We start from the raw sequence: 56746 nt of genomic DNA on the forward strand, positions 1-56746 counted from the left end.
TTCTTGCCGAGCACGCTGATGGCGTTGCGGGCGGCGGCGGGGCCGCAGTAGTAGAAGTTCGGCTGGGCCTCGTAGCGGACGTCCAGCTCCCGCTCGCCGTGACCCTTACGGTCGTTCTGGACCTGCGAGGCCGGCTTGGCCTCAGCGGCGTGGGCGGCGATGGCCGGGCCGGCGATCCCACCGGCGGTCGCGGCGAAGCCGGCAGCGGTCAGAACGGTGTTACGAAGCATGGTGTTGGTACGCATGATGAAGTCACGCCTTCCGTTCGGGGGTATAGCGGCACACGCAATAGGGGGTGCGGGTGCCGCTGAAAGGGAAAGTCTGTGAGTGGGTGCCCGGCGATCAGGGGGTGACCTGCTCGGGCGGCCGGGGGTGTAACCACCGGCGGCGGGGAAGTGATTCCCCACGGCCAAGGTCCGGTGTCCCCGGGGGGACGTAACGACCGGGGCCCGGGGGTGATTCCCTGGCTCACCGGCTCGGACCTGTGGTGCGCGGTCCGGGGGATGTAACGACCGGGGCTGGGAGGTCATTCCCTCGGCTGGCCGGTGCGGTGGACCACCCGGTGGTGCGCGGTCCGGGGGATGTAACCACCGGGGCCGGGACGTGATTCCCTCGGCTCGCCCGAGGTCCGGCAGATGTAACGACCGGTGGGGGCCGGCCATTCCGACCCGCAACTGGCCGCACCCTCAGATCGGGCGCGGTGCTGCGCGGTCTGCCATGTTCAACGACCCCGCCCCCGGCATGATTCCGCCCTGACGGTGGCGCTGACAACCCCACGGCACCGGGCCGAAACCGGACACCAACCCCACCACAGGCCACCACGAACGCGACAACCGCCCACGCCGCACAAGCCGGTGCTGACCCGCGCCCCGGTACAGAGCCCACCGCCAGGTCGGCGAGCTGGCGGTATCCGGGCAGCACGGACACCCCAATCTCGCCGAGCCGGAGTCGATCATGCAGGGGTGGTGCCGTCGGCCGCGCCGACGCGACGAATGGGCGATTTGCCCGGTATCCCCGCAGAAACTGACGTCAACTGGCAGGTGCTTGGGCAAAGGCCCGCGTCTTGCCCGCCAAGCGGCCAGCGCTTGGGCAGCCCATCGAGCGCCCGAAACTGCACGCCGCCGGGCCGCCCGAACTGCACGCCGCCGGGCGGCCCGGCACTTCGGCAGCCCAGTGAGGGCCCGAACCGCACGCCGTCGGTAACGGACAACCCGGATCTTGGACACTTTCCGTTCGCAGCGAACGGAACTGTCCAAGATCCGCCGCGAGAGGTGCGCTGCCCGGCGGACCGAGCGAGGGCCAGCGGGCCACCGGCCGCAGCAGTCAGCAGTCAGCAGTCAGCAGTCAGCAGTCAGCAGTCAGCAGTCAGCAGTCAGCAGTCAGCGAAGTGTGTAACGGATATTCCACCCACCCGCGTCCAGGCCGCTCGAACGGCACCCATGGGTGGAACCGCATGGTGTCTCTCGAACCAGGAGAACCCGGCACCCGGTCAGGCGCTGGGGGTCCGCTGGGCGCCTTCGTCCAAGGCGGCCAGGATCGCCTCCGCGGTCCGCTTGCCCACCCCCGGCACCTCGGTGATCTCCTCGACCGTCGCGCCGGAGAGCCGCTTCAGCGAGCCGAAGTGCCGCAGGAGCGCCTTGCGGCGTACCTCGCCGAGGCCGGGGATGTTGTCCAGCGCCGACTCGGTCATCCGCTTGGAGCGCCGCTGGCGGTGGAAGGTGATGGCGAAGCGGTGCGCCTCGTCGCGTACCCGCTGGAGCAGGTAGAGCGCCTCGGAGGTGCGGGGCAGGATGACGGGGAACTCGTCGTCGGGCAGCCAGACCTCCTCCAGCCGCTTGGCCAGCCCGCAGAGCGCCACGTCGTCGATGCCCAGCTCGGCGAGGGCCTGCGCGGCGGCCGCCACCTGCGGTGGGCCGCCGTCGACCACGACCAGCTGCGGCGGGTACGCGAACTTGCGGGGCCGCCCGGTGGTCGGGTCGATGCCGGGCCGGTCGGGGTCGCTGGCGGTCTCGTCGCCAATCTCCCCCGTCTCGGCGCGGGCGTCGAGGTAGCGGGCAAAGCGCCGGCGCAGCACCTCGGACATGGCGGAGAGGTCGTCGGTGGCGCCGCGCACGATGAACCGGCGGTACTCGCTCTTGCGGGGCAGGCCGTCCTCGAAGACGACCATGCTGGCCACCACATCGGTGCCCTGGATCTGGGAGACGTCGAAGCACTCGATGCGCAGCGGGGAGGTCCGCATGCCGAGGGAGTCGGCGATCTCGTCGAGGGCCTGGCTGCGGGTGGTCAGGTCGCCGGCCCGCTTGAGCTTGTGCCGGGCCAGCGCGTCCTTGGCGTTGCGCTCGACGGTCTCCAGCAGGGACCGCTTGTCGCCGCGCTGCGGCACCCGCAGCGACACCCGGCTGCCCCGCCGGGTGGAGAGCCAGTCGGCGAGCGCGTCGACGTCGCCGGGCAGCTCGGGGACGAGCAGCTCGCGCGGGAGGTCGGCCTCGCCCTGTTCGCCGCCGTAGACCTGGGTGCAGAAGTGGTGCACCAGGTCGCCGGTGGTCAGCTCCTCGGTCTTCTCCACCACCCAGCCGCGCTGGCCGCGGACCCGGCCGTCGCGGACGTGGAAGACCTGGACCGCGGCCTCCAGGGGGTCGTCGGCGAAGGCCACCACGTCGGCGTCGGTGCCGTCGCCGAGCACCACGGTCTGCTTCTCCATGGCCCGGCGCAGCGCCGCCACGTCGTCGCGGAGCCGGGCGGCCCGCTCGAACTCGAGCTGCTCGCTGGCCTCCAGCATCTCCTTCTCGAGCCGGCGGACCATGGTGTCGGTGCGGCCGGCCATGAAGTCGCAGAAGCCGTTGACGATCTCCCGGTGCCCCTCGGCGGTGACGCTGCCGACGCAGGGCGCGGAGCACTTGCCGATGTAACCCAGCAGGCAGGGCCGGCCGACCTGGCCGGCCCGCTTGAACACGCCGGAGGAGCAGGTCCGCGCCGGGAAGACCCGGAGCAGCAGGTCCAGCGTCTCGCGGATGGCCCAGGCGTGCGAGTACGGCCCGAAGTAGCGCACCCCCTTGCGCTTGGCGCCGCGCATCACCTGCAGCCGCGGGTATTCCTCGTCGAGGGTCACGGCCAGGTACGGGTACGACTTGTCGTCGCGGTAGCGGACGTTGAACCGCGGGTCGTACTGCTTGATCCAGGTGTATTCCTGCTGGAGCGCCTCGACCTCGGTGGCGACGGTGATCCAGTCGACCGACTCGGCGGTGAAGACCATCTGCCGGGTGCGCTGGTGCAGGTTGACCGGGTCGGCGAAGTAGGAGTTGAGCCGGCTGCGCAGGTTGCGCGCCTTGCCGACGTAGATCACCTGGCCGGTGCCGTCGCGGAAGCGGTAGACCCCTGGCGACTCCGGGATGGTGCCAGGTGCGGGACGGTAGGTCGAGGGGTCAGCCACGCGCCAAGCCTAGTCCGCACCCCCGACACCCGGCCGTCGCCGCGTGTCCCCCGCCACGGCGGCTGCGGGCGGGGGACGCGCCGGGACGGTCAGGCCAGGGTGATCTGCTCGCCGGTGACCTTGATGTTCTTCGGCGCCAGCGGCCTGGTCGCCGGGCCCTGCTTCACCGAGCCGTCGGTGATCGAGAACCGGCTGTTGTGGCAGGTGCAGTTGATGGTGCCGCCGTCGACGTTCGACACCGGGCAGCCCTGGTGGGTGCAGATCGGGTCGAAGGCCTTGAACTGGCCGGCCTCGGGCTGGGTGATGACGACGCCCTGGCTGGCGAAGACCGCACCGCCGCCGACCGGGATGTCGGTGGTCCGGGCGAGCGGGCCCTTGCTGTCCCGGTTGCCGCCCTCGGGATCGCCGGCGTTGGTGGCGCCGGGAGGGCCGGCGCTGGTGGGAGCCGAGCCGCCCGCCGTGTCGCCCGCGTCGTCGCCGCAGGCGGTCAGCACCACAGCCGCCCCGACCGCGCCGGCGCCCGCCAGCAGGGCCCGGCGAGTCTGCCCACCCGGCCCGGTCAGCACCTCGTCGTCACTCATGTCCGGCCTTTCTCTCGGCTGCCGCCACCCGTCGCGATCAGTGGCCTCAGTTCAGGACACGAACCACTGTGGCGCACGGTTCATACTGACGCGTCACGAAATGGATATCCGAAACGGGCGGGCCGTGGTCGGCCCGCCCGTTCGGTGTCCGTCGCTCAGCGCGCTCCGGCCGGCACCTTGCGGGTACGCGACTTCACCGCGCTGCCGTTGGCCTTCGCCGCCCGGGTGGTGGCCGCCTTGGCGCCCTTGGCCGCGCCGTCGAGCTTGAGGATCGGCCGCAGGAACTGACCGGTGTGGCTCTCCGGCACCTCGGCGACCTCCTCCGGCGTGCCGGTGGCGAGCACGGTGCCGCCCCGGTGCCCGCCCTCGGGGCCCATGTCGATGATCCAGTCGGCCGACTTGATCACATCGAGGTTGTGCTCGATGGTGATCACGGTGTTGCCCTTCTCGACCAGGCCCTCGAGCACCATCAGCAGCTTGCGGATGTCCTCGAAGTGCAGGCCGGTGGTGGGCTCGTCGAGCACGTAGACCGTCCGGCCGGTGGAGCGCTTCTGCAACTCGGAGGCGAGCTTGACGCGCTGGGCCTCGCCGCCGGAGAGCGTCGGCGCGGGCTGGCCGAGGCGCACGTAGCCGAGGCCGACGTCGACCAGGGTCTTGAGGTGCCGGTGGATGGCCGGGATGGCGGAGAAGAACTCGGCCGCCTCCTCGATCGGCATGTCCAGGACCTCGGCGACCGTCCTGCCCTTGTAGTGGACCTCCAGGGTCTCCCGGTTGTAGCGGGCGCCCTTGCAGACCTCGCAGGGGACGTAGACGTCCGGGAGGAAGTTCATCTCGATCTTGATGGTGCCGTCGCCGGAGCACGCCTCGCAGCGCCCGCCCTTGACGTTGAACGAGAAGCGGCCCGGACCGTACCCCCGGACCTTGGCCTCGGTGGTCTCGGCGAAGAGCTTGCGGATGTGGTCCCACACCCCGGTGTAGGTGGCCGGGTTGGAGCGCGGGGTCCGCCCGATCGGCGACTGGTCGACGCCCACGACCTTGTCGACGTGCTCCAGCCCGGTGATCCGGGTGTGCCGGCCGGGCACCAGCCGGGCGCCGTTGATCTGGTTTGCCAGCACGGCGTGCAGGATGTCGTTGACCAGCGTCGACTTGCCGGAGCCGCTGACCCCGGTGACCGCGATGAGCTGGCCGAGCGGGAAGCCCACGGTGAGGTTGCGCAGGTTGTGCTCGCGCGCCCCGTGCACCACCAGCTCGCGGCCCGGGGTCTGCGGCCGGCGCGTCGCCGGCGTCGGGATCGACTTCCGACCCGACAGGTACGCCCCGGTGACCGACTCCTCGTTCTCCAGCAGGGCCGGCACCGACCCGCTGTGCACGATCTTGCCGCCGTGCTCGCCGGCGCCCGGGCCGATGTCGACGATCCAGTCGGCGACCCGAATGGTGTCCTCGTCGTGCTCGACCACGATCAGGGTGTTGCCCAGCCCGCGCAGCCGCAGCAGAGTCTCGATCAGCCGGTGGTTGTCCCGCTGGTGCAGGCCGATGGAGGGCTCGTCCAGCACGTAGAGCACGCCGACCAGGCCGGAGCCGATCTGGGTGGCGAGCCGGATGCGCTGCGCCTCACCGCCGGAGAGGGTGCCGGCCGGGCGGTCCAGGGAGAGGTAGTCGAGCCCGACGTCGAGCAGGAACTTCAGCCGGGCGTTGATCTCCTTGAGCACCCGCTCGGCGATCATCTTCTGCCGGTCGGTCAGCTCGATGCCGGCGAGCAGGTCGGCGGCCTCGCCCACGGACAGGTTGCAGACCTCGGCGATGCTCTTGCCGGCCAGGGTGACCGCGAGCACCTCCGGCTTGAGCCGGGTGCCGCCGCAGGCCGCGCAGGGCACGTCCCGCATGTAGCCCTCGTACTTGTCCCGCGACCACTCCGACTCGGTGTCGGTGTGCCGGCGCTCGATCCACTGCATCACACCCTCGAAGCCGGTGTAGTAGGAGCGCTCGCGGCCGTACTTGTTGCGGTAGCGGACGTGCACCTGGTCGTCGGAGCCGTGCAGGATCGTCTTCTGCGCCCGGGAGGGCAGGGCCCGCCACGGGGTGTCGATGTCGAAGTGCTGGGCCTCGCCGAGCGCCTCCAGCAGGCGCAGGAAGTATTCCAGGTTGTGCCCGGTCGCCCAGGGCTGGATGGCGCCCTCGCGCAGGGTGCGCTCCGGGTCCGGGATCACCAGCTCCGGGTCGACCTCCTTCTTGGTGCCCAGGCCGGTGCACTCGGGGCAGGCGCCGTAGGGCGCGTTGAAGGAGAAGACCCGGGGCTCCAGGTCCTCGATTGCCAGGGGGTGGTCGTTGGGGCAGGCCAGGTGCTCGGAGTAGCGTCGCTCCCGGCCCGGGTCGTCCTCGGCCAGGTCGACGAAGTCGAGCAGCACCAGGCCGCCGGAGAGGCCGAGCGCCGCCTCGACCGAGTCGGTCAGCCGCTGCTTGGCGCTGGGCTTGACGCTGAGCCGGTCGATGACCACCTCGATGGTGTGCTTCTCCTGCTTCTTGAGCTTCGGCGGCTCGGTCAGCGGGTGCACCACGCCGTCGACCCGTGCCCGGGCGTAGCCCTTGGCCTGGAGCTCGGCGAAGAGGTCGACGTATTCGCCCTTGCGGCCGCGCACCACCGGGGCGAGCACCATGAACCGGGTGCCCTCGGCCATGGCCAGCACCCGGTCGACGATCTGCTGCGGGCTCTGCTTGGAGATTCGCTCGCCGCAGATCGGGCAGTGCGGCTCGCCGATGCGGGCGAAGAGCAGGCGGAGGTAGTCGTAGACCTCGGTGATGGTGCCGACGGTGGAGCGCGGGTTGCGCGAGGTGGACTTCTGGTCGATGGAGACCGCGGGGCTGAGGCCCTCGATGAAGTCGACGTCGGGCTTGTCCATCTGGCCGAGGAACTGCCGGGCGTACGACGACAGCGACTCGACGTAGCGGCGCTGGCCCTCGGCGAAGATGGTGTCGAACGCCAGGCTCGACTTGCCCGAACCGGAGAGCCCGGTGAAGACGATCAGGGCGTCCCGGGGCAGGTCGAGACTGACGTCACGCAGGTTGTGCTCGCGCGCGCCACGGATGATCAGTCGGTCGGCCACGGTGCGTGTGCTCCCGGAAGAAGAATGTGAGGCGGATCTGTCCGCCCGACGCGAGGTCTGGGCAGTTTTCGAGGGTTGACGAGGCGCAGGGAAGACGCCTCGGCAACTCTAGCCCCGAGGTATGACAACTTCTGTGGCGGCGACATTCCCCCAGGTCAGCACGGTCGGGCGGGATGCGGTGCGGCCCGCCCGACCGCCCCGGCAGACCTCTAGAGTGCCCCGGGTCCGGGCGGGGTCGCCGGACGCCCGGTCCGCCGCCGGCCGCTTCGCCAGCTGCCCCGGCGCTCGGCGGCAAGCCGGACCTCCCGGCGCCGGCTCTCGTAGACCACCTCGCGCTGGAGCCGGCGCCAGTTCTCCCAGCGCCGGACCGGCAGCTCGCCGCTGTCCAGCGCCGCCCGCACGGCGCAGGCCGGCTCGGCGTCGTGGGCGCAGTCGGCGTACCGACAGTCGGCGGCGAGCTCGGCGATGTCCGCGAACGCCCGGTCCAGGCCGGCCGAGCCGTCCAGCAGGCCGACCGCCCGCACGCCGGGGGTGTCCAGCACCGCTCCCCCACCGGGGATCGGCACCAGCGCACGCCAGGTGGTGGTGTGCCGGCCCTTGCCGTCGGACCGGCGGATCGCCTGGGTCCGCATCACGTCGGCCCCGGCCAGCGCGTTGACCAGGCTCGACTTGCCCGCGCCGGAGGGCCCGAGCAGGCCGAGGGTGCGCCCCGGCGCGACGTACCGGCGCAGCGGCTCCAGCCCCGCGCCGCGCTCGGCGCTGACCGGCAGCACCGGCACCCCGGGCGCCAGGGCGGCCAGTTGCCGGGCCACCGCCGCCGGGTCGGGGGCCAGGTCGGCCTTGGTGAGCACGACGAGCGGCTCGGCGCCGGACTCGTGCGCCAGCGAGAGCAGCCGTTCGATGCGGGCGGCGTCCGGCGCCGGGTGCACCGGCTCGACCACCGCGGCGGCGTCGAGGTTGGCGGCCAGCACCTGGCCGCTGGCGTCCTTGCCGGCGGTGCGCCTGATCAGCGCGGTGCGGCGGGGCAGCACGGTCTCCACGGTGACCGGCCCGTCCGGCCAGGTGGCCAGCAGCACCCAGTCGCCGGCGCAGGGCAGCGCGGTCAGGTCGCGGGCCGCGGCGGCCAGCACCCCGCCGCCCAGGCTGGCCCGGACGGGCCCCTCCGGGCGGAGCACGGTGCAGACCCCGCGGTCGACGCGGGCCACCCGGCCCGGCCGGCGGTCGCCGCGTGGGTTCAGGTACGCCGCCCGGTCGGCGTCCCAGCCGAGGGCGGTCAGATCGAGGTTCATGGGTGTCCTCATCGGTGTCGAGGGGATTCATGGCGGAACACGGGTGCTACGACCGGCATGCTCACCACCTCCGCTCCGACTCCCGGTGCCGCGCCCTACGGCGACTTCGGCCCGGCGCGTGTGACGCCGCGACCTGAAGCCGTCGGCCCGACGGTAGGGGGCGCGCCGACGCGCCGAAAGCGATTTCCCCGGCGACGCGACCGCGGCGTACCGCTAGGGTCGATGCGTGACGAGCGATCCCCTCCTGCTGACCGGCGAGCTGGACGAGGCGACCGCCCGGCTGCTGCGTACCGCGGCGGCCCTGGGCGACCACGACGTCGCCGCGCCGACCCGGCTGCCGGGCTGGACCCGCGGCCACGTCCTGACCCACCTGGCCCGCAACGCCGACGGGTTCGTCAACCTGCTCACGTCCGCCCGCACGGGCGAGGACATCCCGATGTACCCCAGCCCCGAGGCCCGGTCCGCCGACATCGAGGCCGGGGCCGGCCGCGGTCCGGCCGACCTCATGGACGACCTGCGCCGCAGCTCGCAGCGGTTCACCGCGGCGGTCGCCGAGATGCCGGTCGAGGCGTGGGGGGCCACCGTGCAGACCCGGCGCGGCCCGTGGCCGGCGGCGATGCTGGTCTGGGGCCGGCTGCGCGAAATCGAGGTGCACCACGTCGACCTGGGCACCGGCTACCGGCCCGCCGACTGGCCGGACGCGTTCGCCCAGCGGCTGCTGCACGAGGTGGCGGCCGGCCTGGCCGGCAACCCGGAAGCGCCGGCCATGGTGCTGCGCTTCGACGGCTTCCGGCACGAGCTCGTCGTGGGTGACCCCGAGGGGGCGCCCACCGTCACCGGCCCCGCGCCGGAACTCGCCGCCTGGCTGACCGGCCGCAGCGCGGGCGAGGTGCTCACCGTCACTCCCGACGGTCCCCTACCGACTCCACCGGAATGGATCTGAACGCCGTCATGACCTACAGCGGAGACGTCACGCCCGGCGGTGCGCCGGCCGTGCGCGAGCTCGACCGGCTCACCATCAGCAAGCTGTCGGTGGGCCCGATGGACAACAACGCCTACCTGCTGCGCTGCCGGGAGACCGGCGAGCAGGTGCTGATCGACGCCGCGAACGAGGCGCCCCGCCTGCTCGACCTGGTCGGTGACGGCGGGCTGGCCGCGGTGGTCACCACCCACCGGCACATGGACCACTGGGTCGCCCTGGAGGAGGTGGTCGCCAAGACCGGCGCCCGCCCGCTGGTGCACTCCGACGACGCCGCGGGGCTGCCGATCGAGGCCGAGCCGCTGCACGAGGGCGACACGGTCCCGGTCGGCGACTGCGCGCTGGAGGTGATCCACCTCAGGGGGCACACCCCGGGTTCGATCGCGCTGCTCTACCGCGACCCGTCCGGGGTGCCGCACCTGTTCACCGGGGACTCGCTCTTCCCCGGCGGGGTCGGCAACACCGAGCAGGACCCGGAACGGTTCGGCCAGCTCATCGACGACGTCGAGCAGAAGCTCTTCGACCGGCTGCCCGACGAGACCTGGTTCTACCCGGGCCACGGGAAGGACAGCACGCTCGGCGCCGAGCGGCCCGCGCTGCCGCAGTGGCGGGCCCGGGGCTGGTGAGCGCGGCGGGCCGGCCGGCCGGCCCGCTCAGCCGGCGTCCGCGGCGGTCACCGCGCGGAGCCGGTGCCGGGTGCCGAGCAGCACCGGACCGGCGAGCAGCAGGCCGACCGCCATGGTGAGCACGGTCGGGTTCGGCGCCCCGGGCAGCAGCCCGGTCAGCGCCCGGGCCGTGATGCCGAGGGCCACGTAGAGGCCGGCCCAGAGCGTCGCGCCGAGGGCCGCGCAGGCCGCGAACCTCCGGTACGACATCCGCAGCCCGCCGGCGGCCAGCGGCAGCAGCGCGTTGAACACCGGCAGGAACGGCGCCACCAGCACCATCCGCCCGCCGCCGCGGCGCAGCAACGCCTCGGCGGCCGCCCAGCGCGGCTCGCCGATCCAGTCGCCCAGCCGGCTGCGCCGCAGCCGCTCGCCCCAGCGCCGCCCGGCCAGGAAGCTCAACGACCAGCCGGCGAGGCAGCCCGCCACCACCGCCACGACGGTCGCCAGGCCGGTCGCCGGCCGGCCCGCGCCGACCGCGGCGAGGACCGCGGCGTCGCCGGGCACCAGCACCCCGAGCAGGGGTACGGCGTCGGCGAGCATCACCATGCCCAGCATTCCCATCAGCAGGGTGGTGGGCAGCTCCCCGACCTGGGCCAGCAGATCCGTCATGCTCCGTACGCTATGACCCGCGGGCGACCCGGCACATCGGGCATGAACCCCCACCGGTCCCCGAGGCCGGCTCCGGATGATCCCTGAGGGGTCAGCGGGGGCGGAGGACCTGGACCCGGCGGAACGGGGAGTCGACCGAGGGCTCCGTGATGGGCACCCGGTACGCCGCCACCAGCTCCAGCCGGTCCGGCGGCAGGTGCCCCCGGTCCGGGTCGCCGACCAGCACCTGGACCCCCCGGTCGGCGGCCCGTTGCAGGTACGGCAGCATCCGCGCGGCCAGCGCGGCGTCGTAGAGGACGTCCCCGGCCAGCACCAGGTCGGCGCTGGCGGTGCCGTCCAGCAGGTCGTCCCCGGTGGCGGCCACGGTCACGCGGTTGGCCCGGGCGTTGACGGTCACGGCCGCCACCGCCCAGGGGTCGACGTCGTTGGCGACCACCCGGTCGGCGCCGGCGAGCGCGGCCGCGATGGCGACCAGCCCGGAGCCGGCGGCCAGGTCGAGCACCCGCCGCCCGGCGGCCAGTTCGGGGTGGTCGAGCAGGTGCCGGGCGAGCGCCTGCCCGCCGGCCCAGACGGAGGCCCAGTAGGGCGGCGGCAGCGACCGGCCGGCCGCCGCCTCCATCCGGGCCCACCAGAGGATGGCGTCTTCGGCGAGGTGCAGACGGACCTCCGGCACGAACGGCGCGTGGACCAGCCGGAGCCGGTCCAGGCCGTCGCCGGGCGCCGTGATCTCCCGTTCCAGGTCGGCCAGCGGCGTCTGTGTCCTCACCGGGGCAAGCATGCCCCCCTCGGCCCCGGGGCGGAGGGATTTTCCCGCTGACGGCGTATTCGCGAGGCGCGCCACGCACTTCCGCCAGCGAATCGCGGTTCGGGCGGTTACTGTCGGGAAGGTAAAGGGCGATCACCGGCCGCGACCGGTGCTCGCTCGCATTGAACAGGGAGAGACGCATGGCAACCGGCACGGTCAAGTGGTTCAACTCGGAAAAGGGCTTCGGCTTCATCGAGCAGGACGGCGGAGGTCCGGACGTGTTCGTCCACTACTCGGCCATTCAATCCAGCGGCTACCGCGAGCTGAACGAGGGCCAGAAGGTCGAGTTCGAGGTGACCCAGGGGCAGAAGGGCCCGCAGGCGGACAACGTCCGTCCGATCTAGCTTCGTGCCGGTGGCGGCGGTCGGCTGTCCGACCGCCGCCGCAGCGCATTCTCAGTGCGGCGCCGCCGGCAGGTCACGCCGCCGCCGCAGGGGCCCGGCGAGCAGGATGAGCGGGGTCAGCGCGAGCCAGGCGGTCATCACCCGGATCGCCCCGGCCGGCCCCCACGCGGCGCCCAGCGCCCCGGCCAGCACGGCGGCGAGCGGGATGGTGCCGTAGTTCAGCAGCTGCATGCTCACGGTCACCCGCCCGAGCAGCCGGTGCGGCGTGTACGTCTGCCGGAAGCTGCCCTTCACCACGTTGCCCACGGCGACGCCCAGGCTGACCAGCGCGCCGCCGAGCACCAGCCACGCCACCCGGCTGCCCGGGCCGGCCAGCGGGATGAGCAGCGCCGGGGGCCCGGCGAGCGCGCCCGCGACGAGCAGGGCGCGGGCCGAGCCGAGCCGCCGGGCGAGCCCGGTGGCCAGGGCGGCGCCGAGGAGCCCGCCCACACTGGCCAGTCCGATGAGGAGCCCGACCAGCCCGGCCGGCAGCCCGGCGGAGCGGACCAGGAAGACCACCAGCACCGCCTGGTAGCCGGAGAGCCCGATGTTGCTGGCCGCGCCGAACACCGTGAGCACCCGCAGGTACGGGTCGCGGGCGACGAAGCGCAGCCCGTCGGCGACCTCCCGGCGCAGTGAGGGCGCCTCGGTGGGGCGCGCCGGCCGTGGCTCGACGGCCCGGATGCGGCTGAGGCACGCGGCGGAGACCAGGAAGCTCACGGCGTCGAGCAGGACGGCGGTAACGGCGCCGGCGAGCTGGGCGATCAGGCCGGCCAGCCCGGGGCCGACGAGATAGCTGGCGGTCTGCGTGGCGTGCAGCTTGGCATTGCCCTCGGGCACCTGCTCGGGGCGCAGCAGGGTGGGCAGGTAGACCTGGTCGGCGGTCTCGAAGAACACCCGGGCCAGGCCGGCGCCGAGGGCGACGATCAGGAGCTGGCCGACCGTGAGCAGGTCGAGCAGGGCGGCCACCGGGACGCTGGCGAACAGCGCCGCCGAGACCAGGTCGGCGGCGATCATCACGGGGCGCCGGCGGACCCGGTCGACCCAGGCCCCGGCGGGCAGGCCGGCCAGCAGCCAGGGCAGCCAGGCCGCGGCGGTGAGCACCGCCACCTGGAACGTGGTCGCGTCGAGCACGGCCACCGCGACCAGGGGCAGCGCCACGGCGGTCACGTTGCTGCCGACGGCGCTGACCGTCTGCCCGGCCCAGAGCAGCCGGAAGTCGCGGTGCCGGACCAGGCCCCCGCGCGGTCGGGAACCGGTGTCCGGCGCGGTGGTGCGGACCGGGGCGGTCACGGCTGGCCCGGGACGCCGTGGGCGAACAGGAAGACCGGCTCGCGTCGCTGCCCGTCGTCCGGAGCGGGCCGGTCGGCCCAGCGGGCGAAGAGGTCGGTGACCTCGCGGCTGAGCTGGGCCAGCTCCGCCGGGGTGAGCCGCAGCCACTTGTCGGTGCTGAACGGGCCGTCGCCCCAGTCGGCGTGGGCCTCGTCGGGCGCGGCGTGCCAGGCCCGGACCAGTGCGACGTGCCGGTCCAGGTTCAGCGAGCCGGCCGCGTCGGCCACGGCCCGGGCGGCGGGATCGGCGTCGAAGTCGGTGTTGGACCAGCGCACCGCCGGGTCCCGTAGCCGCCACCAGTGTTCCCGGCGGTCCCGGGCCAGTTCGGGCGCCTCCAGCACGAGGTCGGCGGCGGCCAGCACCTTGAGGTGGTGGCTGACGTTGGCCGGGGCCTGGCCGGTGCGCTCGGCGAGCACGCCGACGGTGCACGGGCCGTACACCTTGAGGACGTCCATGAGGCGGCGCCGCAGCGGATGGGCGAGCGCGGCGAGGACGCGGGAGTCGGTGACGTGCCGGACGGTGGGCTTCTCCATGGGGAGAGCGTGACATCCGCAAGAGCTGTTGCGCAATATCTGTTGCTGATTTCCCTCACGAGACCCGGGGCCGCGGCGCGGCACTCGCCGCGGGGCCGGGTCGGATCAGGAGGTCAGTCGCCGCGACAACTCGTCGGCCACGTCCCGGGCGATCTGCGGCGGGATCGCCTCGGCGATCTTCTCCGGCGGCAGCCCGGCGAGCACCCCGGTGACGATCTGCTGCTCGTCGGTGAAGTCCTTGCCGGACAGCGCGGTCACCTGCGCGACGAGGGCCGGCCAGGCCCGCGCCATGGCCAGCATCTGCTGCAACGGCGAGTTGGCCTGGGGTGGGGCGACGAGACCGGTGGTGCCGGCCGGCGAGATGAGCCAGTTGCGCAGGTTCTCCAGGTCGGCCAGGACGTCGCCGACGGTCCGGTTGCTATATCCGGTGTTGTTGAGGAGCTTGTCGGTCTGTTCCATGTCGGGCTCCGGTTTCGGTGGGGCGATCAGGCCGATCGCGGTCAGGTAGCGACGGAACAGGGCGGTCTCGTCCCGGCCCGCCTTCGTGGAGTCACGGAAGAAGCTGAAGTGGGTGTGGAACAGGTGGCTGCTGTCCCCGCTGGTGCGCTTGCCCAGCCGGTCCCAGCGCTTCACGGTCGTGCCGTCCGGGGAGTAGATGATCTCCCGGATGTCGCGGGCGTCCGCGGCCCCCGCGGCGCACTGCGACACGCACCAGGTGGAGAAGGTACGCAGGTTGTGGGTCGCGCCGCCGGAGGAGACGGAGAAGGTCCCGACGTCCAGCGCGGAGGCGTGCAGGGTCAGCCCGGACGAGTCCCGGCGGGACTCCACCACCGAGTAGTCGTTGGGCACCACCCGGTCGGAACCGCAGTGGTATCCGCCCCTGTGGCTGGGATCGCCGACGATACCGACCTCGGCCGGTTCCAGGTCCTGACTTCGTACGGTGTCCTTGTCGACGTTGAGATAGCTGAGCAACAGGTTGCGGACGGCCAACAGGTTCGCCGGGGCCGACGTCATGGGATCTCCCCTCGGATCGGTCCGATGGGGCACGACAATCACTACACGTGAAGGCGCACGATCCGGGGACGCGCCCCACCGGATGGCTGCACGGCACCGGGCACTTGGCCCGAGGATATCCACACCGGCAAGTGAATGCCCAGCTCAGAGCACTATCTGGAACTATGGGCCCGCTGTGGACGATGCCGGGACGACAGGCAGCACCAAGGCCGAAGGATGCTCGGGTTCGTGCAGGATCTCCCGCCAGCCAGCACGAAGAGTGACGGCGGTGCCGAGCGGTTCGCCGGTGCCCGGGTTCCGCGCGTAGCGCGGGTGGGCGCCGCCGGAGACCTGGACGCGGAGCCGGTGCCCGGGTGCGAAGCGGTGCGCCGCCGGCCAGAGGGTGACCGGCACCCGGACCACACCGGACGGATCGCGCGGAAAGCGCCCGGGGGCGACCCGGACCAGGCCGTCGCAGACGTTCCAGGACCGCCCGCGCCGGTCGACGTCGCAGAGCCGGACGAAGACGTCCAGGTAGGACAGCTCGCTGCGAATGTGGATCTCGGCGTGCACCGGGCCGACCACCTCGACCGGGCCGACCAGCGGTGCGCTGCTGTACGTCAGCACGTCCGCCCGGGCCTCCACCGGCCGGTTGTCCACCGCGCCGGCCCGCTGAGCGACCAGCAGCGGGCCGCCGAGCGACGGCGTGGGGTCGGCCGGGTCGTAGCAGAACCGGTCGGGTGCGGAGGTGACCGGCGGCGCGGGGGCGAGCACCTGGCCGGCGTGCAGGTGCCAGCGGGTCGGCTCGGCCGGCGGGGGCCAGTCGGGCAGGTCACGCCAGCCGCCGCCGGCGCCGCCGACGTGCACCCGGACCGGCGCGCGGCGCTGCGCGGGGCGCCCGGCCAGGTGCTGGTCGAGCCAGTCGAGCCCCTCGCGCAGCGCCGCGACGAGGAGCCCGGGGCTGCCGTGGGTCCACGGGCCGACGGTCAGCCGGGGGCGGGCGCCGGCCGCCCGGAGCCGGGCGAAGTCGTCGAGCTGGGCGGGGAGGAAGATGTCCTGCCAGCCGCTGACCATCGTCACCGGCGCGCGGACCTCGGCGATCCGGTCGCCGAAGATGCGGGTCCGCCAGTAGTCGGCGTCCGGGGTGTGGTGGCGCAACCACTCCTGGAAGAACGGCACGGTCACCCCGGTGGCGATCCGATCCGCCTCGGCCAGCGGCAGGTGGGCCAGCGCCCGGGTGAGCCGGGGCTGCCCGCGCTTGAGCTCCCACTGCCGGGCCAGCCAGGGCACGGTCTGCGCCTGGAGCAGCTCCGCCCAGGTGAGCACGGTGTCCAGCGCGAACGACTCGCCCGCGTACGTCGAGTCCCGGGTGGCCGAGGCGGTGACCACGGCGACCATCGCGCGCAGCTCGTCGCCCGCCTCGGCGGCCACCGCCCACTGCACGAACCCCTGGTAGCTGGCGCCGAACATGCCGAACTCGCCGGTCCACCAGGGCTGCCGACGCAGCCAGTCGAGGGTGTCCAGCCCGTCGTCGCGCTCGTGCACCAGCGGGGCGAACTCGCCGCCGGAGCCGTACGTGCCCCGGCAGGACTGGATCACCACGTGGTAGCCGCGCTCGGCGACGAGGCGGCCGAGCAGCCGGACCGGACCGCCCCGCCCGTACGGGGTGCGGATCAGCACGCAGGCCGCCCCGGGCAGATCCGGGGCGTAGTGGTCGGTGCGCAGCGTCACCCCGTCGCGGACCCGCACCGGCAGGTCGCGGGTGACCGTGATGCGCCGGACCCGGGCGGCCGGCAGCCGCAGCGCCGCCGCGGCGAGCCGGGTGAGCAATGGCCGCACGTTCAGTCCGCGGGGCGTTGCGCCGCGCCGCCCCGCCGGGGCTCGCCCCGGGCCGCGCGCACAGCGTCCCGGTGCTTGCGCATCGAGACCACCATCTCGGCCATGAACCGCTGCACGACAGCCAGCTCGTCGTCGCTGAACCGGGCCATCACCTCGTCTGTCCGCCGGCCCAGCGGGGCGAAGAAGCTGCGGGCCAGGGTGGCGCCCCGGTCGGCGTAGTGCAGGAAGACCTTGCGCCGGTCGGCGGTGTCCCGGTCACGCCGGATGTGCCCGCCCCGCTCCAGCCGGTCCACGAGCGCGGTCACCGAGCCGGAGGAGAGGTTGAGCGCCTCCCCCAGCCGCCCGGGGGTGATCGGGTCGCCCAGCAGCTCGGCGTCCATCACGGCGAGGAGGGCGTGCAGGTCGGTCGCGTTGAGGCCGTGCAGGCCGGCGAACGCGTGCCCGATGTGCTGTGCGTCGACCGAGTAGCGGCGCAGGTCGCTGGTGATGTCCGCGATCATCCGCCCACGCCGGTCGTCCCGCCGCCGGTACATGCCCTGCGCGCCCACGTCTCGCCGCCACCCCCTGCCCGAACCGTCCGGTTGCAGCATAGAACCCCTGCCGATAATCTCGACCATCAAGATACTTGTCAGGCGAGAAAAACCGTCACGTGAGGGCAGCCCCGATGTCACTGTTCACCCGCGTCGCCCGGGGCCGGCTGGCCGCCTGGCTCACCGTGGCCGCCGCGCTCGTCGTCGGCGCGGTCGTCTTCGGCCTCCCCCGCCCCGACAACCCCGAGCCCGTCTCCGCCACCGGGCTGTCCGTCCGGTGGCAGTCGACGCAGGTCGAACGGCTCCAGGACCAGCTCCCGTCCAGCGACGTGCAGCCCGCCGTCGTGGTGGTCAGCCGCGCCGACCGGGCCCCGCTGACCGAGCCCGACCGGGCCGCGCTCGACGGCGCGTCCGCCACCCTGGGCCGGCTCGCCGCCGGGGGTCGGGTCGCACCGGCCCAGTTCTCCCCCGACGGCACGGTGGCGCTGGTCGCCGTGCCGCTCTCCACCGCCGGCGGCCAGGAGGCCGTGGTGGACGAGGTGGCCCGGCTCCGCGCGGCGCTGGCCGACCTGCCCGACGGGCTTACCGTCGAGGTGACCGGCGCGCCCGCCTTCACCGCCGACCTCACCAAGGTCTTCGACGGCGCCGACATCACCCTGCTCGCGGTCACCGCCGGCGTGGTGGCGCTGCTGCTGCTGATCACCTACCGCAGCCCGTTCCTGTGGATCCTGCCGCTGCTCGTGGTCGCCGCGACCGAGCAGCTCACCCTGCGCGCCGTCGACACGATCGTCCCCGCGCTCGGCATCCACCTCCAGGAGGGCCAGGTCACCGGCATCGCCAGCGTGCTCGTCTTCGGCGCCGCGACCGACTACGCGCTGCTGCTGATCGCCCGCTACCGGGAGGAGCTGCGCCGCGAGGAGAACCGGTTCACCGCCATGCGGGCGGCGCTGCGCCGCACCGCCGAGCCGATCCTGGCCAGCGGCTGCACCGTGGTGCTCGGCGTGCTCACCCTGCTGCTGTCCGAGCAGGAGACGAACCGGGCGCTCGCGGTGGCCTGCGCCACCGGCGTGGTCTTCGCCATGGCGTCCGCCCTCCTGGTGCTCCCCGCCGTGCTGGTGCTCTTCGGGCGGGGGCTGTTCTGGCCGTTCGTACCCCGGGTCGGTGGCGCGGCGCGGGAGGGCCGGCTGTGGGGCCGGCTCGGCGACGCCGTCGTCCGCCGGCCGCTGCCGGTCGCCGCGCTGGCCACCCTGCTCCTCGCCGCCCTCGCCCTCGGCGGCCTGGGCATCCGCACCGGCCTGTCGGAGACCGAACAGTTCCGGGTGAAGCCGGAGGCGGTGGCCGGCGCGGAGACCCTGGCCCGGGCCTTCCCGGCCGGCACCACCCAGCCGGTCGCCGTGCTCACCAACCCGGGCGCGGCGCCGGCGGTGCTGGCCGCCGCCGGGGCGGTCGACGGGGTCGCCTCCGCCCGGCCCGGCGCCGCCGGCGACCGGGTCGCCCAGGCCGACGTGGTACTGGCGGCCGAGCCGGGCACCGCGGCCTCGGACCGGACCGTCGAGGCGCTGCGCGAGGCGGTCGCCGCCGTGCCGGACTCCGCCCCGCCCGCGGTCACCGGCGCCGACGCCCCCGAGGGCGCGCTGGTGGGCGGCACGGTTGCCGCTACCTACGACTCCGACCGGGCGAACACGAAGGACCTGCGGCTGATCCTGCCGATCATCCTGCTCCTGGTCGGGGCGGTGCTGGTGCTGCTGCTCCGCGGCCTGCTGGCCCCGGTGCTGCTGGTGCTGACGGTCATCGCCTCGTTCTTCGCCAGCCTCGGCGCGGCCTGGCTGCTCTTCGACCGGGTGCTGGGCTTCCCGGCGCTGGACAGCGGGGTGCTGCTGCTCGCCTTCGTGTTCCTCGTGGCGCTCGGCGTGGACTACAACATCTTCCTGGTCACCCGGGCCCGCGAGGACGCCCGCCGGCTGGGCACCAGGGACGGGATGCGCTCCGCGCTGCGGGTCACCGGCGGCGTCATCACCAGCGCGGGTGTGCTGCTCGCGGCGGTCTTCGCCGTGCTCGGCGTGCTGCCACTGATCACCCTCACCCAGATCGGGGTCATCGTCTGCGTCGGCGTCCTGCTGGACACGCTGCTGGTCCGCACGGTGCTGGTGCCGGCGCTGGCGTTCCTGCTCGGCGACCGGTTCTGGTGGCCGGGGCGGATCGCCCGCGAACCCGACGCCCCGGCGGAGACGCCCCCGGCGCCCGTGACGCCGGCCGGCGTGCGGCACTGAAACCGGGCGGGGCCCCGGCGGTCGTCCGCCGGGGCCCCGTTCCGTCAGCTCAATAGTTCAGGCAGACGCACTCGGTCATCAGCGCCCGCACGTTGCGCACGTACTGCGGGTTGGGGATGGCCAGCGGCTCGCCCTCGCGGGCCACCGCGCCGTGCCCGTAGTTGTACGCCGAGATCACGGCGTTGAGCAGGCAGGAGTTCAGCTCCGACGTGCACAGCGAGGCGTCCAGCCGGTAGTCCGACTCGAAGTACATGTCGCCGATGTACTTGGTGAGCCAGGCCAGGTAGGTGCCGCCCAGGTAGGCGTTGTCGCCGTAGTCGTCGATGTCGTAGGACTGGCCGAACCGCTGGTTCATCCAGTCGGCGGTGGCGGGCATGACCTGCATCAGCCCGATGCCGCCGTCGCAGGCGACGATGTTGGACTGCCAGCCGCTCTCCTGCCAGGCGGTCGCCTTCATCAGGGTCAGCGGGATCTTGATGTCCGGCGCGGAGGTCGGCCAGTAGGTCCGCGCTGCCGCGTCGGACAGCGCCGACTTCACCTGGCTGCGGGTCGCCTGGGTGCCCCGGTAGGTCGGCTCGCAGCCGCTCGCCGGCGGCTTCGGCGGGGGCGGCGGCACCTGGGTCTCGGTGGGCGGCTTCGGCTTGGCGAGCGGGCCGGTGGTGGTGCGGGTCGGTTTGGGCTTCGGCTTCGCCGACGCGCTCGGGCTGGGCTTGGCGCTGGGCTTCCCGCCCATTGCCGCGACCGCCGGCGGTTCGTCGCTCGGCAGGTCGGCGGGGCCGTCCGCGGGCGCCTCGACAGGCGCCTCGCTGGGCAGTTCGACCGCCACCTCGCGGGTCGGTTCCTCGCCGCCGCACCCGGTGACCATGCTCGCCGTCAGCAGCGCGGCCACCGCCGCCGTCGCCCAGCGACCCACTCCTCGACGCATCAGACCTCCCCCGTGGTCGTCCGCCGCACCCTAGCAGGGGTCGACGGGTGGACGGGGTACCCGCGACGCCGGCCGGGAGCCCCGCGGCCGCGGCGGGCCGTCCCCTGTGGCCGGTTCGGCCCGCCCGCCGGGCGACGGGTCGTCCGCGCCGACGGCGCGGTCCCGGGTGGCCCAGGCGACCACGAACACGGTCACCCAGGCCGCCCCGAGCAGCACCGAGGTGGCGGTGCCGCTGGCCGTGCTCCACCCCAGGTAGAGCCGGGCGCCGGTGACGGCGACCACACCGACCAGCGCGCCGGTCCAGACCGCCACCGCCACCGGCCAGCGGGCGCCCCGGGACAGCAGCCAGGCCAGCGTGCCGAAGCTCGCGGTGACCACCGCGTTCTGGGTGGGCAGCAGGTCCGGGCCGCCCGGCCCGGTCAGGTCGGCGACCACCACCAGCACCACCAGCGGCACGAACGCCCCGACCGTGCCGAGCACGCTGAGCAGGTCGGCCCGCCAGGGCCGGTTCCGCCAGGCCACCACCGCCGCCACCAGGGCCACCGCGGCGATCAGCACCCAGCCGCGCAGCACCGAGACGGCGGCCAGCACCGTGTCGACCACCCCGGGGGTACGCCGGGCGGCGAACCAGTCCGCGACCAGCCCGTCGAGCACCCCGAGCCCGCTGTGCCGGACCACCGCCTCCAGCACCGCCGCGACGGCCAGTCCGGCGGCGAAGAGCAGCAGCAGCCCGGCCGCCAGGTTGATCAGCAGCGTCACGGCCGGGCCGAACCGCATGGCGATCAGGAAGAACAGCACCCCGTAGCGGGCGCGCAGCCAGCGCAGCGGGGGCAGGGCGGCGGCCCGGGCGGCCAGCGCCCGCACCGGGTCGGGGTTGCGGCCCAGCCAGCGGCCGGCCAGCACCACGCCGACCAGGCAGACCAGCAGCACGAGCACCGCGCCGGTGGCCCGGCCCAGGAACCGGGACACCCGCTCGTAGGACTCACCGGCGGCGTAGCCGGCCAGCACGGAGGCGCCGACCCAGGTCACCACCCCGGCCAGGTTCCACGGCGCGAACCGCCGGTACGGCAGCCCGGCCGCGCCGGCCAGCCGGGGCGCCAGGGTGCGGGCGAAGGCCACCCAGCGGGCCGCCAGCACGCCCCGGCCGCCGAGCCGTTCGAGCAGCGAGTCGGCGCGGCGCCACCGCTCGGGTCCGATCCGGGCACCGAGGCCGGAGGCACGCAGTTTCGGCCCGTACCGCCGGCCGGCCCGGAAGGCGAGTGTGTCTCCGATCACGGCGGCAGCGGTCATGGCCAGCAGCGTGGGGACGAGCCGCAGCGTCCCCGCGTACGCTAGGAAGCCGACCAGCAGCAGGGTCGCCTCACCCGGCACCAGCAGCCCGAAGATCACCGCGGTCTCGCCCGCAACGATCGTCGCGGCGACCAGGTAGATCAGCAGAGGCGGCAGCTCCTGCAGCCAGTTCAGCAGGTCAGGCATCCGGTCCCCCGCACGGGAGCCAGCATGCCAGTCGCTGGAACGGTCGGGACAGCACTTTCGGCAGAGATCCGGGCGATCTCGGGGGTGACCCCGAGGCCTGCCCCGGCAACCGCAGACAGGAGTATGGAGGGTATGCAGCTACGCACCGACCTCCGCAACGTCGCCATCATCGCCCACGTCGACCACGGCAAGACGACCCTGGTCGACGCCATGTTGCGGCAGGCCGGCGCCTACGGCGCCCGTGGTGAGGACACCGAGCGGGTCATGGACTCGATGGACCTCGAGCGGGAGAAGGGCATCACCATCCTCGCTAAGAACACCGGCGTGCACTACTTGCCGGCGGACGGCTCCGAGCCGGTGACGATCAACATCATCGACACCCCGGGGCACGCCGACTTCGGCGGCGAGGTCGAGCGCGGCCTCACCATGGTCGACGGTGTGGTGCTGCTGGTCGACGCCAGCGAGGGCCCGCTGCCGCAGACCCGGTTCGTGCTCCGCAAGGCGCTGCGCGCCCGGCTGCCGATCATCCTGGTGATCAACAAGGTGGACCGCCCCGACGCCCGGATCAAGGAGGTCGTGGACGACACCTACGAGCTCTTCCTCGACCTGGACGCCGACGAGGAGCAGATCGACTTCCCGATCGTCTACGCCTGCGCCCGCGACGGCATCGCCTCGCTGACCCAGCCGGCCGACGGCTCGGTGCCCAGCGACAGCCACAGCCTGGAGCCGCTGTTCCGCACCCTGCTGGACACCATCCCGGCCCCCGCGTACGAGGAGGAGGCTCCGCTTCAGGCGCACGTCACCAACCTCGACGCCTCCCCGTTCCTCGGCCGGCTGGCGCTGTGCCGGGTCCGGCAGGGCAACATCAGCAAGGGCCAGACGGTGACCTGGTGCCGCACCGACGGCAGCACCCAGCGGGTCCGCATCTCCGAGCTGCTGATGACCGAGGGCCTGGAGCGCAAGCCGGCCGACAGCGCCGGCCCGGGCGACATCATCGCGGTCGCCGGCATCCCGGAGATCATGATCGGCGAGACCCTGGCCGACGCGGAGAACCCGGTCCCGCTGCCGCTGATCACCGTCGACGAGCCGGCCATCTCGATGACCATCGGCACCAACACGTCGCCGCTGGTCGGCCGGGTCAAGGGCGCCAAGGTCACCGCCCGCATGGTCAAGGACCGGCTGGACAAGGAGCTGGTCGGCAACGTCTCGCTGCGGGTGCTGCCCACCGAGCGGCCGGACGCCTGGGAGGTGCAGGGCCGCGGTGAGCTGGCCCTGGCCATCCTGGTGGAGCAGATGCGCCGCGAGTCCTTCGAGCTGACCGTCGGCAAGCCGCAGGTGGTCACCAAGGAGATCGACGGCAAGACCTGCGAGCCGGTCGAGCGGCTGACCATCGACGCCCCGGAGGAGTACCTGGGCGCGATCACCCAGCTCCTCGCCACCCGCAAGGGCCGGATGGAGCAGCTGGTCAACCACGGCACCGGCTGGATCCGGATGGAGTGGCTGGTCCCGGCGCGCGGCCTGATCGGCTTCCGCACCGAGTTCCTCACCGAGACCCGCGGCACCGGCATCCTGCACCACGTCTTCGAGTCGTACGAGCCGTGGTTCGGCGAGCTGCGCACCCGCAACAACGGCTCGCTGGTCGCCGACCGCGCCGGCTCGGTCACCGCGTTCGCGATGACCAACCTCCAGGAGCGCGGCCAGCTCTTCGTGGAGCCGGGCACCGAGGTGTACGAGGGCATGATCGTCGGCGAGAACTCCCGCTCCGACGACATGGACGTCAACATCACCAAGGAGAAGAAGCTCACCAACATGCGGTCGTCGACCGCGGACGAGACCGAGAAGCTGATCCCGCCGCGCAAGCTGTCGCTGGAGCAGGCCCTCGAGTTCTGCCGCGAGGACGAGTGCGTCGAGGTGACCCCGGCCGCGGTGCGGATCCGCAAGGTGGTGCTGGACCAGACCCAGCGCGGCCGGATGGCCGCCCGCCGCAAGCACGCCGGCTGACCACTCAGCCACCCGGAGCCCGGCCCGCCCACCCCGGCGGACCGGGCTCCACCCTTTCCACCCTGTCCCTGCCCTGCCTTGTGCCGGCGATCATGAAGTCGGCGGCGGTTTCGGAGATCGACATCGCCGTCAACCTCATGATCGACCGCGGGAAGGGGGCGGCCCGGGCGGGCGGCGACGGTCAAGGGTCAGGCGGGTTTGGTGGCCTGGAAGGCCAGGACGTCGGGGAGGGGGCCGGGGGCGGACTCGCGGACGGCGGTCAGCACCAGGCCGGCGGCCGGGACCGCGTCCAGAAGGTCGGCCAGGGGCAGGTGCCACGCGCCCACCCGGGCGCGGACGCCGACGGAGTTCCAGGACCGGAAGCTGCGATCCCGCTCGGCGTATCCCTCGTCGATCACGGCCCGGCCCGGCTGATGGCGGTCGGCGAACGCCCCGACGAAGCAGGGGTGCACGCCGACGTGGACCAGCCGCCCGCCGGGCGCCAGCACCCGGGCCGCCTCGGCGATCGCCGCCGGGTAGTCCGGCATGTCGGTGTGGGCGAGCACGCAGGCCACGGCCGGCAGGGCGCCGTCCGGCAGGGGCAGCGCGGTGGCGTCGGCCCGGACCACCGGGAGCCGCGCCCCGGCGTGGCGCAACTGCCCGGCGGACAGGTCCACCCCGATCGGCTGCCAACCCAACCGGCGCAGCTCGGCGGCGTGCGCCCCGGTGCCGCAGCACAGGTCGAGGCAGCGCCCAGTGCCCGGACCGAGCAGCTCGGCCAGCACCGACCGGACCCGGTCGCTGTAGTCGTTGGCGGTGGTCGTGACGTAGTCGTCGTACCAGTCGGCGATGGCGTCGTACGCGGCGGTCGTCATCTCCGCACGCTAGACCCGGCGCGGGCCGGACCGCAGCCCCCGCCGGCCGCGATGATCCGCTACGGTCTCCGGCATGACCTGGGAGGATCTCGACGCGCACCTGGACAAGGTGCCCGGCACCATCTCCGCGTACGTGGGGCGGCTGGGCGCCCCGCCCACCTGGACCCGGCAGGCCGACGCCACCCACTACGCGGCGAGCACCATGAAGGTCGCCGTGCTGGTGGCGCTGCACCGCGCCGCCGAGGCCGGCCGGCTCGACCTGGACGGCCCGATTCCGGTGCGCAACGCGTTCGACTCCGCCCTGCCCGGCGCGCCCCGGTTCAGCAACGCCCAGCACTACGACAACGACGACGAGGTCTGGGCGCGGGTGGGCGGCGAGGCGCCGCTGCGCTGGCTCGCCGAACGGATGATCGTCCGCTCCAGCAACCTGGCCACCAACATCTGCCTCGGTCAGGTCGGGCTGCCCGCGGTCGCCGAGGCGTGGAAGCTGGCCGGGGCCCGGCACAGCGTCACCGGTCGGGGCATCGAGGACTTCGCGGCCCGGGACGCCGGGATCGACAACCTGGTCACCGCCGCCGACCTGGCCGCCGTGCTCGGCGAGCTGGCGCTCGGCGCTCGCCGGCCCGGCCCGCTCGCCTCGCCGGCCGGCTGCGCGGCCATGCTGGACGTGCTGTTCGCCCAGGAGCACCGCGAGGACCTCGCCGCCGGGCTGCCCGAGGGCACCCGGATCGCCCACAAGAACGGCTGGGTACGCGGCGTCCGGCACGGCGCCGGGGTGGTGTTCCCCTCCGACGCCCCGCCGTACGCCGTCGTGGTCTGCACCACCACCGACCTGGCCGACGGCGGCCCCAGCGGCGAAGAGGTCGAGGACGACGCCTGCCGCCTCATCGCGCACGTCTCCGCGCGGGTCTGGGCGGCCCGGCACGACCTGGCCGGGTGACCGCTCAGTCCAGCAGGTTCGCGCGCAGCGCCGCCAGCGTCTCGTCGGTCAGCCCCAGGCCGTCGCGCAGGTACGCGTCGAAGGAGCCGTGCACCCGCCGCACCTCGTCGTAGGCGGCGTCCAGGTACTCCGGCCGCACCTCGAGCAGCGGCCGGGCCATCGTCGGATCCAGGTCCGGCCGCTGGCGGGTCATCGCGGCCAGCAGCACCTCGCGCAGGCTCTCGGTCAGCTCGTTGTGCCGCAGGTAGTCGGCACGGATCGCCGGCTCGTCCACGCCCAGCGCGGTGAGCAGCACCACCGACAGCCAGCCGGTGCGGTCCTTGCCGGCCGAGCAGTGGAACAGCAGCGGCAGGTTCGCCGCGTCGGCGGCCAGCCGCACCGCCGTCCCGAACCCCTCCCGCGCCGAGTCGCCCGTGACGAACCAGCGGTAGATCGCCGCCATCGCCCCCGGCATGCCGCCCCGCGCCAACTCCTCGTACGCGTTCAGGTCGTGGCCGAGCAGCACCGCCGAGACGTAGGTGAACACCGGGTGGGCCGGGTCGTAGACCGGCAGGTGCACCAGCCGCGGCTCGCCGGCCAGGCGGTCCGGCGGGGCGACCGCCTGCTCGGTGGCGTGCCGCAGGTCCACCACGCAGGCCGGGGCCAGCTTGCCCAGCACGGGCAGGTCCTCGTCGGTGAGCCGGCCGAGCGCCGCGGTGCGGATCAGCCGACCGGCGCGTACCCGCCGCCCGTCCGAGGTGGGCAGCCCGCCCAGGTCACGGGCGTTCGGCGCGCCCACCAACTCCCAGTCCCGCCCGGTCATCGGCCCTCCCCTGATCGCTGCCAGCTCCGTATAGGGTGCCCCACATGACGATCGCCGCGGTACGCACCCACCGGCTCTCGGCCCCCTTACACACCCCCTTCGTCACCGCGCTGCGCCGCACCACCACCGTGGACACCCTGGTCGTCGAGGTGGTGGACGCCGACGGGCGGTCGGGCTTCGGCGAGGCCCCGCAGGTCTGGCAGGTGACCGGGGCGTCGATCGCCGGCGCCGAGGCGTGCGTCCAGCAACTGCTCGGGCCGCTGCTGACCGGGCGGGACGCCGACGACCTCCAGGCCCGCTGCGCCGAGGTGCGCCGCGCGGTGGTGGGCAACGAGTCGGCCCGGGCGGCCGTCGACGTCGCCCTGCACGACCTGGCCGCGCGGCGGCTCGGCGTACCCCTGGTGCGGTTGCTCGGCGGCACCACGCTGCGCGTCCCGACCGACGTCACCCTGGCCGCCGGCGACGCGGTCGACCTCGCCGCGGCCGCCACCCGGCGCCGGGCCGAGGGGTTCACCGTGCTGAAGCTCAAGGTCGGCACCGACGCGCGGGGTGACCTGGACCGGGTCCGCGCGGTCCGCGCCGCGGTCGGCCCCGACGTGCGGATCCGCCTCGACGCCAACCAGGGCTGGACGCCGCGCGAGGCGGTCCGGGTGATCCGCGGCATCGAGGACGCCGGGCTCGACGTCGAGCTGGTCGAGCAGCCGGTGCACCGGCGGGACCTGGACGGGCTGGCCTGGGTCAGCGACCGGGTGGAGCTGCCGATCCTCGCCGACGAGTCGGTCTTCGACCTGCGCGACCTGGTCGAGGTGATCCGCCGCCGGGCGGCCGACATGGTCAACGTCAAGCTGGCCAAGTGCGGCGGCCTGCACACCGCCCGGTCGCTGCTCGACCTGGCCGCCGCGCACGGCATGGGCACCATCGTCGGCTCGATGATGGAGAGCCAGGTCGGCCTGGGTGCGGCGGCGAGCCTGGTCGCCGCCTGCGGCACCACGGCCGTGTCGGACCTCGATGCCGCCTGGTGGCTGGCCTGGTCGCCGGTCGCCGGCGGGCTCCGGTACGACGGCGCGACCGTCGTGCTGCCGGACGCCCCCGGCCTCGGGATCGAGAACGTGAGTGAAGTAAAGGTTCAGCCTCGCGGTTGAGAGCCGTTGGAATTTTTCATAGGGTCGTCCGAGAGAGTGTGAGGTGGGGGTGGGCGTGGAACTTGAGCCGGGCCGCGAGGCCGTCGTCCGGGTCCCGGTGGCGACCCTCTGGACCGCCCCCGAGGCGGTCCGACCGGTCGACCGCCCCGCGCTGGCCGACCCGCCGGACGTCGCCGCCTGGGTCGCGGGCATGGACCGCGACCAACAGGTGGGCGACTGCGTCCTGACCCAGCTGCTGCTCGGTGAGCGGGTGCTGGTCACCGAGCTGCGCGCGGACGGCTGGGCGCACGTCGTCGCGCTGGGGCAGCCCGCCGCCAAGCTCGACGTACGCGGCTATCCCGGCTGGCTGCCCGCCGCTCAGCTGGCCGCCCCGGCGGAGCCCGGCCCACCGGCCACCCCGCTGGTGGTGGACGTCGGGCACACCGCGCTGCGCGCCGCCCCCGACGGCCGCCCGGCCCTGACCGGCGTGGTCCTCGGCACCCGCCTCGCCCCGGCCGGGCGGCCGGTGGACGGCTGGCGACCGGTGCTCGTGCCCGGCCGGGCCGATCCGCTCTGGGCCCCCGAGGGTGACCTGGTCCCGCTGCCCGGCGAACGACCGGAGGCCAAGGAGGTGCTCGCCGTCGCCGAGCGGCTGCGCGACCTGGTCTACGTCTGGGGCGGGCTGTCCACCAACGGCATCGACTGCTCGGGCCTGGTGCACCTGGCCTGGCGGCGGTACGGCGTCACCCTGCCCCGGGACGCCGACGACCAGGCCGAGGCGACCACGCCCCTCGCCCTGGGCCAGGAACGCCCCGGCGACCTCTACTTCTTCGCCCGGCCGGGCCGGCGGATCCACCACGTCGGCATCGTCAGCACCGAACCGCAGGGCGAGATCCGGCGGATGCTGCACGCCTGCTACGTCAAGCGCCTGGTGGTGGAGGAGCGCCTCCCCGCGGATCGGGAGGCGACCCTGGTGGCCGTTCATCGCATCTGACCCCCCTACGCCGAAAGGGGCGCTCCCGACCGTGGGAGCGCCCCTTTCGCGTAGGTGCGATCAGCCGCGGGCCTCGGCCAGCTCGCGGCGCCGGTCACGGGACGACTTCACCAGGCTGGCCGCGGTGGCCGCGGCGAGGGTGCCCAGGATGACGGTGAGCGACAGCCAGATCGGGATGTGCGGGGCCCAGCCCACGTGCGCGCCACCGTTGACGAACGGCAGGTTGTTATCGGCGAGGGCCTCCAGGACCAGCTTGACCCCGATGAAGCCGAGCACCACGGCCAGGCCGTAGCTGAGGTAGATCAGCCGGTCCAGTAGGCCGCCGAGCAGGAAGTAGAGCTGCCGCAGCCCCATCAGCGCGAACACGTTCGCGGTGAAGACCAGGTACGGCTCCTGGGTGATGCCGAAGATCGCCGGGATCGAGTCGAGGGCGAAGATCAGGTCGGTGGTGCCGATCGCGATCATCACGATCAGCATCGGGGTGAACAGCCGACGACCGTTCTCGTGGGTGGTCATCCGCGCCTCGTCGTAGTCACGGGACAGCGGCAGCGCCTTGCGGCTCCACCGGATCAGCACGTTCTCGCTGAACTCGTCCTCGTCCGGCTCCCCCTGGCGGGCCAGGTTGATCGCCGTGTAGATCAGGAACGCGCCGAAGATGTAGAACACCCAGGAGAACTGGGAGATCAGCGCGGCGCCGGCGGCGATGAAGCCGCCCCGCATGACCAGCGCCAGCAGAATGCCGACGAGCAGCACCTTCTGCTGGTACCGCCGGGGCACCCCGAAGCGGGCCATGATGATCACGAAGACGAAGAGGTTGTCCACCGAGAGGCTGTACTCGGTGAGCCAGCCGGTGTAGAACTGGCCGGCCACGCTGGGGCCTGAGGTGAGCCACAGCCCCGCCCCGAAGAGCAGGGCCAGCGCCACGTAGAAGCCGACCCACAGGCTCGACTCGCGGACGCTGGGCTCGTGCGGGCGGCGACCGATGATGAACAGGTCGACCAGCAGGACCGCGGTCAGCGCGATCAGCGTCCCTGCCCACACCATTCCGGACACGTTCAAATCCATCCTCCGGCAGACACACAGCGTCGGGCACACCGTACGTCGGGTGACGGGCCGGGGTGCGTCGACGCTGACTCTGGTGACTGTCGGAGGTCTCTTCCGCCACCGGCCCCGGGAAAGGGTCGGTGACCGACGGAGCCGGGTCGTGCCACCGGGGGGCCGGCGCTCTTCCGTGCTGACGACTCCGTCACGAGGGAATACTCCCCTCCTCGGCCGCCATTGTTCACCATCGGCCGGGGTCGGCGCATCTTCGGGGCCCTCGTTTGCCACGGTCGTCACGTTCCGACGTCGTGGCGGGCCCCGCATGGCTTAAGGCGTCCTAGGAGGCTAGGGTCTCGGTGACAGCGGATCGGTGAAGGACCAGGCCGCGGCGAGCAGGGCGTCGCAGGCGGCGACGGCGACCGCCAGCCGCTCCTCGTGGGCTCCGCGCAGCTCGACCACCGGCACCCCGCAGCCGGCCAGCTCCGCCCGGAACCGCTCGGTCATCCAGGCCCGCAGGTGCTCTCCGTCGCGCAGGCCGTCGTCGGCGAAGGGCACGCGCTCGTGGTCGGTCAGCAGGTACAGCGCCGGCCGGCGGGCGGCCGCCCGGACCGCCGCCGACGACGACCCGAGGTAGCGCTCCTCCCAGATCGCGGTCGCCCGCGCGTCGGTGTCACAGAACAACAGCGGGCCGCTGACGCGGGCCGCCGCGTCCTCGGCGGCCTGCTGCTCGCGCACCACCTCGACGAAGTCGTCCCCGTCCCAGGTGACGTCGAAGATCGTCGCCTCCGGCCGGACCTGCCGCAGCTCGGCGAGCTTGCGCTCGGTCAGCTCGCGGCCGTACTCCGGGACCCAGCGGGTGCCGTAGTGGGTGGCGAGCGCCTCGGCCATCGTCGTGGTGCCGGTCGACTCGGCCCCGACCACCACGACCCGGCGGACCAGCCAGGCCCGCACCGGCGGGCTCAGCCGACGCCAGTGCGCCGCCGGGTCCGCGCGCACGGCGGTGCCGGAGACCGGGACGGCGCGCCGGTCCAGGTCCACGCAGACCGCGACCGCGTCGAAACGCCGGGCCAACTCCTCGCCGTACGCCTCGGAGGAGAAGACCACGTCGACCGGCTCCCCGCCGAGCGCGTCGGCGAACACCGCGCAGTGCAGGTCCCAGACCGCCGGGTCGGCGTAGTCGACGGGGTGGTCGTCGTACCGCCCGACGAACCGCACCCAGGGCGTGGCGGCGTGCGCCTCACGCAGCCAGGCGACCCGCAGGTCGAGCGGGATCGACTCGCGCCGGGACGGGGCGACCACCACGGTGACCGCCGCGCAGCGGGCCGCGGCCGCCTCGATCAGCGCGTGGTGCCCGGCGTGCGGCGGATAGAACTTGCCGACCACCAGGCCGTGTCGGAACCGACGCCCCGCGCCGCCGGTCGCCGGTCCTCCCCGGTTCGCGGCCGCGAGGCCGGCCGGACCGTTCCTGCCGCTCACGCGGCGATCGGGGCCGGGCCGGGCGGCACCGGGGTCGCCGCCGCGCGCCGGCTCAGGTCCGCCCGCCACTCCCGCAGCCCGACCACGCAGAGTGCCAGGAAGACCAGGTAGAGGCCGCCGGTCAGCCAGAGTCCCTTGTACGCGTAGAGCGGGATGTAGATCAGGTCGGCGGCGATCCACAGCCACCAGCTCTCCACCAGCTTGCGGGTCTGACCGTAGGTGGCGAGCAGCGACAGCGCGGTGGTGACCGCGTCGGCCAGCGGCACCGTGGAGTCGGTGGCCCGGTCCAGCAGCGCCCAGAGCCCGACGGTGAGCAGCACTCCGGCCGCGCCCAGCGCCCACCACTCCCGCCGGCCGGTCCGGGCCACGGTCAGCCGGCTGCGCCGCTCGCCGCCGAAGAGCCAGTGCCACCAGCCGTAGAGGCCCAGGACGACGTAGACGACCTGGAGGCCGGCGTCGGCGTACAGGCCGGCGGTCCAGAACAGCAGCATCAGCAGCAGCACGTTGGCGATGCCGATCGGCCAGTTGGCGATGTGCTGCCGGGCCACCAGCCAGACGTTGACCACGCCGGTGGCGAAGCCGAGCAGCTCGGCCCAGGTGGTGCCGGCCCCCAGGACGGTGAACGCCGTGGCGGTGAGCCAGTCGAGCATCTGTTCCTCCCCCGTTTCCCGAGCGCCCACCCTAGAGCGGGTGTGGCGCGCGGAACAGCCCCCGGGGCGTACCGGGCACGGGGCGGCGTGCGAGGCTTTCGGGCATGGTTCTTGAGGTCGCGCTGATCGATGTGACGCCCGGAAACGAAGACGACTTCGCCGCCGCCTACGCGCAGGCGCGCTCGATCCTCGCCGGCACCGAGGGCTGCCGCTCGGTGCGGATGACCCGCGGCATCGAGTCGCCGTCCCGGTTCGTGCTGCTGGTCGAGTGGGACACGGTCGAGGCGCACGACGTCAACTTCCGGCAGAGCGAGCGGTTCGGGCAGTGGCGCGGGCTGATCGGGCCGTACTTCGCCGGCCCGCCGCTGGTCGAGCATTTCGTCGACGTGCCGGCCTGAGCTGTCGTACCCCTGACATAGTTTTCGGTCGACGCGCCGGCCACCGGTCCCGACGGGCATCGGGGGCGCCGGGCCCGGTGGCCGCGCGCCCAACGCCGCGCCGGGCAGCACAGCCGTCCCGACGCACATCGGGGGCGGCGTGTCCGGTGGCCGCGCGCCAACGCCGCGGCCACTGAGCGCTCAGTCGGCGTCCTGCGGTTCCCGGGGCCGCGGCACCGCCGCGGGGCCGAGCCGGCGGGCCAGCAGCTCCACCGTCTCCTCCTCCGGCAGCGCCGCCGCCAGCAGCCAGTCGACCAGCCGCTCGTAGCGGGCGACGTCCGCCTCGGCGACCAGCCGCAGATCGGTGGTCAGCGTCTCCACCAGCACGGTGCGCGGGTCGGCCGGGTCCGGGTACGCGTAGTAGGAGAACGGCGCGAGGGGGTGCAGGTCGCCGTAGGGAGAGGCGTCGCGGGGCAACAGCCGGATGGTGACGTGCGGGCGTTCGGCGAGCGCGGCCAGGTGCCGGAGCTGGTCCCGCCAGACCTCGGCGGGAAGACCGCCCGGGTCGCAGGCCCGTTCGTCGATCAGGGCGGTGTAGTGCGGCGGCTCGGGCCGGCACAGCACCTCCTGACGCACCGCGCGGGCGCGCACGTCGGCCTCCACGTCCACGTCGTCGGCGAGCAGCGCGCCGGCGGACACCCGCAGCCGGGCGTACTCCGGGGTCTGGAGCAGCCCCGGCACGAGCGCCGGCTGGTAGTCCACGATGCGCACGGCGCCCGCCTCCAGCTCCGCGTACGCCCGCTGCCGCTCCCCCATCTCGCCCAGCGCCTTGGACCAACCGCGGCCGGTGGCGGCGTCCCGGGCGATGACGATCAGCTCGTCCCGCTGGTGGGGTGGCACGGCGTAGACGTCGAGCAGGTCGAGCACGTCGGCCAGGTCCGGCCGGCTCTGCCCCAGCTCGATGCGGGACAGCTTCGATGTGGACGCCCAGCCGAGCCGGCCGCAGACCTGCTCCAGGGTGAGCGACTCCCGGCGGCGCAGCCGGCGCAGCTCCGCGCCGAGCCGCACCCGCCGGACGACAGGACTTGCTGACAACGGCATGCGCGCCTCCCCATCGAGGGAGAGTACGCATGACCGTCACGCACGGCAATACCTTGCTCGCGGAGAGCTATCGCCGGGCGTCAGGGACGGTAGGTGCCGAAGGACCAGACCAGGCCGGCCAGATCGCGGGCGACGAAGTCGCGGGAGCCGTAGTCGGTGTCGAAGGGCGGCCGCACGATCTCCGCGCCGGCCGCCCGGGCCCGCTCGTGGTGCGCGTCGACGTCGTCGACGGCCACGTAGACGCGGTAGTCGTCGTCGGCCGGCCGGGTCGCCGGGGCCGGCCCCGGGCCGAGCATGACGAGGTCGTCGCCGTAGCCGAGTTCGGCGTGCCGCACCGTGCCGTCGGGCCCCTCGTGCACCTCGTGGACGGTGAGGCCGAACGCGGACCGGAGGAAGTCGACGGCGGCGCGGGCGTCGGGATACCGGAGGACCGGATAGATGCTTCGCATGGTTCCGAGTCTGCCGGGGGACGGGTCAGCCCGGATTGGACGAATGTGACCCGGGCCGGGCCAGCGCCGCGGGAGTCGCCCCGGCGAACTCGCGGAACTCGCGGATCAGGTGCGACTGGTCGTAGTAGCCGCAGCGCACCGCCAGCTCCGCCCACCCACGCGAGTCCGGACCGGCCGCCGGGTCCGCGGCCCCGACCGGCGCGGTGACCAGCGTGCGGCCCACCATCGCGTACGCCCGCTGGAAGCGGAGCAGCCGGGCGACGGTCTTCGGCGGCAGGCCGAACTCCTGGCGGAACCGGACCGCCAGGTGGCGCCGGCTCCAGCCGACCTCCTCGGCCACCGCGGCGACGCCCACCCCGGCGCCGCTGCCGGCGAGCCGCCGCCAGGCTCGCAGCAGGCGCGGATCGACCGGCCCGGTCACCGCCAGCCGGGCCGCGAGGGCGGCGTCGAGCCGGGCGAACCGGCCCGCCCAGTCGGGCAGACCGGCCAACTCGTCGCGGAGCCGGACCAGCCAGCGGTCGAGCCGGTCGACCGGGACCGCCCGGTTGGCCAGCTCGCCCAGCGGCAGCCCGAGCAGCCGGCGGGCGGCCGGGGCGGTCAACAGCACCTGTACCCCGACGCCCTCGCCGGCGGTACGGGTCGCGCACCAGCCGTCGAACGGCCCGGCCAGGAACGCGCTCGTGTCATGCGCGCCCCGGTCGGCCGCGCGCGGATCGGTGACGTCGAGCGGGGCGCCCCAGCCGAGGATCAGCACCACGAAGGCGCCGGCGGCCTCCCGGCGCACCAGCGGGCCGGCCAGGTGCTCGCGGTAGCCGAGGTAGCGGTCCACGTAGGGCCGGAGCCGGGGGTCGGGGAGCCCGAGCACGGCCTCGGTCAGCACGGCGGCCTCCCCCGACCCCGGTCCGTCACTTCACCCCGGCGGCGTCCATCCCGCGGAGTTCCTTCTTGAGGTCGGCGACCTCGTCGCGGATCCGGGCGGCCAGCTCGAACTGCAGCTCCCGCGCGGCGGCGAGCATCTGGTCGTTGAGCTCCTGGATGAGGTTGGCCAGGTCGGCCCGGGCCATCCCCTCCCGGGACGGGGTCGCCGCGCCGCCGCGGCCCCGGCTGCGGGTCTCCTTGACCGGCGCCTTGCCCCGCGACAGCTGCCGGACGGCCCCGCCGACCCGGCTGTTCTCGGTGTCCTCCGCCTCGCGGTAGATGTCGTCGAGGATGTCGTGGATCTTCTTGCGCAGCGGCTCCGGGCTGATCCCGTTGGCCTCGTTGTGCGCGATCTGCTTGGCCCGGCGCCGGTTGGTCTCGTCGATCGCGGCCGCCATCGACGGTGTGATCTTGTCGGCGTACATGTGGACCTGGCCGGAGACGTTACGGGCCGCCCGGCCGATGGTCTGGATCAGCGACCGGCCGCTGCGCAGGAAGCCCTCCTTGTCGGCGTCGAGGATCGCCACCAGGGAGACCTCGGGCAGGTCGAGGCCCTCGCGCAGCAGGTTGATGCCGACCAGCACGTCGTAGTCGCCCTTGCGCAGCTCGCGCAGCAGCTCCACCCGGCGCAGCGTGTCGACCTCGGAGTGCAGGTAGCGCACCCGGATGCCGTTCTCCAGCAGGTAGTCGGAGAGGTCCTCGGCCATCTTCTTGGTCAGGGTGGTGACCAGGACCCGCTCGTCCCGCTCGGTCCGCAGCTTGATCTCGTGCATCAGGTCGTCGATCTGGCCCTTGGTGGGCTTCACGATGACCTCGGGGTCGATCAGGCCGGTGGGGCGGATCACCTGCTCGACGAACTCGCCCTGGGCCTTCTCCAGCTCCCACGGGCCGGGGGTGGCGGAAAGGAAGACCATCTGGCCGACCCGCTCCAGGAACTCGTCGAAGCGCAGCGGCCGGTTGTCGGCCGCGCTGGGCAGCCGGAAGCCGTGGTCGATCAGCATCCGCTTGCGGGAGGCGTCGCCCTCGTACATGCCGCCGATCTGCGGGATGGTCACGTGCGACTCGTCGACCACCGTCAGGAAGTCGTCGGGGAAGTAGTCGAGCAGGCAGTGCGGCGGGCTGCCGGGCAGGCGGCCGTCAATGTGCATCGAGTAGTTCTCGATGCCGGAGCAGAACCCGACCTGGCGCATCATCTCGATGTCGTAGGTCGTGCGCATCCGCAGCCGCTGCGCCTCCAGCAGCTTGCCCTGCCGCTCCAGCTCGGCCAGCCGCTCGCCCAGCTCGGCCTCGATGTCGCGGATCGCCCGCTCCATCCGCTCCGGGCCGGCCGCGTAGTGCGTGGCCGGGAAGATCATCAGGCTGTCGACCTCACGGACCACGTCGCCGGTGAGCGGGTTGAGGTAGTAGAGCTTCTCGATCTCGTCGCCGAACAGCTCGATCCGGACGGCCAGCTCCTCGTAGGCCGGGATGATCTCCAGCGTGTCGCCGCGGACCCGGAAGGTGCCGCGCTGGAAGGCCATGTCGTTGCGGGTGTACTGGATGTCGACCAGCCGGCGCAGCAGCTGGTCACGGTCGAGCTCCTGCCCGACGGCGACCCGGACCGCGCGGTCCAGGTATTCCTCCGGGGTGCCCAGCCCGTAGATCGCCGACACCGTGGCCACCACGATCACGTCGCGCCGGGTGAGCAGCGACATGGTCGCCGAGTGCCGCAGCCGCTCGACCTCCTCGTTGATCGAGGAGTCCTTCTCGATGTAGGTGTCGGTCTGCGGGATGTAGGCCTCGGGCTGGTAGTAGTCGTAGTAGGAGACGAAGTATTCGACCGCGTTCTGCGGCAGCAGCTCGCTGAACTCCTTGGCGAGCTGGGCGGCGAGGGTCTTGTTGGGCGCGAGCACCAGGGTCGGCCGCTGCAGCCGCTCGACCAGCCACGCCGTGGTGGCGCTCTTGCCGGTGCCGGTCGCGCCGAGCAGCACTGTGTTACGGTCGCCGCGTCGCACCCGACGCTCAAGATCGTCGATGGCTGCCGGCTGGTCGCCGGCCGGCTGGAACTCGCTGACGACCTGGAAGCGGCCGTCGAGCCGGGGAATGTCGAGCGCCATGAAGTCAACGGTACGCCGGAGGACCGACACTTCCGGGCCGAGCACGGACCGTCCCTGATCGGCTTCGATATTCCCATTGTGTGCCTCATCTCACCGGACTACCCTCGTACCGTAGGCCGCTCGCGGCGGCCGACCGGGCAGGTGGCCGCCCCTCCGGGGCCCGGCCGCCCCCGGCACCGGGGGTCGCAGCACCCGAGAAACCGGCGTGCGCACCCGAGGTGGTCGCGCTCGATGCGCTGACCGGCCGCCGCGAGCGCCCCTGCTCGTCACCGAAACCCGGCCGCCGCGTTGGGCACTCGTGGAGACCTCTCCCGGACGCCGGCCGCGACGGGCTCGCGGCACCGACCCGCTCCCCACCGACGACACCCACCCCGCCCCGCCCGATCCCCTCCCGTCCGCCGCCCCGCACGGGGGCGAGCCCACGGCCAACGCCGACCGTCCTCCGGGCGAGCCGCCCGCGCCCGCCGACCCCGCGGCGGACGACCCGGACGGTCCCGCCGGCCCCGCCGCGGACGACTCGGACGGTCCCGCCGGCCCCGCCTCCCTCCCGTCGATCCACCCCCGCACCAACACCTCGATCCGCCCGAGCCGCCCGAGCCGCCCCACCGCGCCCGAACCCGAGGCGAGGCCCGCCCCCCGCGAACCCGGCCGGGGCCACCGCCACGCCCGCACCAGCGTCAGCGCGCCCTCCCCCGGCCGCCGCCGGCGGGCCGATCCGGTCGGCAGGCGGCCGGCCGCCCCGTTCGAGCCGCCCGGCGACCCCGAGCTGGACGGGAGCAGCGACCCACCCGAGCCGACCCGCCGCCGGGCCACCCTGGTCGCGCTCGCGGCGGCCGCCACGGCCTCGGCGGCCGCCCTCGTCGCCGGCCTGCTGAGCTGGTCGCCCGAGCCGGCCGACCCCGCCGAGCCGGCCCGCCCCCTCACCGTCGCCGAGGCCGACCGGCTGGCCGCCCTGCGGGTCACCAACCAGCGGGACGTCCGCGCCGGCGTCCGGGTCACCGTGGGCGAGGGCAGCGGGCGTACCGAGCTGGTCGGCTGGGTCGACTGGGCCCGGCCGCTGGTCTACCTGGACGTCGCCGGCCCCGGCGCGGGCGCCGAGCGGGGACTGCTCCAGGCGACCGCGTCGACGCTGCTGGTCCGGCCCGATCCCGCCGCCGCACCCGCCCCGGCGCCGCCCCCGCTGGTGCCACCGGCCGACCGGTGGCGGCTGCGGGAGCTGCCGGCCGGGCGGGGCCTGCCGGCGGTCCGGGACCTGCTGCTGGGCCTCGCCGCCGACCGGGTCGAGCCCGCCGGCCCCGAGGCGCGCTGGCTGCGCCGGGAGACCGTCGACGGCGTCCCGGTGGACGTCCTCGAGGCCCACCTCGCGTCACCTCGGCCGACCGCGTCCGGAGGCGGCGTGGGGCCGCCGCCCGACCGGCCGCTCCGGCTCTGGGTGGACCGGGACGCCCGGCTGCACCGCCTGGCCGGCTGGCTGCCGGACGGTACCCCGGTCACCGTCGAGCTGGCCCGCACCGACCGCCCCACACTGCGCCCGGTGGACGCGCTCGGCGGGCGTCCCGGGCTGCCCCGGGCGCTCTCCGACGCCGAGGCCGACCGGTTGGCCCGGCTGCCGGCTCGGCTGCGGGCGGCCGGCGGCGCCACGCTGACCCTGACCGCCCCCTCCGCCGACCTGGGCGGCACCGGCTGGCTGAGCTGGGCGGGCTCCACCGCGTACCTGTCGGTGGTCGAGGAAGGGAACCCGGGACGCCGCACGCTGCTGCGGGCACGGCCGGGACGCGTGGCCCGGCTCGTGGTGCCGGCGGGCGGCGCGGCGGCCCCGCCGCTGCCGGCACCGGCCGGGCTGGTCCGGGCGGCTGGACGAGCGCCCGGCGACGACGTGGAGCGCTTGCTCGACGCGGCGCTGCAGCCCGGCCGCACCGCCGTGCCGGCCGCCGGGGCGGTCCGGATCCGCGGCGACCGGGTGGCGGACCGGACGGTGGACGTCATCGAGGTACGCGGCCGGCTGCGCTGGTGGATCGACCGGGGCGGGCTGCCGCGCCGGCTGGAGCTGCGGACCGCGCGGGGCGTCTGGGCCCAGTTGGAACTCGCGCCGGGCCGGGTGCCGGCGCTGCCCGGCGCCGAGCGCCCGGTCAGGCCGCCGAAACGCCGCTGAGCGGGCTCACGGCCGCCAGCCGGTCTGCGCGGCCCACTCCTCGGCCCGCAGGTGCTCCTCGTCGAACCAGGGGTCCTTCAGCGTGCCGTAGGTGGCGCTGTCCGGCGCGGAGGCCACCAGTTCGCGCTTCAACTGCAGGTACGCGGCCCGCTGCCCGGGGTCGGCGCGCAGGTGGTCGCGCGTCAGCAGGGCGTACCGCCAGCCGGGCGAGTCGGCCACCCGCAGATGCAGGTGCACCGGGCGGCCGGGATCGGCGCTGCCGTGCAGCCGCTTCTCCCAGCGGAGGCTGGCGGGCGGCCGCGGGTTGTCCCACCAGTCGCCGGGCAGCCGGGGGAAGCCGGCCTCGGCCAGCCGGTCGGCGAGCGGCCCGTCCGCCTCGGCCAGCGACGGCACGGTGAGCTGGATGTCGATGACGTCCTTGGCGGCCAGCCCGGGCACGGCGGTGGAGCCGATGTGGTCGATCCGCAGGTCGGCGCCGGCCGCGTGGCGGATCCGGGCGGCCAGCCGGGCGTACTGCTGGGTCCAGGTCGGGTCGGGCTCGGTGAGCACCACCTGCTCGGGCCGGACCGCGCGGCGTTCCCGGACGTTGCGCTCGTAGGGCAGCAGGCGCTCGTGCCAGAGGGTGTCCACGGCGGCGTGCAGGTCGGCCAGCGTGCCGTCGTTGCCCAGCAGCACGTCCGCCGCCGCCTGCCGGCGGGCGTCGTCGGCCTGCGCGGCGATCCGCCGCTCCGCCTCCGCGCGATCCATGCCGCGGTCGCGGGCCAGCCGCTCCAGCCGGGTGGCCACCGCCGCCTGCACCACCACCACCAGGTGGTACGTGGGCGCGAGCCCCACCTCCACCAGCAGCGGCACGTCGTTGACCACGACGGCGTCCCGGGGCGCCGCGGCAACCAACGCGGCGGTGCGGGCCCGGACCCGGGGGTGGGTGATCGCCTCCAACCGGCGGCGGGCGGCCTCGTCGCCGAAGACCAGGGCGCCCAGGGCGGCCCGGTCCAGCGCCCCGGCGGCGTCGAGGACCCGGTCGGAGAAGGTCGCGACGATCTCGGCGAGACCCTCGCTGCCCGGGGCGACCACCTCGCGGGCGATCCGGTCCGCGTCGATGAGCACCGCGCCGAGCGCGGCCAGTCGGTCGGACACCACGCTCTTGCCCGACCCGATCCCGCCGGTCAACCCCACCTTCAGCACCGGGACAGTCAACCCGATCACCGTTTGTAGTGCCAACTTCCCCGGGCACGGCGAAGGCCCCGCCCCCGGCGACCCGGTGGTACCGGATCGCGCGGAGACAGGGCCTGTCGTCGTCAACGACTGCTCCAGCGTCAGCCAGGCCGAGCTGGAGTCGTCACCGGGTCACTTGCCGCCGGCGAGCTTCTCCCGCAGCGCGGCGAGCGCCTCGTCGGTGGCCAGCGTGCCGGCGGGCTCCTCGGCCTGACGGCTCGGGGCCGTCGTCGTGGTCGTGGTGCCGGTCACGGCCGGAGCCGGGTTGGCAGCGGCCTCGGCGTCGGCGGCCCGGGAGGTCTGCACCTGCTTGGTGTGGGCCTCCCAGCGCTGGCGCGCCTCGGCGTACTGCTGCTCCCACGCCTCGCGCTGCTTGTCGTAGCCCTCGAGCCACTCGCCCGTCTCCGGGTCGAAGCCCTCCGGGTAGATGTAGTTGCCCTGCTCGTCGTAGGTCGCGGCCATGCCGTAGAGGGTCGGGTCGAAGTGCTCCTCGCCCTCGACGAAGCCCTCGTTGGCCTGCTTGAGCGACAGCGAGATCCGGCGGCGCTCCAGGTCGATGTCGATGACCTTGACCATGACCTCGGAGCCGACCTGCACGACCTGCTCCGGGATCTCCACGTGGCGCTCGGCCAGCTCGGAGATGTGGACCAGGCCCTCGATGCCGTCGTCCACCCGGACGAAGGCGCCGAACGGCACGAGCTTGGTGACCTTACCCGGCACGATCTGCTGGATCGCGTGGGTGCGGGCGAACTGCCGCCACGGGTCCTCCTGGGTCGCCTTCAGCGACAGCGAGACCCGCTCGCGGTCCAGGTCGACGTCCAGGACCTCGACCTCGACCTCCTGGCCCACCTCGACGACCTCGGACGGGTGGTCGATGTGCTTCCAGGAGAGCTCGGAGACGTGCACCAGGCCGTCCACGCCGCCCAGGTCGACGAACGCGCCGAAGTTGACGATCGAAGAGACGACGCCCTTGCGGACCTGGCCCTTCTGCAGCTTGTTGAGGAACTCGGTGCGCACCTCGGACTGCGTCTGCTCCAGCCAGGCCCGGCGGGACAGGACCACGTTGTTGCGGTTCTTGTCCAGCTCGATGATCTTGGCCTCGAGCTCACGACCGACGTACGGCTGCAGGTCACGCACCCGCCGCATCTCGACCAGCGACGCGGGCAGGAAGCCGCGCAGGCCGATGTCGAGGATGAGACCACCCTTGACGACCTCGATGACCGAGCCGCGGACGACGCCGTCCTCGTCCTTGATCTTCTCGATCGTGCCCCAGGCCCGCTCGTACTGCGCCCGCTTCTTGGAGAGGATCAGACGCCCCTCCTTGTCCTCCTTCTGGAGGACAAGGGCCTCGATGTGGTCACCGACCGAGACGACCTCGGCGGGGTCCACGTCGTGCTTGATCGACAACTCCCGAGAGGGGATGACGCCCTCGGTCTTGTAGCCGATGTCGAGCAGGACCTCGTCCCGATCGACCTTGACGACGGTGCCTTCGACAATGTCGCCGTCGTTGAAGTACTTGATGGTCTCGTCGATCGCGGCGAGGAAAGCCTCCTCGGAACCGAGATCGTCGTGCGTGACCTTGTTGGCGCTCGAGGGGGCCTCGATGCTGCTCGTCATGTGGGCGGTTGCTCCGGTCGGATGGGTTGTCACAGCAGGCGTGGCGTCGCAGTGACCTGTCCGCGCCAGCGGATCCGTCGCCGGGCACACCGAACGATCGCCATGAGAAGATCATTAGTGGCTCCGGTGACCGCGCACCTGCTCCCTGCCGAGGCACACGATCCGCGAGCGCATCGTCTAGCCTACCCGCTGCATTACCACAGCGTGCAAGCCCTCCCGGGTCTCCTCGGGCGCGTCAGCTGCGAAAGCGGAGATTTCGCGCGGTAAGGTGCCACAGCTGTCTCGTCCGTCACAACTGCCCCACCCGCCACACGGCCGCCCGGCCGCCGTGGGCGGCACCCGGGGGCCTAGCGTGAGCGGGTGGACGACGACAGGGTGACCCGGCGCCGGGTGGGCGCGGCCGAGGTCCGCCGGGCCAACCGGGGCTGGTGGGACACGGACGCCGACGCCTACCAGGCCGAGCACGGCGCGTTCCTGGGCGAGGTGGACTTCGTCTGGTGCCCGGAGGGGCTGCGCGAGGCCGACGCCCGGCTGCTCGGCGAGGTGGCCGGCCACCGGATCCTGGAACTCGGCTGCGGCGCGGCCGCCGCCGCCCGCTGGCTCGCCACTCGGCACGCCGGGCCGGTCGCCCTGGACCTCTCCGCCGGCATGCTGCGGCACGCCGCCGAGGCCGCCGGCCGGACCGGGGTACGCGTACCGCTCGTGCAGGCCGACGCGCTCGCCCTGCCGTTCGCCGACGCGGCCTTCGACACGGTCTGCACGGCGTTCGGCGCGATCCCGTTCGTCGACGACTCGGCGGCGGCGATGCGGGAGGTGGCCCGGGTGCTGCGCCCGGGCGGCCGCTGGGTCTTCGCGGTCACCCACCCGATGCGCTGGATCTTCCTGGACGATCCGGGCGAGGGCGGGCTGACCGCCGTCCACTCGTACTTCGACCGCTCCCCCTACGTCGAGCAGGACGAGCACGGCGTGGCCACGTACGTCGAGCAGCACCGCACCCTCGGCGACCGGATCCGGGAGCTGGTCGGCGCCGGATTCCGCCTGCTGGACCTGGTGGAGCCGGAGTGGCCGGCGGGGCACGAGGGGATCTGGGGGCAGTGGAGCCCGCTGCGCGGCCGGCTCTTCCCCGGCACCGCCATCTTCGTCGCGGAGAAGCCGGCTGCCGGCTGAGCCGCCGTTTCCACCCGCCGGCCCCGGGTAACCGGACGCCATGGCCGAGAACGAGGAGTTCCGCCGGGGCGACCACGTCTCCTGGGCCAGCCACAGCGGCCGGGCGTACGGGATCGTCAAGGAGAAGCTCACCGAGCGCACGCACGTCCGCGGGCACGCCGTGAACGCCTCGCCGGAGGAACCGCAGTACCGGATCCGCAACGACGACTCGGGCCGGGACGTCGCCCACCGACCGGAGGTGCTGCGCCATGAGCCCGAGTGATGACCCGCAGCAGACCTACCGGGAGTTCACCGACGCGGTGAACATGAAGCCCACCGAGCTGCAGAAGTGGCTGGAGACCGACGAGTCCAAGCACGTGGGCTGGCGGAAGAAGGGCACCGCGGGCGGCGAGTCGGTGGGCCACGAGTCCGGCCGGAGGATCATCGACCTGCTGCGCCGCAAGCGCGACCAGCTCACCGACGCCGACTACAAACACATGCGCAAGGTCGTCGGGTACGTCCGGCGGCACATGGCCCAGCGACCGAGCGGCGACGTACGCCGGACCCGGTGGCGCTACTCGCTGATGAACTGGGGCCACGACCCGGTCAAGGGCCCGCTCCCGCCGCCGGGCGGCCCGTCCCGCAAGGCCCTGCAGCGGCACGGCGCCCCGCCGAAGGAGCGCCGGGGACCAGGCCGCTGATTCGCCTGTCACCGTCGCCGGAGGCGGCCTCTGGTCTGGCGGAGGTTCCGTCCGCCCCGTCGGGGCCCGACTTGGATCGAGTGGACCATGGCCGGTGAAGCCACCTCTGGCCTGCCGACCATCACCATCGGCGGTGACCTGCTGGTCGGCCGTATCGGCTTCGGGGCGATGCAACTCACCGGCAGGCAGGTCTGGGGCCCCTATCCCGACCACGAGGGTGGCGTGGCCCTGCTCCGCGCCGTCGTGGCCGAGGGCGTGACCTTCATCGACACCGCCGACGTCTACGGACCGCACAGCAACGAGTTGCTCATCCGCGAGGCGCTGTACCCCTACCGGCCGTGCCTGGCGGTCGCGAGCAAGGGCGGCTTCGTCCGTGGCGGGTACGACCTGTCGACCCTCGGCTGGGTGGGCAACCCCAAGTACCTCCGGCAGTCGGCGATGCTGAGCCTGCAGCGCCTTGGCCTGGATCGGTTCGACCTGTACTACCTGCACAGCGGCTACGCCACCGACGCCCCGTTCGAGGACCAGGTCGGCGAGCTGAAGAAGCTGCAGGACGAGGGATACATCCGGCACATCGGGCTGTCCAACGTGACCCCGGACCAGTTCGAGGCGGCGCGATCGGTCGCGGACATCGCCGCGGTGACCGCCCAGTACAACGTCGGTAACCGGGCCGGTGCCCCGCTCCTCGTCGCCGCGGAGAAGGCCGGGGCGGTGTTTTCACCCTGGCATCCGGTCAGCCTACGTGACGGCGGGGACAACGCCGACCAGGTCGCCGCGGCCATCGCGCCGCTGGCCGCCAGGTACGAGGCGACGCCCCAGCAGATCGCGCTGGCCTGGCTGCTGCACCGCTCCCCGGCGATGCTGCCCATCCCGGGCACGACGAGCCTCGCCCACCTACGGGAGAACCTCGCCGCCGCGAGCATCCGCCTGAACGACACGGAGGTTGCCGAGCTGACCGCGCTCGTCCAGGAGGGCGGCGGCCCGACCGCCGGAGAGTCACTTCTGGGCTGAGCGGTCACAGCACAGGGGCGGTTGCCGAATGCCGAGGTCTGCGACGCTCGGTATCGCCGACGGACCGGCGGTCAGTGGTCGGCGCTGTTCCAGTCGCGGCCCTCGCCCACGGAGACCTCCAGCGGCACGGACAGCGGGTACGCCTCCCCCATCTCCTTGCGCACCAGCGCCTCCAGAATCTCGCGCTCGCCCGGGGCGACCTCGAAGACCAGCTCGTCGTGCACCTGGAGCAGCATGCGGGAGCGCAGCCCGGCGTCGCGCAGCGCGGTGTCGACGCGCAGCATGGCGACCTTGATGATGTCGGCCGCGGAGCCCTGGATCGGGGCGTTGAGCGCCATCCGCTCGGCCATCTCCCGGCGCTGCCGGTTGTCGCTGACGAGGTCGGGCAGGTAGCGGCGGCGGCCCAGGATGGTGGAGGTGTAGCCGTCCTGCCGGGCCCGGGCCACCACCTCCTGGAGGTAGTCGCGCACCCCGCCGAAGCCGCCGAAGTAGTTCTCCATCAGCCCGCGGGCCTCCTCGGCGGTGATGCCGAGCTGCTGGGACAGGCCGAACGCGCTCAGCCCGTAGGCCAGGCCGTAGTTCATCGCCTTGATCTTGCGGCGCTGGTCGGCGGTGACCTGGTCGACCTCGACGGTGAAGACCGACGAGGCGGTGGCGGCGTGAAAGTCGCGCCCGGAGTTGAACGCCTCGATCAGCGCGTCGTCGGAGGAGAGGTGCGCCATGATCCGCATCTCGATCTGGCTGTAGTCGGCGGTGAGCAGGCACTCGTAGCCCTCGCCGACCACGAAGGCGCGCCGGATCCGCCGCCCCTCCTCGGTGCGGATCGGGATGTTCTGCAGGTTGGGCTCGGTCGAGGAGAGCCGGCCGGTGGCCGCCACCGTCTGGTTGAACGTGGTGTGGATCCGGCCGTCGTCGGAGACCGACTTGAGCAGCCCGTCGACGGTCATCTTGAGCTTCGCGACGTCGCGGTGGCGCAGCAGGTGCGCCAGCACCGGGTGCGGGTTCTGCGCGTAGAGCCACTGCAGGGCGTCGGCGTCGGTGGTGTAGCCGGTCTTGATCTTCTTGGTCTTGGGCAGGCCCAGCTCACCGAAGAGGATCTCCTGGAGCTGCTTGGGCGAGCCCAGGTTGAACTCCCGCCCGACCGCCGCGTAGGCGCCCTGGGCGGCGGCCTTCACCTCGGCGGCGAAGTGCGCCTCCAGCTCCGAGAGGTAGTGGGTGTCGGCCGCGATGCCGGTGCGCTCCATGGTGGCCAGCACCCGCATCAGCGGCAGCTCGACGCCGGCCATCAGCCGGGCGGACTGCTCGCCGTCGCGGGACAGCTCGGCGTCGATCGCGTCGGCCAGGTCGAGGGTGGCGCGGGCCTGGAGCATCAGGTTCTGCTCGGCTGCGTCGTCGTCGCCGAGCCCGTCGAGGGTGAGCTGGCCGCTCTCCGGCGCGTCGACCCGCAGCTCCCGGTGCAGGTAGCGCAGGGCCAGGTCGGTGAGGTCGTAGGAGCGCTGGTCGGGGCGGGCCAGGTAGGCGGCGATCTGGGTGTCGCGGGAGATGCACTGCAGGTCCCAGCCGTGCGCGGCGAAGGCGAGCACCGCCGGCTTGCTGTCGTGCAGCACCTTGGGCCGGGCCTCGTCGGCGAGCCAGCCGGCGAGCGCGGCCTCGTCGGCCTCCACCAGCCGGGCCGGGTCGAACCAGGCGGCCGCGCCGTCGGCGGTGGCCAGCGCCATGCCGGTCACCGCGGCGGTGTGCCGCCGGTTGGGGCCGGTGTCGAGCTTGGCCGCCAGGCCGACCGGGGTGCCGGCCGGGGCGTGCGTGGCCAGCCAGCCGGCGAGCGCGCCGGGCTCGGTGAGCACCTGCCCGGCCATGTCGAAGCCGGCCTCGGCCTCCGGCTCGACGGCCTCCAGGTACTGGTAGAGCCGGTCGCGCAGGATGCGGAACTGGAGGGTGTCGAAGACCTGGTGCACGGCCTCCCGGTCCCAGCCCTGCCAGCGGGCGTCCTCGGGGCGCACCGGCAGCTCCAGGTCGGTGACCAGGCAGTTGATCTCGTAGTTGCGGATCACGTCGGCGAGCCGCTCGCGCAGGCTGTCGCCGGCCTTGCCCTTGATCTCGTCGGCCCGGGCCACCACGCCCTCGACCCCGTCGTACAGGTTGATCCACTTGGCGGCGGTCTTCGGGCCGACGCCGGGGACGCCGGGCAGGTTGTCGCTGGTCTCGCCGACCAGAGCGGCCAGGTCGCGGTAGCGGTCCGGGGTGACGCCGTACTTCGCCTCGACCGCGGCCGGATCCATCCGGGCCAGGTCGGAGACGCCCTTGCGCGGGTAGAGCACGGTGACCCGGTCGCCGACGAGCTGGAAGGCGTCCCGGTCGCCGGTGGTGATCAGCACGTCCATGCCCTGGTCGCGGGCCTGGCAGGCGAGGGTGGCGATGACATCGTCGGCCTCGTAGCCCTCCTTCTCGACCACCGGGATGCGCAGCGCCGCGAGGACCTCCTTGACGAGGCTGACCTGGCCCTTGAAGTCGGTCGGGGTCTCGCTGCGGCCGGCCTTGTACTCCGCGTACTTCTCGGTGCGGAAGGAGCGGCGGGAGACGTCGAAGGCGACCACGATGTGGCTGGGCTGCTCGTCGCGGAGCACGTTGATCAGCATCGAGGTGAAGCCGTAGACGGCGTTGGTCGGCTGCCCCGTGGTGGTGGAGAAGTTCTCCACCGGCAGGGCGAAGAATGCCCGGTATGCCAGGGAGTGTCCGTCGACGAGGAGCAGGCGCGGCGTCGTAGCTGTCACGGCAGCGACTCTAGTCCGTACCGCCGACAACCCGACGGACGGCGGCACCGCGAAAAGCGGCGGCCGGCCGCCCCGGGTGGGGACGGCCGGCCGCCGACGCGTACGGCTCAGGCGACGCCGAGGTACGCCTCCTTGACCGCCGGGTCGTGCAGCAGGTCCCGGCCGGTGCCCTCCTTGACGATCCGGCCGGTCTCCAGCACGTAGCCCCGGTGGGCCCGGGAGAGCGCCTGCTGGGCGTTCTGCTCCACCAGCAGGATGGTGGTGCCCTGCTCGTTGATCCGGGTGATGATCTCGAAGATCTGCTGGATCAGCATCGGCGCGAGCCCCATCGAGGGCTCGTCGAGCAGCAGCAGCCGCGGGCGGGCCATCAGCGCCCGGCCCACCGCCAGCATCTGCTGCTCACCGCCGGAGAGCGTGCCGCCGGGCTGCTTGCGCCGCTCGGCCAGCCGCGGGAAGAGGTCCATGACCATCTTCATGTCCTCGGCGATGCCCGACCGGTCCCTGCGGGTGTACGCGCCCATCTCCAGGTTCTCGATGACGCTCATGCCGGGGAAGACGCCCCGGCCCTCGGGCGCCTGCCCGATGCCCCGGACCACCCGCAGGTCGGCCCGCATCCGGGTGACGTCGGTGCCGTCGAAGACGATCGAGCCCGACGCCACCGGACGCAGCCCGGAGATGGCCCGCATGGTGGTGGTCTTGCCGGCGCCGTTCGCGCCGATCAGGGCCACCACCTCACCCTCGTTGACCGTCAGGCTGATCCCGTGCAGCGCCTGGATCCGCCCGTACAGCAGGGTCAGGTCGTTGATCTCAAGCAGCATCGGTCGGCACCCCCAGGTACGCGGCGATCACCTTCGGGTCCTCCCGGACCTCCGCCGGCAGGCCCTCGGCGATCTTCTTGCCGAACTCCAGCACCACGATCCGGTCGGTCACGCCCATGACGAGTCGCATGTCGTGCTCGATGAGCAGGATCGTCGTGCCATTGTCGCGGATCTTCCGGATCAGGCCGAGCAGTTCCTCCTTCTCCGCCGGGGTGAAGCCGGCGGCCGGCTCGTCCAGGCAGAGCAGGGTCGGATCGGTGGCCAGGGCCCGGGCGATCTCCAGCCGGCGCTGCTCGCCGTACGAGAGGTTGCGGGCCAGGTCCCCGGCGCGGCGCTCGATGCCGACGAAGCGCAGCAGCTCGTGCGCCTTCTCGCGGCCCTCCCGCTCCTCCCGCCAGTGCCGCGGCAGCCGCAGCATCGCGGCGATCACGCTGGTCTTGTGGTGGGCGTCCGCGCCCACCATCACGTTCTCCAGCGCGGTCATCTCCGGGAAGAGCCGGATGTTCTGGAACGTCCGGGCGATGCCCGCCTTGGTGATCCAGCTCCGGCGCTTGCCGTTGACCCGCTGCCCGGCGAACCGGATCTCACCCTCGGTGGGCCGGTAGACGCCGGTCATCGCGTTGAAGCAGGTCGTCTTGCCGGCGCCGTTCGGGCCGATCAGGCCGAGGATCTCACCCTTGTACAGGGTGAAGGCGACGTCGTCGAGGGCGACCACACCGCCGAAGCGGAGGGTGACGTGGTCGACCTCCAGCAGCGGCTCCCGCCCGGCCGCGGGGGTCTCGCCCGGCGTGGGCTCGACCGGCGTGTCCGCGCCCTTCTCCGGCGGGGTGCCGACCGTGCTGCGACCGTCGTCGGCGATGTCCCGCTCGCTGGTCTCGTCCCGCTCGCTGTGCATCTGCGGCTCACTCATTGGGCACCGTCTCCTGGGGAACCGCTTCCTTGCGCCGGTCGGCGAACTCCGCCGCCCGCCGCCGGTTGGGCACCAGACCCTGCGGCCGGAAGATCATCATGACGATGACCACCAGGCCGAAGACCAGGATCCGGTACTCGGCGGCGTCGAACTCCACCCCGATGAGGTCGCCGACGCCACGCAGCCACTCCGGCAGGTACCAGGTGACCGCGCCGCCGACGATGGCGCCCTTGATGTTGCCGGCGCCGCCGAGGATCACCGCGGCCAGCACCAGGATGGAACTCTCCAGCACGAACTGGTCGGAGTTGATGAACGTCTGCTTTCCGGCGAAGACCGCGCCGGTCAGACCGGCCACCGCCGCGCCGATGGCGAACGCCCACAGCTTGTACTTGAACGTCGGCACGCCCATGATCTCGGCGGCGTCCTCGTCCTCACGGATCGCCACCCAGGCCCGGCCGACCCGGCTGTTGGCCAGGTTCCGGATCAGCAGCAGCACGATCAGGATCAGCGTCAGCATCAGCCAGTAGTACGGCCGGGCGTCGACCACCCCGAACAGGGGCTTGCCGTCGGTGCCGGTGCCCGGCGGGTGCGGGATCGCCGGGATGCCCCGCTGGCCCTGGAGGACGCCCTCGTTGCGGGCCGCGTACAGGCGGATCATCTCGGCGAAGCCGAGGGTCACGATGGCCAGGTAGTCGCCGCGCAGGCGCAGCGTCGGGCCGCCGAGGATCACGCCGGAGACCATCGCCACCATCACCGCCAGCGGCACCGCCGCCAGCCATGGCCAGTTCGTGCCGAACCGGCTCTCCGGCGAGGTCAGGAGTGCGACCGTGTACGCGCCGAGCGCGTAGAAGCCGAAGTAGCCCAGGTCGAGCAGGCCGGCGAAGCCGACCACCACGTTGAGCCCGACGGCCAGCAGGACGAACACCGCGGTGTCGAAGAGCACCCCGGCGAAGTCCGAGCGGGTGGTGTAGAAGGCGAAGTAATCGCTGCCGATGGGGAAGCCGAGGTACTCGTAGAACCACTTGTTGGGCAGGATGTAGAGCAGCACGATCAGCGCGGCGATCGCCGCCCAGCGCACCTGCTTGGGCATCGCGGCCCAGCGGCTCTTGAAGCCCCCGGCCCTCTTCTTGTCCACGGTGGCGGTCATGCGCGCGCCCTCCCGAGAGATTCGCCGAGCAGACCGGTCGGCCGGAACATCAGCAGCACGATCAGCAGCACGAAGCCGGTGAAGTCCTTCCAGTCGCCGCCGAAGAGGCCGGACGCGTAGTTCTCCGCCACGCCGAGCAGCAGGCCGCCCAGCAGCGCGCCGCGCAGGTTGCCGATGCCGCCGAGCACCGCGGCCGCGAAGGCCTTCAGCCCGATCAGGAAGCCGACGTTGAACTTGGTGTAGCCGAACCGGACGTCCCACAGCAGGGCGCCCACGCCGGCCATCAGGCCGCCGAGCACGAAGACCAGCAGGATGACCCGGTTCTTGTTGACACCCATCAGCGCGGCGGTGTCCGCGTCCTGCGCGACCGCCCGGATGCCGCGGCCCAGGCGGCTACGGTTCACGAACTGGTCCAGCCCGATCATCATGATCAGCGTGACGCCGAGGATGAGCAGCTGGACGTTGGTCACCCCGGCACCGAAGAGGGTGAAGACCGTCTTCTGCGGGATCAGGTCCGGCATGCCGAACGGGGCGCGGTTGGTGCTGATGCCGAACGACTCGGAGAGCACGAACGACGCGCCGATCGCGGTGATGAGGAAGGCCAGCGGCGGCGCGTTGCGGCGGCGCAGCGGTCGGTAGGCGACCAGCTCGACCGTGACCGCGGTGAGCGCCGAGGCAGCCATCGCGACCACGAGACCGGCGACGACCGCCAGGATCAGCGGGCCGAGGGCCGGGGCGGCCGAGTTCTGGTCGTAGCCGAGGGCCTGCCAGGTCCACAGGGCGGTGAAGGTACCGACCATGAAGACCTCGGAGTGAGCAAAGTTGATCAGGCGCAGAACACCGTACACCAGGGTGTAGCCGAGGGCGATGAGCGCGTAGATCGCGCCCTGCTCCAAGCCGGTGATGGTCAGCGCCGGGAAATTCCCGAAGAGCTCATCGAAGTTCAAGTGGGGGCTCCAACTGTGCGGCCAAGCGGTGCGGCCGGGAGGAAATCTCCCGGCCGCACGCCTGGTGTCCCGTGCCGGGACCGGACGAACCGGTCAGGACTTGGGGATCTCGATGTCGGGGACGACCTTGCCCGCGTTCACCTTGAACGCCCAGACCTTCACCTGGGCCGGGTCCAGCTCGCCGTTGGACTCGAACTTGTAGGTGACGCCGGTGGCGCCGCCGGTGCCGTTGTAGGAGTTCACGAAGCTGAGCAGGTCGGCGCGGGAGGACTTACCGGCCTTGATGCCCTCGAGGAAGATCTTCGTGATGTCGTACGACACGTCGGCGTAGGTGCCCGGCTCGGCGTTGTCGAAGGCCGCCTTGTAGTCGGTCACGAAGGTGCCCTTGGCCGCGGTGGCCGGGGCGCACGGGCAGGTGAGGATGGTGCCCTCGGCGACCTGCTCGCCGGCGACCTTGATGAAGTTGGCGTCGTTGACACCGTCACCGGCGACCATCGTGCCCTTCCAGCCCGCGCCCTTGAGCTGCTTGAGCAGCAGGCCGGCCTCGGTGTAGTAGCCACCGAAGAAGAGGACGTTCGCACCGCTGCTCTGGATCTTGGTGACGACGGCGGAGAAGTTGGTCTGCTTGACCTGGATCTTGTCCTCGCCCGCGACCGCGCCGATGACCTTCTTCACCTCGTCCACCAGGCCGGCGCCGTACGCCGACTGGTCGTCCACCACGTAGACCTTGTCGGCCTTCAGGACGTTCTTGATGTACCGGCCGGCGGCCGGGCCCTGGGAGGTGTCGTTACCGACGCCCCGGTGGAAGATCTTCCAGTTCTTGGTGCTCAGGCTCGGGCGGGTCGCCGACGGGGTGATGGCCGGCAGGCCGGCCTCGTCGAAGATCGGGTTGCCGACCTCGGACTCACCCGAGAAGGCCGGGCCGATGATGCCGACGACCTTGGCGTCGCCGACCGCCTGCTGCGCCAGGGCCGGCGCCTTGGCCGGGTCACCCTGCGAGTCGTACTCGGACAGCTGGACCTTGCAGTCCGCGTTGTCCTTGTTGTACTGGTCGATGGCCAGCTTGGTGCCGTTACGCATGTGGATACCGAGACCCGCGGCGTCACCGGTCAGCGGGCCGAAGAAGCCGATCTTCAGGTCACAGGCGGCCTTGCTGCCACCCGCATCACTACCACTGTCAGCCTTGCAGGCCGCGCCACTGAAAACGAGCGCGCCGATGGCCACGCCACCCAGCACCCGTGCGAGCTTCTGCCTCACGGCTCGTACCCTCCTCCGTCCGATGGCCCGGAAACCACCCACCGCGAATTGGACCTTGCAGGGGTTGGCCGGACCGACCGCGATCCCGGTCTGGGCCGGGACGTTATCCCAACAGCGGGCTGCGAAGGTAGACCTGAGCAGCGGGGTTCACCTAACCGTTACGTTGAGTGGCCGGATTCACAGAAGTGCTGTAACAGACGGGACGGGCGGGAGAGAAAATCGGACATCCGACACCGACCCGAAAAGCCCTGGTGAGAGCCTCAGACGGGCCGCCACGGCCCCCGCGCCGACCACACCTCGGCCCGCGCGCCGTCATCCACCAGCAGTAGCGCCGCCTCACCCGCCGCAGCCACCGCCACCGTCCGGTCACTCGCCCCCGGCACCCCCACCGGCAGCGCCACCGGCGACCACCGCACGCCGTCCGCCGAGAACCACCCCGCGCCCGCCGCCGACCCCGCCACCACCGCCCACACACCGTCACCGCGCGCGGCCAGCCCCCACACCCGGCCCGGCCGGTCCGTGCCCGCGCCGCCCAGGCCCCCGCCCGGCCGCCAGGCGTCGCCCTCCCCCAGCCAGGCCCCCAGGCCGTCGCCGCGCCGGCCCACCGCCACCGTCCGGTCCCCCACCCGAACCACCCGCTGCAGGTCCTCGGCCGCGCCGCCACCCGGCAGCACCGCGCGCCGCCAGGCCGACCCGTCCGCCGAGGTCCACACCACGGCCGCCGATCCGGTACGCCCCGACGACAGCACCGAGCCCACCATGAGCCATCCCGACGCCGTCGCCGTGCCGTCCGCCGCCCAGGGCCGGCCCGACGCGTCCGTGGCCAGCCCCGGCACCCCGCTCACCAACCGGAAGTCCGCCCCGTCCGGCGACACCCAGGCCGCCGCGCCGGTGGCCCGGTTCCCGGAGACCAGCCAGCCGCGCGGCCCGCCCGCGATCCGGCCCGTGTTCACCGCGTCCGCGCCGCCGAACACCTCGAACTCGGCCGGCACCTCGACCAGCGAGCCGTCCGCCACCTGCCGCCACGTGCTGATCCGCGGATTGCCGTGCACCCCGCCGCTCTTGCCGCCCACAGCGGCCAGCCGGCCGTCCCGGCAACCCGCCGCGGTCAACACGTTCTCCACCCCGTACGGGCTGCGCGGCACCGGCCGCAGCGGCGTCCAGGTGGCCGCGTCGCCGCTCGACCAGGCCGCCGGGCGCGTCATCCCGGCGGCGTCCACCACCGCGCCCACCACGAACCAGCGCCCGGCGCAGGCGGCGGCGTCGCGCAGCGCCAGCCGGCCGGACAGGCCGGACGGCATGGGCAGGGTGACCGGCTGCCACGACGGCCGGATCGCCTCGGGGGCCGGCTCGGCGCGACCGGTCGAGTGGCAGGCGGCGAGCAGCACGACGGCCACGCCGAGTACCGCCACGGGACGCCGCATGGCGGCGATCGTATCGACCGGGCCCGACACCGGGAACCCGGCGAGCCGCCTACCCCGCGATGTCCCGGGGCCCGCCCCGGGCGACGTTCCGCTCCGGCGCGTCCGTCGGGTCAGGGGACGCGCCCAGGGCTGCCCGACCGGACGGCGCCGGGCGGGGATCAGGAGGCGGGCTGTGCCACCTCGCCGCCGGCGGTCTCGGCCAGGATCCGCTCGGCGACCTCCTTCATGGTCATCCGGTGGTCCATGGCGGTGCGCTGGATCCACTTGAACGCCTGCGGCTCGGTCATCCCGTAGGTCGTCATGAGCGCGCCCTTGGCCCGCTCGACGGTCTTGCGGATCTCCAGCCGGTCGGTGAGGCCGGCGACCTCCGCCTCCAGCGCCGCGATCTCGGAGTAGCGGGACAGCGCGATCTCCACCGCCGGCACCAGGTCGCTCTTCTGGAACGGCTTGACCAGGTAGGCCATCGCGCCGGCCGCGCGGGCCCGCTCCACCAGGTCACGCTGGCTGAACGCGGTCAGGATGATCACCGGGGCGATCCGCGCGCCGGCGATCCGCTCGGCCGCGGCCAGCCCGTCCATGATCGGCATTTTGATGTCGAGGATGACCAGGTCCGGCTTGAGCTCCTCAGCGAGCTTGACGGCGGCCTCGCCGTCACCGGCCTCGCCGACCACCTCGTAGCCCTCTTCCACCAGCATCTCGGCCAGGTCCAGCCGGATGAGCGCCTCGTCCTCGGCAATCAGAACGCGCTTGCGCTCGGCATCCGTCTGCATGTCGGCCACGAGCCACTCCCACCAGTTCGAACCCGACACCCGCCCTGCCGGGTGTCGCCGCCCCTAGCGTAGTGGGTAACCTATGCGGCGACGCGAGAGCGTCGGGCGAGCCTGTCCCCGTATTCCAATCGGCAGAGAAGCGGAGCTCAAACCTCCGACAGTGTGGGTTCGAGTCCCACCGGGGACACCGAAAGTGTCGTACGGGTGTTCGAGAATGACCCTGTGCACTCACCCGAAATACGCGCCCGCGCACGGCAGCTCTATCTTGCCGGGGCGACCGTCGCCGAGGCTGCCCGCGCCGTCGGGGTCTCCTATCCCACCGTCAGAGAGTGGTGCAAGGTCCGACCCGAGGCGAAACGGCAGGGCACGGCGCTGCGCTGTTTCCGCTGCCGCCCGGACGTCGACCATCCGACAGATCCCGTGGCGTATGCCTACCTGCTCGGCCTGTATCTGGGCGACGGACATCTCGTGACCACCAAGCGCGTGCCGGTGCTGCGAGTCTCCTGCAGCAACAGCTGGCCGGGCCTGATCGACGCGTGCGACGCCGCCATGCGGCGAGTCATGGCGGAAAAGGTGCAGCGCGTTCAGCAGCAGGGCTGCGTCAGTGTCCAGAGCTACGGCAAGCACTGGCCCTGCTTGTTTCCGCAACACGGTCCGGGCATGAAGCACCAGCGGCGGATCGTCCTGGCCGGCTGGCAGCGGCAGATCGTCGAGGCGCATCAAGGCGATTTTGTGCGCGGCCTCTTCCACTCCGACGGGTGCCGGTTCGCCAACCGGGTGGTCGTGCGCGGAAAGGAGTATGTCTACCCCCGCTACATGTTCACCAACGAGTCGGCCGACATCATGGGCCTCTGCCAGTGGGGTCTCGACCTGCTCGGCATCGCCTGGCGGATGAACCGCCGCAACTCGCTGTCCGTGGCGCGGCGGGACGCCGTGGCGGCCCTGGACCGCCACGTCGGCCCGAAGTCCTGACTTCCTCAGAGCGCCGCGAGCGCCTGCGCCAGGTCGGCGCGCAGGTCCTCCGGGTCCTCGAGCCCGACCGACAGGCGCAGCAGCCCGCCGCACGGCTTGGCGTCGCCCTCGACGGGCCGGTGGGTGAGCGAGGCGGGGTGCTGGATCAGTGTGTCGACGCCGCCGAGCGACACGGCGTGGGTGATGAGCCGGCAGGCGCCGGCGACGGCGGCCGCGGCGGGGGCGCCGCCGCGTACCTCGAAGGCGAGCAGGCTGCCGGGGCCGGACATCTGCCGGCCGACGAGCGCGGCCGGGTCGCCGACGCTGGGGTGGTGCACCCGGGTGACGGCGGGGTGGTCGGAGAGCCAGGCGGCGAGCTTCTCGGCGCCGGCCTGCTGGGCGCGGACCCGCAGCGGCAGGGTCTGCAGGCCGCGGTGCAGGAGGTAGGCGCCGAGCGGGTGCAGGACGGCGCCGGTGACGGCGCGGACCTGGCGCAGCCGGGCGGCCCAGTCGGGGGCGCAGGCGACGACGCCGGCGAGCACGTCGCCGTGGCCGCCGATGCTCTTGGTGGCGCTGTGCAGCACGAGGGCGGCGCCGTGCCGGGCGGGTTGCTGGAGCACCGGGGTGGCGACGGTGTTGTCGACGAGCAGCGGGACGTCGCCGGCGGCGGTGGCGAGGGCGGCGATGTCGACGAGGTCGAGGGTGGGGTTGGCCGGGGTCTCGACGACGACCAGGGCGGTGTCGGGCCGGATCGCGGCGGCGACCTCGTCGGACCGGGCCCAGGTGACCTCGGTGCCGAGCAGGCCGGTGGCGAGCACGTGGTCGGTGCCGCCGTAGAGGGGGCGGACGGCGACGACGTGCCGCTTCCCGTCGCGGGTGGCGGCGAGCAGGGTGGCGGTGAGGGCGGCCATGCCACTGGCGAAGGCGACGGCTTCGGCGGTGCCTTCGAGCTGGGCGAGGGCGGTCTCGAAGCGGGCCACGGTGGGGTTCCAGAGCCGCTGGTAGACGGCGCTGCCGCCGGCGGGGAGGGTGCCGCCGGTGGCGAGGGTCTCGTACGCGTCGCCGCCGTCGGCCACGGAGGGCAGCGGGTTGGTGGTGGAGAAGTCGATGGGCGGCACGTGGACGCCGAGGCCCGCGAGGTCCTCGCGCCCGGCGTGTACGGCTGCGGTGTCCACGGCGGTCATGGCGGAAGCGTCGAACATGAGGCTGCCGTTCGGCAATAGAAGCGAAGAACATTCTGCGCCGAGCCCTTCCCGGGGAGGGAAGTTCGGGGAAAGATGTTCGCATGCCTGTCGCACCGAATGATGTACGGCCCTTCGCGGCGCTGGACGACGTCGACCGCGCGATCC

The 56746-nt window shown here is 73.2% G+C and carries 49 protein-coding genes, 1 tRNA gene and 1 pseudogene (1 of these 51 cut by a window edge); 17 read left to right on the forward strand and 34 right to left on the reverse strand.

Features of this window, described 5'->3' with window-relative positions:
• The 5 genes and pseudogenes from AB0F68_RS26275 to rsgA all read right to left on the reverse strand — a co-directional run.
• A pseudogene (locus AB0F68_RS26275) lies at positions 1–245 on the reverse strand (phytochelatin synthase); the annotation flags it as partial.
• A 1244-nt stretch (positions 246–1489) separates the two neighbouring features.
• Entirely contained in the window at positions 1490–3430 is a 1941-nt protein-coding gene (gene uvrC, locus AB0F68_RS26280; protein WP_357342934.1) for an excinuclease ABC subunit UvrC, read from the reverse strand.
• Between the two features lie 89 nt (positions 3431–3519).
• Entirely contained in the window at positions 3520–4011 is a 492-nt protein-coding gene (locus AB0F68_RS26285) for a Rieske (2Fe-2S) protein (RefSeq protein ID WP_357342936.1), read from the reverse strand.
• A 155-nt stretch (positions 4012–4166) separates the two neighbouring features.
• On the reverse strand, positions 4167–7112 hold the full coding sequence (gene uvrA, locus AB0F68_RS26290) for an excinuclease ABC subunit UvrA (protein WP_357342938.1): 2946 nt from the start codon (positions 7110–7112) through the stop codon (positions 4167–4169).
• Between the two features lie 209 nt (positions 7113–7321).
• Positions 7322–8401 (reverse strand): ribosome small subunit-dependent GTPase A, encoded by a 1080-nt coding sequence (gene rsgA / locus AB0F68_RS26295; protein WP_357342940.1) that lies wholly within the window; start codon positions 8399–8401, stop codon positions 7322–7324.
• Positions 8402–8627: 226 nt separating this feature from the next.
• On the opposite strand from rsgA, the gene AB0F68_RS26300 reads away from it, so the two are divergent.
• On the forward strand, positions 8628–9344 hold the full coding sequence (locus AB0F68_RS26300; protein ID WP_357342942.1) for a maleylpyruvate isomerase family mycothiol-dependent enzyme: 717 nt from the start codon (positions 8628–8630) through the stop codon (positions 9342–9344).
• A gap of 8 nt (positions 9345–9352) precedes the next feature.
• Positions 9353–10006: an MBL fold metallo-hydrolase gene (locus AB0F68_RS26305; protein WP_357342944.1), complete on the forward strand. Its 654-nt coding sequence runs from the start codon at positions 9353–9355 to the stop codon at positions 10004–10006.
• Positions 10007–10033: 27 nt separating this feature from the next.
• Here AB0F68_RS26305 and AB0F68_RS26310 read toward each other — a convergent pair whose 3' ends face one another.
• Both AB0F68_RS26310 and AB0F68_RS26315 read right to left on the reverse strand, forming a co-directional pair.
• Positions 10034–10654, reverse strand: a complete 621-nt coding sequence (locus AB0F68_RS26310; protein WP_357342946.1) for a VTT domain-containing protein — start codon at positions 10652–10654, stop codon at positions 10034–10036.
• Positions 10655–10745: 91 nt separating this feature from the next.
• The gene (locus AB0F68_RS26315; RefSeq protein ID WP_357342948.1) at positions 10746–11432 is read right to left on the reverse strand and encodes a 50S ribosomal protein L11 methyltransferase; all 687 of its coding nucleotides are present in this window, start codon (positions 11430–11432) and stop codon (positions 10746–10748) included.
• A gap of 167 nt (positions 11433–11599) precedes the next feature.
• Here AB0F68_RS26315 and AB0F68_RS26320 point away from each other — a divergent pair, with 167 nt between their 5' ends.
• On the forward strand, positions 11600–11803 hold the full coding sequence (locus AB0F68_RS26320; protein WP_091663412.1) for a cold-shock protein: 204 nt from the start codon (positions 11600–11602) through the stop codon (positions 11801–11803).
• A 51-nt stretch (positions 11804–11854) separates the two neighbouring features.
• On the opposite strand, the gene AB0F68_RS26325 is transcribed toward AB0F68_RS26320, so the two are convergent.
• From AB0F68_RS26325 to AB0F68_RS26345, 5 genes are all read right to left on the reverse strand, one after another.
• Complete coding sequence (locus tag AB0F68_RS26325) at positions 11855–13135, reverse strand: MFS transporter (RefSeq protein ID WP_357342951.1); 1281 nt, start codon at positions 13133–13135, stop codon at positions 11855–11857.
• On the reverse strand, positions 13132–13707 hold the full coding sequence (locus AB0F68_RS26330; RefSeq protein ID WP_357342953.1) for a metalloregulator ArsR/SmtB family transcription factor: 576 nt from the start codon (positions 13705–13707) through the stop codon (positions 13132–13134). Before AB0F68_RS26330 ends, AB0F68_RS26325 begins: the two co-directional genes overlap by 4 nt.
• A 105-nt stretch (positions 13708–13812) precedes the next feature.
• Complete coding sequence (locus tag AB0F68_RS26335; RefSeq protein WP_357342955.1) at positions 13813–14721, reverse strand: hypothetical protein; 909 nt, start codon at positions 14719–14721, stop codon at positions 13813–13815.
• 162 nt (positions 14722–14883) lie between these two features.
• The gene (locus tag AB0F68_RS26340; RefSeq protein ID WP_357342957.1) at positions 14884–16539 is read right to left on the reverse strand and encodes a CocE/NonD family hydrolase; all 1656 of its coding nucleotides are present in this window, start codon (positions 16537–16539) and stop codon (positions 14884–14886) included.
• Between the two features lie 2 nt (positions 16540–16541).
• Positions 16542–17072: a MarR family transcriptional regulator gene (locus AB0F68_RS26345; protein ID WP_357343059.1), complete on the reverse strand. Its 531-nt coding sequence runs from the start codon at positions 17070–17072 to the stop codon at positions 16542–16544.
• Positions 17073–17203: 131 nt separating this feature from the next.
• On the opposite strand from AB0F68_RS26345, the gene AB0F68_RS26350 reads away from it, so the two are divergent.
• Complete coding sequence (locus AB0F68_RS26350) at positions 17204–19339, forward strand: efflux RND transporter permease subunit (protein ID WP_357342959.1); 2136 nt, start codon at positions 17204–17206, stop codon at positions 19337–19339.
• Positions 19340–19388: 49 nt separating this feature from the next.
• On the opposite strand, the gene AB0F68_RS26355 is transcribed toward AB0F68_RS26350, so the two are convergent.
• Positions 19389–20264: a transglycosylase SLT domain-containing protein gene (locus AB0F68_RS26355; protein WP_357342961.1), complete on the reverse strand. Its 876-nt coding sequence runs from the start codon at positions 20262–20264 to the stop codon at positions 19389–19391.
• 30 nt (positions 20265–20294) lie between these two features.
• Positions 20295–21740, reverse strand: coding sequence for a DedA family protein (locus AB0F68_RS26360; protein ID WP_357342963.1), 1446 nt, complete (start codon positions 21738–21740; stop codon positions 20295–20297).
• Positions 21741–21872: 132 nt separating this feature from the next.
• Here AB0F68_RS26360 and typA point away from each other — a divergent pair, with 132 nt between their 5' ends.
• Positions 21873–23741, forward strand: a complete 1869-nt coding sequence (gene typA / locus AB0F68_RS26365; RefSeq protein WP_357342965.1) for a translational GTPase TypA — start codon at positions 21873–21875, stop codon at positions 23739–23741.
• A gap of 188 nt (positions 23742–23929) precedes the next feature.
• Here the strand turns inward: typA and AB0F68_RS26370 are convergent, their stop codons facing one another.
• Complete coding sequence (locus AB0F68_RS26370) at positions 23930–24595, reverse strand: class I SAM-dependent methyltransferase (RefSeq protein WP_357342967.1); 666 nt, start codon at positions 24593–24595, stop codon at positions 23930–23932.
• Between the two features lie 73 nt (positions 24596–24668).
• On the opposite strand from AB0F68_RS26370, the gene AB0F68_RS26375 reads away from it, so the two are divergent.
• The gene (locus tag AB0F68_RS26375; RefSeq protein ID WP_357342969.1) at positions 24669–25535 is read left to right on the forward strand and encodes a serine hydrolase; all 867 of its coding nucleotides are present in this window, start codon (positions 24669–24671) and stop codon (positions 25533–25535) included.
• A 4-nt stretch (positions 25536–25539) separates the two neighbouring features.
• On the opposite strand, the gene AB0F68_RS26380 is transcribed toward AB0F68_RS26375, so the two are convergent.
• The gene (locus tag AB0F68_RS26380) at positions 25540–26337 is read right to left on the reverse strand and encodes a tyrosine-protein phosphatase (RefSeq protein WP_357342971.1); all 798 of its coding nucleotides are present in this window, start codon (positions 26335–26337) and stop codon (positions 25540–25542) included.
• Positions 26338–26381: 44 nt separating this feature from the next.
• On the opposite strand from AB0F68_RS26380, the gene AB0F68_RS26385 reads away from it, so the two are divergent.
• Both AB0F68_RS26385 and AB0F68_RS26390 read left to right on the forward strand, forming a co-directional pair.
• Complete coding sequence (locus AB0F68_RS26385) at positions 26382–27479, forward strand: dipeptide epimerase (RefSeq protein ID WP_357342973.1); 1098 nt, start codon at positions 26382–26384, stop codon at positions 27477–27479.
• Between the two features lie 55 nt (positions 27480–27534).
• On the forward strand, positions 27535–28452 hold the full coding sequence (locus tag AB0F68_RS26390; RefSeq protein WP_357342975.1) for a C40 family peptidase: 918 nt from the start codon (positions 27535–27537) through the stop codon (positions 28450–28452).
• A gap of 60 nt (positions 28453–28512) precedes the next feature.
• On the opposite strand, the gene AB0F68_RS26395 is transcribed toward AB0F68_RS26390, so the two are convergent.
• The 3 genes from AB0F68_RS26395 to pnuC form a co-directional block, all read right to left on the reverse strand.
• Positions 28513–29511: a TerC family protein gene (locus AB0F68_RS26395; RefSeq protein WP_357342977.1), complete on the reverse strand. Its 999-nt coding sequence runs from the start codon at positions 29509–29511 to the stop codon at positions 28513–28515.
• A 327-nt stretch (positions 29512–29838) separates the two neighbouring features.
• Positions 29839–30969 (reverse strand): AAA family ATPase, encoded by a 1131-nt coding sequence (locus AB0F68_RS26400; RefSeq protein ID WP_357342979.1) that lies wholly within the window; start codon positions 30967–30969, stop codon positions 29839–29841.
• Positions 30966–31619, reverse strand: a complete 654-nt coding sequence (pnuC, locus tag AB0F68_RS26405) for a nicotinamide riboside transporter PnuC (protein ID WP_357342981.1) — start codon at positions 31617–31619, stop codon at positions 30966–30968. The genes AB0F68_RS26400 and pnuC overlap by 4 nt, the downstream gene beginning before the upstream one ends.
• A gap of 104 nt (positions 31620–31723) precedes the next feature.
• Between pnuC and AB0F68_RS26410 the strand changes: the two genes are divergently transcribed.
• On the forward strand, positions 31724–32017 hold the full coding sequence (locus tag AB0F68_RS26410) for an antibiotic biosynthesis monooxygenase (RefSeq protein ID WP_357342983.1): 294 nt from the start codon (positions 31724–31726) through the stop codon (positions 32015–32017).
• 180 nt (positions 32018–32197) lie between these two features.
• Here the strand turns inward: AB0F68_RS26410 and AB0F68_RS26415 are convergent, their stop codons facing one another.
• The 4 genes from AB0F68_RS26415 to uvrB form a co-directional block, all read right to left on the reverse strand.
• Entirely contained in the window at positions 32198–33097 is a 900-nt protein-coding gene (locus AB0F68_RS26415) for a DUF5753 domain-containing protein (RefSeq protein WP_357342985.1), read from the reverse strand.
• Positions 33098–33177: 80 nt separating this feature from the next.
• Complete coding sequence (locus AB0F68_RS26420; protein WP_357342986.1) at positions 33178–33546, reverse strand: VOC family protein; 369 nt, start codon at positions 33544–33546, stop codon at positions 33178–33180.
• A 25-nt stretch (positions 33547–33571) separates the two neighbouring features.
• Positions 33572–34426: a helix-turn-helix domain-containing protein gene (locus AB0F68_RS26425; protein ID WP_357342988.1), complete on the reverse strand. Its 855-nt coding sequence runs from the start codon at positions 34424–34426 to the stop codon at positions 33572–33574.
• 25 nt (positions 34427–34451) lie between these two features.
• The gene (uvrB, locus tag AB0F68_RS26430) at positions 34452–36560 is read right to left on the reverse strand and encodes an excinuclease ABC subunit UvrB (protein ID WP_357342990.1); all 2109 of its coding nucleotides are present in this window, start codon (positions 36558–36560) and stop codon (positions 34452–34454) included.
• A gap of 298 nt (positions 36561–36858) precedes the next feature.
• On the opposite strand from uvrB, the gene AB0F68_RS26435 reads away from it, so the two are divergent.
• Positions 36859–38712: a hypothetical protein gene (locus AB0F68_RS26435; protein WP_357342992.1), complete on the forward strand. Its 1854-nt coding sequence runs from the start codon at positions 36859–36861 to the stop codon at positions 38710–38712.
• 6 nt (positions 38713–38718) lie between these two features.
• Here AB0F68_RS26435 and coaE read toward each other — a convergent pair whose 3' ends face one another.
• Positions 38719–39897, reverse strand: a complete 1179-nt coding sequence (gene coaE, locus AB0F68_RS26440) for a dephospho-CoA kinase (RefSeq protein WP_357343061.1) — start codon at positions 39895–39897, stop codon at positions 38719–38721.
• Positions 39898–40059: 162 nt separating this feature from the next.
• Positions 40060–41544 (reverse strand): 30S ribosomal protein S1, encoded by a 1485-nt coding sequence (rpsA, locus tag AB0F68_RS26445; protein WP_357342994.1) that lies wholly within the window; start codon positions 41542–41544, stop codon positions 40060–40062.
• A gap of 360 nt (positions 41545–41904) precedes the next feature.
• Between rpsA and AB0F68_RS26450 the strand changes: the two genes are divergently transcribed.
• From AB0F68_RS26450 to AB0F68_RS26465, 4 genes are all read left to right on the forward strand, one after another.
• Positions 41905–42711 carry a class I SAM-dependent methyltransferase gene (locus tag AB0F68_RS26450; RefSeq protein WP_357342996.1) on the forward strand — a complete coding sequence of 269 codons (807 nt, stop codon included), beginning with the start codon at positions 41905–41907 and terminating at the stop codon, positions 42709–42711.
• A 40-nt stretch (positions 42712–42751) separates the two neighbouring features.
• Complete coding sequence (locus AB0F68_RS26455; protein WP_357342998.1) at positions 42752–42973, forward strand: DUF2945 domain-containing protein; 222 nt, start codon at positions 42752–42754, stop codon at positions 42971–42973.
• Entirely contained in the window at positions 42960–43391 is a 432-nt protein-coding gene (locus AB0F68_RS26460) for a DUF3140 domain-containing protein (RefSeq protein WP_357343000.1), read from the forward strand. The genes AB0F68_RS26455 and AB0F68_RS26460 overlap by 14 nt, the downstream gene beginning before the upstream one ends.
• Positions 43392–43478: 87 nt before the next feature.
• Complete coding sequence (locus AB0F68_RS26465; RefSeq protein WP_357343002.1) at positions 43479–44402, forward strand: aldo/keto reductase; 924 nt, start codon at positions 43479–43481, stop codon at positions 44400–44402.
• A gap of 71 nt (positions 44403–44473) precedes the next feature.
• Here the strand turns inward: AB0F68_RS26465 and polA are convergent, their stop codons facing one another.
• From polA to AB0F68_RS26505, 8 genes are all read right to left on the reverse strand, one after another.
• On the reverse strand, positions 44474–47173 hold the full coding sequence (polA, locus tag AB0F68_RS26470) for a DNA polymerase I (protein WP_357343004.1): 2700 nt from the start codon (positions 47171–47173) through the stop codon (positions 44474–44476).
• Between the two features lie 107 nt (positions 47174–47280).
• Positions 47281–47991: an ABC transporter ATP-binding protein gene (locus tag AB0F68_RS26475; protein ID WP_357343006.1), complete on the reverse strand. Its 711-nt coding sequence runs from the start codon at positions 47989–47991 to the stop codon at positions 47281–47283.
• Positions 47981–48901 (reverse strand): ABC transporter ATP-binding protein, encoded by a 921-nt coding sequence (locus AB0F68_RS26480; RefSeq protein ID WP_357343008.1) that lies wholly within the window; start codon positions 48899–48901, stop codon positions 47981–47983. The genes AB0F68_RS26475 and AB0F68_RS26480 overlap by 11 nt, the downstream gene beginning before the upstream one ends.
• On the reverse strand, positions 48894–50048 hold the full coding sequence (locus AB0F68_RS26485) for a branched-chain amino acid ABC transporter permease (RefSeq protein WP_357343011.1): 1155 nt from the start codon (positions 50046–50048) through the stop codon (positions 48894–48896). The genes AB0F68_RS26480 and AB0F68_RS26485 overlap by 8 nt, the downstream gene beginning before the upstream one ends.
• Positions 50045–50995 (reverse strand): branched-chain amino acid ABC transporter permease, encoded by a 951-nt coding sequence (locus tag AB0F68_RS26490; RefSeq protein ID WP_357343013.1) that lies wholly within the window; start codon positions 50993–50995, stop codon positions 50045–50047. The genes AB0F68_RS26485 and AB0F68_RS26490 overlap by 4 nt, the downstream gene beginning before the upstream one ends.
• 93 nt (positions 50996–51088) lie before the next feature.
• A complete protein-coding gene (locus tag AB0F68_RS26495; protein WP_357343015.1) occupies positions 51089–52252 on the reverse strand; it encodes a branched-chain amino acid ABC transporter substrate-binding protein in 1164 nt (387 codons plus the stop codon).
• Positions 52253–52512: 260 nt separating this feature from the next.
• Complete coding sequence (locus AB0F68_RS26500; protein ID WP_357343017.1) at positions 52513–53676, reverse strand: hypothetical protein; 1164 nt, start codon at positions 53674–53676, stop codon at positions 52513–52515.
• 158 nt (positions 53677–53834) lie between these two features.
• A complete protein-coding gene (locus AB0F68_RS26505) occupies positions 53835–54455 on the reverse strand; it encodes a response regulator (protein WP_357343019.1) in 621 nt (206 codons plus the stop codon).
• A 104-nt stretch (positions 54456–54559) separates the two neighbouring features.
• Here AB0F68_RS26505 and AB0F68_RS26510 point away from each other — a divergent pair.
• Positions 54560–54633 (forward strand) — tRNA-Leu (locus AB0F68_RS26510).
• Positions 54634–54650: 17 nt separating this feature from the next.
• Complete coding sequence (locus tag AB0F68_RS26515; RefSeq protein ID WP_357343021.1) at positions 54651–55418, forward strand: helix-turn-helix domain-containing protein; 768 nt, start codon at positions 54651–54653, stop codon at positions 55416–55418.
• A gap of 5 nt (positions 55419–55423) precedes the next feature.
• Here AB0F68_RS26515 and AB0F68_RS26520 read toward each other — a convergent pair whose 3' ends face one another.
• A complete protein-coding gene (locus tag AB0F68_RS26520) occupies positions 55424–56599 on the reverse strand; it encodes an aminotransferase class I/II-fold pyridoxal phosphate-dependent enzyme (protein ID WP_357343023.1) in 1176 nt (391 codons plus the stop codon).
• Between the two features lie 83 nt (positions 56600–56682).
• Here AB0F68_RS26520 and AB0F68_RS26525 point away from each other — a divergent pair, with 83 nt between their 5' ends.
• Positions 56683–56746, forward strand: partial view of an Lrp/AsnC family transcriptional regulator gene (locus tag AB0F68_RS26525; protein WP_357343025.1) — the 5' end (the start) only. It continues 416 nt past the right edge of the window; the window shows 64 of its 480 coding nt (coding positions 1–64); the start codon lies at positions 56683–56685; its stop codon lies beyond the right edge, outside the window.

It is taken from the genome of Micromonospora sp. NPDC023966, assembly GCF_040639095.1.
Classification (GTDB): domain Bacteria; phylum Actinomycetota; class Actinomycetes; order Mycobacteriales; family Micromonosporaceae; genus Micromonospora.

Excerpts from the sequence above, each read along its gene's own strand:
- AB0F68_RS26285 (WP_357342936.1), bottom strand. The coding sequence starts at position 4,011 with ATGAGTGACGACGAGGTGCTGACCGGGCCGGGTGGGCAGACTCGCCGG.
- rsgA (WP_357342940.1), bottom strand. The coding sequence starts at position 8,401 with ATGAACCTCGATCTGACCGCCCTCGGCTGGGACGCCGACCGGGCGGCG.
- AB0F68_RS26305 (WP_357342944.1), top strand. The coding sequence starts at position 9,353 with ATGACCTACAGCGGAGACGTCACGCCCGGCGGTGCGCCGGCCGTGCGC.
- AB0F68_RS26310 (WP_357342946.1), bottom strand. The coding sequence starts at position 10,654 with ATGACGGATCTGCTGGCCCAGGTCGGGGAGCTGCCCACCACCCTGCTG.
- AB0F68_RS26315 (WP_357342948.1), bottom strand. The coding sequence starts at position 11,432 with ATGCTTGCCCCGGTGAGGACACAGACGCCGCTGGCCGACCTGGAACGG.
- AB0F68_RS26320 (WP_091663412.1), top strand. The coding sequence starts at position 11,600 with ATGGCAACCGGCACGGTCAAGTGGTTCAACTCGGAAAAGGGCTTCGGC.
- AB0F68_RS26330 (WP_357342953.1), bottom strand. The coding sequence starts at position 13,707 with ATGGAGAAGCCCACCGTCCGGCACGTCACCGACTCCCGCGTCCTCGCC.
- AB0F68_RS26335 (WP_357342955.1), bottom strand. The coding sequence starts at position 14,721 with ATGACGTCGGCCCCGGCGAACCTGTTGGCCGTCCGCAACCTGTTGCTC.
- AB0F68_RS26345 (WP_357343059.1), bottom strand. The coding sequence starts at position 17,072 with ATGTACCGGCGGCGGGACGACCGGCGTGGGCGGATGATCGCGGACATC.
- AB0F68_RS26350 (WP_357342959.1), top strand. The coding sequence starts at position 17,204 with ATGTCACTGTTCACCCGCGTCGCCCGGGGCCGGCTGGCCGCCTGGCTC.
- AB0F68_RS26355 (WP_357342961.1), bottom strand. The coding sequence starts at position 20,264 with ATGCGTCGAGGAGTGGGTCGCTGGGCGACGGCGGCGGTGGCCGCGCTG.
- AB0F68_RS26360 (WP_357342963.1), bottom strand. The coding sequence starts at position 21,740 with ATGCCTGACCTGCTGAACTGGCTGCAGGAGCTGCCGCCTCTGCTGATC.
- typA (WP_357342965.1), top strand. The coding sequence starts at position 21,873 with ATGCAGCTACGCACCGACCTCCGCAACGTCGCCATCATCGCCCACGTC.
- AB0F68_RS26370 (WP_357342967.1), bottom strand. The coding sequence starts at position 24,595 with ATGACGACCGCCGCGTACGACGCCATCGCCGACTGGTACGACGACTAC.
- AB0F68_RS26375 (WP_357342969.1), top strand. The coding sequence starts at position 24,669 with ATGACCTGGGAGGATCTCGACGCGCACCTGGACAAGGTGCCCGGCACC.
- AB0F68_RS26380 (WP_357342971.1), bottom strand. The coding sequence starts at position 26,337 with ATGACCGGGCGGGACTGGGAGTTGGTGGGCGCGCCGAACGCCCGTGAC.
- AB0F68_RS26385 (WP_357342973.1), top strand. The coding sequence starts at position 26,382 with ATGACGATCGCCGCGGTACGCACCCACCGGCTCTCGGCCCCCTTACAC.
- pnuC (WP_357342981.1), bottom strand. The coding sequence starts at position 31,619 with ATGCTCGACTGGCTCACCGCCACGGCGTTCACCGTCCTGGGGGCCGGC.
- AB0F68_RS26410 (WP_357342983.1), top strand. The coding sequence starts at position 31,724 with ATGGTTCTTGAGGTCGCGCTGATCGATGTGACGCCCGGAAACGAAGAC.
- AB0F68_RS26415 (WP_357342985.1), bottom strand. The coding sequence starts at position 33,097 with ATGCCGTTGTCAGCAAGTCCTGTCGTCCGGCGGGTGCGGCTCGGCGCG.
- AB0F68_RS26420 (WP_357342986.1), bottom strand. The coding sequence starts at position 33,546 with ATGCGAAGCATCTATCCGGTCCTCCGGTATCCCGACGCCCGCGCCGCC.
- uvrB (WP_357342990.1), bottom strand. The coding sequence starts at position 36,560 with ATGGCGCTCGACATTCCCCGGCTCGACGGCCGCTTCCAGGTCGTCAGC.
- rpsA (WP_357342994.1), bottom strand. The coding sequence starts at position 41,544 with ATGACGAGCAGCATCGAGGCCCCCTCGAGCGCCAACAAGGTCACGCAC.
- AB0F68_RS26455 (WP_357342998.1), top strand. The coding sequence starts at position 42,752 with ATGGCCGAGAACGAGGAGTTCCGCCGGGGCGACCACGTCTCCTGGGCC.
- AB0F68_RS26460 (WP_357343000.1), top strand. The coding sequence starts at position 42,960 with ATGAGCCCGAGTGATGACCCGCAGCAGACCTACCGGGAGTTCACCGAC.
- AB0F68_RS26465 (WP_357343002.1), top strand. The coding sequence starts at position 43,479 with ATGGCCGGTGAAGCCACCTCTGGCCTGCCGACCATCACCATCGGCGGT.
- AB0F68_RS26475 (WP_357343006.1), bottom strand. The coding sequence starts at position 47,991 with ATGCTGCTTGAGATCAACGACCTGACCCTGCTGTACGGGCGGATCCAG.
- AB0F68_RS26480 (WP_357343008.1), bottom strand. The coding sequence starts at position 48,901 with ATGAGTGAGCCGCAGATGCACAGCGAGCGGGACGAGACCAGCGAGCGG.
- AB0F68_RS26485 (WP_357343011.1), bottom strand. The coding sequence starts at position 50,048 with ATGACCGCCACCGTGGACAAGAAGAGGGCCGGGGGCTTCAAGAGCCGC.
- AB0F68_RS26500 (WP_357343017.1), bottom strand. The coding sequence starts at position 53,676 with ATGCGGCGTCCCGTGGCGGTACTCGGCGTGGCCGTCGTGCTGCTCGCC.
- AB0F68_RS26520 (WP_357343023.1), bottom strand. The coding sequence starts at position 56,599 with ATGTTCGACGCTTCCGCCATGACCGCCGTGGACACCGCAGCCGTACAC.